Genomic DNA, 50014 nt, shown 5'->3' on the forward strand with positions numbered 1-50014 from the left:
AAAAACCCCCCCCCCCCCCCCCCCCCCCCCCCCCCCCCCCCCCCACACCTCCCCCCCCCCCCCCCCCCCCCCCCACCCCCCCCCCCCCCCGGGGCCCCCCCCCCCCCCCCCCCCCCCCCCCCCGAGGCTCCCTGAGGTGCGGGGCTCGGACCCCGCTCAGTCCTGCTCTTGGTCGTGGTCGGGAGCGGGAAGGAACTTCACGGTCGTGGTGGTCGTGACGGTCTTCTTGAGGACCTTGCCGTGATGACTCTTGACGATCTTGGTGACCGTCTTGACGGTGGTGACCTTGACCCGGCCGTCGCTCAGGGTGCGCTTCTTGATCGTGATCTTGGTCGTCACGACCGTCTTGGCGCGGCCCTCGTGTGCCACGTGCTCCTGGATCGTCTGCACGGCCGGAGTCTGCGGCGTGGCGGGCGCGGCGGACGCGGTGGCGGGGAGGAGCGCGCCACCGGCGGCGAGAGCTCCGCAGGCACCGAGGAGGGCGAGGCGCTGGGTGAAGTTGGGACGGGTCATGGGGATGTCTCCTTGGAAGGTGGTGTGGCCGGAACACTTCGCCGGCCGATCCGAGTGGCCCCGGCTGGGGCCGTGCTTCCATTTGGCCCCGGGCGCGGCACCCCGGTCACGCCCCTGGATCTCGGGTCTTGACACCCCGCCGCGCGCGGTATCCGCTGCCCACCGCGCGGACACGGCCCGCCTGCGGCGCCCGTGTCCGCGCTGCACCAGAGGCATACGATGCTGCCCATGACGCAAGAAGACGGGCAGCTGGACAGCCTCGTCCGCAAACGGATCCGCGCGCTGCGCGTCGCGCAGGGCTGGTCGCTGGACGAGCTGGCCACCCGCGCCAACCTCAGCCAGTCCTCCCTCAGCCGCATCGAGAACGGCCGGCGCCGCCTCGCCCTCGACCAGCTCGTCACCCTCGCCCGCGCACTGGACACCACCCTGGACCAGCTCGTGGAGAACGCCGCCGACGACATTGTCATCAGCCCGATGGTCGACGCCGCCCACGGCCTGATGCGCTGGCCCGTCAAGGGCGAGCCCGGCATGACCGTGATGCGTCAGCGGATGACCGACCCGCCGCCCGACAACCCCGCCGGAATGCGCGCCCACCCGGGCCGCGAATGGCTGGTGGTGCTCTCGGGTACCGCCGTCCTCCTGCTCGGCCACCGGCGCTTCCGCATCGAGACCAACCAGGCCGCGGAGTTCCCCACGATGCTGCCGCACGCCATCGGCGCCGAGGGCGGTCCCTGCGAGATCCTCGGCATCTTCGACCGCGACGCCCGCCGCGGCCACCACAGGGACGCAGACACCGCCTGACACGCCGCACGCGGGGGCGCTTCCGCGCCGAAAGCACACGCGGCAGGGGACGCCCGCCCTTGCGCGAGGGGCACGACAAACGCCCACTTCCTTGCGCAGGAAGCAAGATTCCTTGCAGAAGACGCATCATTCCGTACGGTGGCTCCATGACCCGAACCCACCACCACACCTCCCACCCCGACCACGGCCACGACCACCAACACGACGACGCCGGCCAGGCCGAGATCCTCGACCTGGACGCCGAGGTGCTCGCCGAGCACACCGCCTCCATCACCGCCTGGCTGCCCCTGAACAGCGCACCGCACCAGATCGTGGACCTGGGCAGCGGCACCGGCGCGGGCACCTTCGCGCTCCTCGAACGCTTCCCCGACGCACACGTCACCGCCGTCGACACCTCGGCCCGGCACCTCCGCCTCCTGCGCGAGAAGGCATGTGCCCGCGGTGTCGAGAGCCGCGTACGGACCGTCCAGGCCGACCTCGACACCGACCCCTGGCCCGACCTGGGCACGCCGGACCTCGTGTGGGCCTCGGCATCGATGCACCACATGGCCGACCCCGACCGCGCCCTGCGCAACGTTCGCGAACTCCTGCCCCCCGACGGCCTGTTCGCCGTCATCGAACTCGCGGGCCTCCCCCGCTTCCTGCCGGCCCACGCCCCGGAGAGCCGGCCCGGCCTCGAAGAGCGGGCGCACGCCGCCACCGACCGCTTCCACGCCGAGCACGTTCCGCACCGCGGCGCCGACTGGGGGCCGATGCTGACAGCAGCCGGCTTCACCGTCGAGGCCGAGCGCACCGTCACCGTCGACATCCCGGGCGAGCGCAGCGAAGCGATCGGCCGCTACGCGCTCGGCAGCCTGCAGCGCATCCGCAGTGCCGCCGCCCCCGCACTCGGCCACGAGGACCGCACGGCGCTCGACGAACTGCTGGACCCCGCCGGCCCTCACAGCCTGCTCCACCGCAAGGACCTCGCCCTACGTACGAAGCGCACCGTCTGGGCCGCCCGCCCCGGAGCGCGGACTCCGCCGCGTCAGCGGCTGCTGCGGGGGCTGTAGGGCCGAAGGAGCTGGTCGACGGGTGCGTAGTTGTCGGTCAGCGGCCGGGCGCCGCCGATCCACGAGGCGAGGCCGTCACCCGCGGCGATCTTCCAGCCGGTCCCGCGGGCGTCCAGCGCGCGCTGGGTGGCGGGGACGTCGAGCGGCCCGTCGGAGGCGAGCGCCACGAGGTTGCCGCCGGACGGGGCGGCGGCGGGGTCGAGGCCGATGTCGTCGGGCTCTCCGACGACGGCTACGTGCTCGAACGTCGCGCTCAGCGTGGCGACTTCGGCCCGCGCGAAGGCCAGGTCACCGTGGTCGATGAGGTTGGCGACGTACACGCCGCCCCCGTCGAGCACGCGGCGTACGTCGGCCATCGCTTCCACCGTCGTGAGGTGCCAGGGCACGCTCACGCCGCCGAACGCGTCGCCGACGACGAGGTCCCGGCTGTCCGCGTCGAGGCGCCGCAGGCCGAGCCGGCCGTCCTCGACGCGCACGTCGATCCCGGTGCCCGGCCTCAGGCCGAGGTGGTCGCGGTTGATGCGCACGACCCCGCTGTCGATCTCCGACACGGTGCTGCGCGTCCCGGGGCGCGCGGCGGCGAGGTGGCGGGGGAGGGTGAGCCCGCCGCCGCCCAGGTGGTGGGCGGTCAGCGGGCGCCCTTCGGGGAAGGCGGCGTCGACCACCGACGCGATGGCCCGCACGTACGTGAACTCCAGGACGGCCGGGTCGTCGACGTCGACGTAGGAGTGCCGCAAGCCGTCCAGGACGAGCGTGCGGCCGGCGGCCCGGGCGGGGTCCGCGACGATGCGCGCGCAGTGGTAGCGGGTCTCCAGGTCGCAGTCACGGGGCGCCACCGTGGCGGCGAGCCCGCCGGCGAGGACCGCGAGCGCAAGCGCGGGCGTGCTGCTCCACCCGCGCCTGCGCCACCCCGCCAGCGCGGAACCGGCCACCAGCAGCGTGCCGAGGCCGATCAGGATGCCGCTGACCGGCAGCCGCGAGACGAGGACGAAGCCCGTGAGGACGGTGCCGACGATGGCGCCGAACGTGCCGACCCCGGACAGCCGCCCGACGACCGTTCCCGTCTCCGCCAGGCTGGTCAGGCGCAGCTTGGTCACGATCGGCGTCACCGCCGACAGCAGGGCGCCGGGCACGAGGATGGTCAGCGAGGCGGCCAGCAGGAGCGCCGCCGGGGCCCGTTCCGCGGTGGTGCGCAGCAGGGCGGGGGTGAGCGCCACGACCGCTCCTGACACCCCGAGCGCGGGCCCGACGAGCCGGCGGGGATCGACGCGGTCGGCGAGGCGCCCGCCGAGCCAGGAGCCGGAGGCGATCGCCGTGAGGGCGATGCCGATCACCAGGGTGCTGGTTTCGAGGGTGAGGCCGAGGTAGGGGGCCAGCAGCCGGAGGGCGACGATCTCCACCACCAGCACCGCGGCCGAGGACCCGAACACGAGCACGGAAGCCGCACCGGAGCCGAGGCCGCCGCGCGGAGGAGTGCCCTTGGCGACGGGCGAGGACGACGAGGTGGTCACGGGCGCATCCTTGCACGCGACGCCCTCGCAGCAGGGTGCCTCGAAGAACAGCCGGCCACTTCCCACCGCAACCGCTGGACATCGTGACCGCTCCCGATCACCTCACAGCCGAACCGGACCGTTCCGGTGCCGCCCCGAAGGTGCCCTCGCCTGCCGTGCACCTCCATGCGGCTCCATGCGGCCGCGGCGGCAGGCCGGCGTTCGCGGTGCGCGTGCGCTTCCGCGGCTGACATCGGGGAACGGGCCTGTTGCCCCCGCCCGCTCCGGCGCCGTCCGCGCAGCCGTGCTGGTCGAGCAGGGCACCGGGAGCGTCCTGTGTGGTGATCCACCACACACCCCCTGCCCGGACTCCCGGCGACGGCCGCGTGTGAACATTGATCATGCCGTCAGAACCTCCCGCCCCTGAACCCCCGCTGATACGAAGCCTGCGCACAGCCGTGGCCGCGGCTCCCGAGGACGTACCGCTGCGGCTGCACCTCGCCGACATGCTGCTCGCCGCGGGCCGGCACGACGCCGCAGTGGCGGAGGCGGCGGTCGCGTTGCAGCACGCGCCGGGGGACGGGGCAGCGCGGGAGCTGATGGCCCGGGCGATGGGGATTTCGGCAGCACAGCCCGCGACCGAGGACACGCCCGCGCCCCCGCCCGCGGGCCCGGTCCCGCCCGCCGAAGCGGCCGCGCCCGCAAAGCCCCCCGCCCCCGGCACGCCGTCCCCCCGCACCGGATATGACTGGCGGGCCGCCGAGCAGGAGGTCGGCGGCATCGTCGAACCCCGCTTCGTCGAACCCCTCACCGCCGACGGCAGCGGCGACCCCGGGGACGCAGACGCCTGGGACGCGGCCGCTCCCGGCACCGTACGGCTCGCGGACGTGGGCGGCATGCAGGAGGTCAAGGACCGCCTCGAAGCCGCGTTCCTCGCACCGATGCGCAACCCCGAACTGCGCAGGCTGTACGGCAAGAGCCTGCGCGGCGGGCTCCTCCTCTACGGCCCGCCCGGCTGCGGCAAGACCTTCATCGCCCGCGCCGTCGCCGGCGAACTCGGCGCGAGCTTCCTGTCCGTGTCCCTCAACGACGTCCTCGACATGTGGATCGGCAACTCCGAACGCAACATGCACGAGGTCTTCGAGACCGCCCGCCGCCAGGCGCCCTGTGTCGTCTTCCTCGACGAACTGGACGCGCTCGGCGCCAAGCGCAGCCGCACGCAGCACAGCGGCATGCGCAACACCGTCAACCAGCTCCTCACCGAACTCGACGGCATCGACTCCGCCGCCAACGAGGGCGTGTTCGTCCTCGCCGCCACCAACGTCCCCTGGGACGTCGACATCGCGCTCCGGCGCCCGGGACGCCTGGACCGCACCCTGCTCGTCCTGCCGCCCGACGCCACCGCCCGCGAGGCGATCCTCCGGTACCACCTGCGCGACCGACCCATCGAGGCAGTCGATCTGGGACGTCTGGTCAAGGCCACGGACGGCCTCTCGGGCGCCGACCTGGCCCACGTGTGCGAGTCGGCGGCCGAGAGCGCCCTCCTCGACTCCGCACGCACCGGCGTGATCCGCATGATCGGAACGAAGGACCTCCTCGACGCGGCGAAGTCGGTGGCCCCGTCCACCGAACCGTGGTTCGCGGCGGCGCGGAACGTGGCGATGTTCGCCAACGAGGGCGGCATGTACGACGACCTGGTGGCGTACCTGAAGAAGAGGCGGAAGCTGTGAGCGTGAACCCTGTACTGGCGCGCGCCGGCGCGCTCCAGGCGGCGGACCGGTTCGAGGAGTCCAAGGCAGTACTGGCGCCGCACCTCGCCGACGAGCCGGACGACGACTGGGCCTGGCAACTGCTCGCCGTCGCCCACGAGAGACTCGGCGAGTACGAGCCCGCGGCGCGGGCGGCCGGCGAGATGCTCCGGATCTCCCCCGGGCACGTCGGCGCGCTCATCCTGCTGTCGCGGGTGCTGCTCTGCCTGGGCAGGCAGCCCGAGGCGCGGGCCGCCGCCGAGGAAGCCGTCCGCAGGGCGCCCGACAAGTGGTCCTCGCACTACGCGCTGTCCGGCGTGCTCATCGCCTATGCGACGGCCCCGCCCGCCGATCACGAGCAGGCGTACGACGCGGCCAGCGAAGCCGTGCGCCTCGCCCCGCACGAGCCCGACGCCCACAAGGCCCTGTGCTTCGCGGCCGTACGCACGCAGCGCCAGGACGTCGCGAAGCAGGCCCTGGTCGAATGGCTGCGCCTCGACCCGTCCAACGAGACGGCACAGGCCATGTACACCGACGCGATGGCCGGCGGCCCGGACGTCACGGCCGCCCAGGCCGCGGAGATGTACTCCGCGGGCCTCGCGGGCGCCCCCCAGTCCGCGATGCTGCGCAGCGGACTCGACGAAGCCACGTACCGCCTGCTGCGGGGGACACGCTGGCTTGCGCTCGCCTGCCTGGCCGCTGCCGGAGTGATGATCGACCTCTTCGCCACGTCCAAGGACCCGACCCTGCGGGAGCTGCCCGTACCGCTCGGCAACCGCGTCTGGGTGCTGATGGTCATGGCCGCGGTCTGGGGCTTCGGCGCGCTGTTCCGCTACGGCCGGATGTGCAGGGGGGTGCAGCTCAACATCCGCTCCCTCGTCCGCCGCGGCCGCTGGTCCCGCATCGCCGTGGCGCAGGCGGCATGGACGATGCTCTGCGCCCTGCTGATATCCCAGATCCCGTGGACCGATCGCAGCATGCCGGAGGTTCTGTTCTGGGCAGGCCTGGTCGTGCCCGTCTCGACCATGCTGTACGACCGTAGAAAAGCCGGCTGACCGCGTTTTGCCAAAACGGCAACGACAGTTGTCGGTATGGGGTTGAGGTCGCAGCCTGGGGGTCCGGCAGAGACCACCGAGTACGGAGGCTGCACGATGACCACCCATGAGGACAGCGGGATCGCACGGGACACGCTGCACAGGGGCGTCCACCACATACGGTCCGGCGAGTCGGACGGCCCCGCCGCCATCAGCGGCGGCACGGTCGGCTCGAGGAGGCTCTGGATGGGCCTGGTGGAGAACCCGCCGCTGAGCGCGACGGACAACCACCACCACGGGGAGTCGGAGGCCGGGATCTACGTGGTGAGCGGTCACCCGGTGTTCGTCTTCCACGACGGCACGCGGGAGGTACGGCTCGCGGGCAGCCCCGGCGACTTCTTCCTCGTCCCCCCGTTCGTCCCGCACCGCGAGGAGAACCCGGACCCCCACGAGCCCGCGGTCGTCGTGATCGCCCGGACCACTCAGGAGCCGATCAAGGTCTCCGTTCCCGAGCTGTACCAGCTCTCCCGAAACCCCACGCAGTAGACAGGACACGGCGAGCCGCCCCCGAGACCCCCGACGCCACCCGGCGTCGGCCGACGACCTGCACGGACAGGACACCCAGCGGCAGACCGGCTCGCGCTTCCGTACGCTCGGTACGTCGTCGACGTTGGGGGCCGGTGGTGACGGGGCAGACGGTGCGGCTCGGTGCGGTGGAGCGGGTCCGCGTGCGGGTGAGCCGCCAGCCCGGCGCCACCCTCTTCTCGCTCCTCAAGGACGTCGTCGGAGGCCATGCGCACGGGGTACCCCCGTCGTGGCGCGAAACCGTGCGGCGGGCACTGCCGGCGGACGCGGCGGGCGTCGTCCGCCCGTTGCTGGGTTCACGCGCCTGCTGGATCCCCGACCGCCTCGCCCTCGTACACGACCTCGGTGCCTCGGACATGGGGTGCCTTCTGGAAGAGCTGGCGGACTCAGATCCCGCGCTCGTGGCCTCGGAAGTCGCCGCCTTCCACTCCTCCGGCGCCCTGCCGACGGCATGGCGGCCGCTGCTGGACCAGCCGGAGGCGTTCCTCGCCGCGTACCGGAGCGTGGCGGTTGCGGCCTGGGACGCCTTCGCCCCGCTGTGGCGCCGGGCGGACCTCCTCATGGCGCGGGAGGCGGAGCGGATCGGCCTGGCCGCCGTGACCGGCGGGCTCGACGGCCTGCTCGCCGGGCTGAGGGCCGATGTGCGCTACCAGGGCGGCGATCTTCAGCTGCCCCATCCGTGCCCGACGCATCTGGCAGACCTCGGGGCGCGGCCACTGGTCCTGGTGCCGCTGTCGTCCGGCTACAGGGCCAGCATGTACGGGGCGGACCGCGACGACGCCCTGTGGATCGGCTACGCCGTGCCCGGCCTCGGCCGCATAGCGGACCGTCCCGGCACAGACCGCGAACCCGCCGAGGACGGCCTCTCGCTGGTGCTCGGCCCCGTACGCGCGCAGATCATGCGGCACGTGCCGCACCGGCCGACCGTGAGCGCCCTCGCGCGCCACCTCCACATCGCTGTGAGCACGGCGACGTACCACTGCCGGCAACTCGAAGCCGCCGGCCTCCTCCTGCGCGAGCGCCACGGCAGGGAGGTCCGCCTGCACCCGACCGAGCGCGGTGCCACGCTGACGGACCTGCTGGCCGCTGCGCCGGACTCCGGCGGCCAGGCGAGCACACGGCACAGCGCCCGCGCCTGAAGCGACTCTTCGAGGGATTTCGAAAGCATGGCGGCCCCCATGCCCGCTCCCGCAGGCTTCAGGTCGGCAAGCACACACCACCACGAGGAGAGCCACGTGTCTGTGAGTAAAACCCTCCGTGCGGGCCTCGCCCTGCTCGGCACGGTCCTCATGCTCTTCATGGCAGCCCAGCCGGCCAACGCCTCCGGAGCCTTCTACGGCCGATGGGCGGGCTCGAGCATCGCGTACGTCTACTGGGGAGCGTCGTGCGGGCTGCCCAACGGAGCGGCGAACCTGAACTTAGGGGGCGGGCCCCGGAACGGGTCCACCTACGTCTACGACGTCCGGGTCGTCAACAGCTCGGACCGGAGGATGAGGTTCACCAACGGCATCACCTTCTACGGCTCGGCGGGCGGGCAGTCGGTCAAGCGCTACGTCGAAGACCTCGCCCCCGGACAGTAGGCAAGGCTGGTCCTCGACACCACCTTCTCCGGCACCCGGCTGACGGCCACGTTCTACCCCTACATCGGGTACTCCCACCCGAGCGCCGACTGCGGTCGGACCGACACCCAGGTCGACCCGTAAGAACGCGACGCATCGCCAGGGGCGCTGAGGCGATGCGCCGCCCGGCCCCCGGCCGGTGCTCCTCCCACGGGACGGGCACCCGCCGGGGGCCGCGGGTCAGCCGCCGAGCTTGTCCAGGTCGGTGGTCTCCTCGGCGCTCGGCGCGGTCACCGTGATGGGGGCGCTGAAGTCGCGGAACTCCACCCACCGCGGGTCCTTGCCGCCCTCCACGCCGTACTTGAGGAGGAACGGCTCGCCCTCGGCAGCCACATGGAAGGTGACGGTCTCACCGGCCGGGGTCGTCTTGGTCAGCACGACGGCCTTCCTGCCGCCGACCTCCGCGTTCGCGCCCTTGGTCAGGCCCGTCTTCTGCTTCTCGGCGGGCTTGGTCAGGTCGTCGGCGTCACAGAAGTCGTCCTCGGCCGAGTCCTCGGCGGGCACCTTCACCCAGCGGCCCTTGAGGATCTCGACCGCCGCCGCGCGCTGGGCCTTGGGCACGCCCTCCTCGCCGAGGACGGTTTCCCACAGTTTGGCGTCGCCCTTCATGTAGCCGGTGGTGCCCACCTGCCGCACGTGGGCGTTCGCGCCCTTCATGGTGGCCGTGCCGTCGCAGTCGCCGTTCGCGGCGATGGCGACGTCGAAGTCGGTCGGGGTCTTCTCGCCCTTCTCGATCGACGATCCCTTGGCCTTGAGCCCGTTGGCCGCCTTGGTGGTGTCCAGGGCCTTGTCCGCGATCTGGTCCGGGGTCATGCCCGCGAAGGGCTCCGGGGCAGGCGACGGACTGGCGGAGGCTGCGGCCTGCTTGGCGGGCGCGACCTCGGCCTTGTCGTCCCCGCATCCGGTCACGCCGATCGCTGCCGCAGCACACATCGCTGCCGTGGCCAGAATCTTGCGGTTCGTCACCCTGTCACTCCGTGCTTCCCTGGTCACGGCACGCACTCCGGCTTGCCGCCACGCCTGATATTGCGTACTCACGACCATGTTCATCAGGCAATGGATGTACGGCCGGGGTGTGATTCACGCCATTGTGACGTGCGGGGCGGTGCCGTGCTGCCGTGTGGCGGGAATCACCACCCGGCCCAGGGTGTGCGGCCCGGCCGGTCAGGCTGACCGTCGCCCACTGCCGGCGTCGGCGGGGGCGCCGGCGGTGAAGAGGTCGTAGGTGTCGGTGAGTTTCAGCAGGCGGGTGGGCTGGGACCCGAGCCCGGTGACGGCGAGGTGGCCGCCTTCGGCCCGCATGCGCCGACGTAGGTGGACGAGCACGTTCAGCCCGCTGGAGTCCATGAAGGACACGTCCGTCAGGTCGAGGTACAGCGTCTTCCCGCCCAGGGGGATGACGGTCGCGGCCTGTGCCAGCCGGGGGCTGGTGTGCAGGTCCATCTCCCCGCTGACGGTGATCATGGTGCGGTCGGTGTGCTGCCGGGTGACCACGGTGAAGTCGTTCATCGGTTCGCCCCTCGCGTTCTCGAAGGTCGAGCCCATCACACCCCGCCCCGCGTGGGAAGGGGCATCAAGCACACGGCGTGGGGCCGCGTACAGCCGAGCAAGACAACCCGTACCGCGCCCCGGCCACCGGATCGGTGGCCCGCAAGGGCGGCGCGGGGCCTCTCACCAGACCAGGCTGGTAGTCCTGCGAGCGTCCCACACCCGGCCAGTCCCCTTCCACCCGGCCCGGACGAGCGGCGGCCGCGAGGTGGAGTGCCCCGAGGTCACGCCGCCCGCCGCCGCAGTCGATCGTCCACCACGGCGCCGGTCCGGCGGCCGCCACTACCGCGGCGCCGTGGGACGGGGATGGCCACAGGCAATCGATCGAGTCGCCGGCTGGCCGGGCGGCCGTTTGAGAGCCGACTCAGATGTCGAGGAAGCGGACGTCCTTGGCGTTGCGCTGGATGAAGGAGCGCCTGGCCTCGACGTCCTCGCCCATCAGCACGGAGAACAGGTCGTCGGCCTGGGCGGCGTCGTCCAGGGTGACCTGGCCGAGCACGCGGTGGTCGACGTCCATGGTGGTGACGCGCAGCTCCTCGGCGTTCATCTCGCCCAGGCCCTTGAAGCGCTGGATCGAGTCCTCCCTGATCCGCTTGCCGTTCTGCTTGCCGAGCTCGACGAGCGCGTCGCGCTCCTTGTCGGAGTACGCGTACTCGAAGTCGTCCCGGCCCCACTTGATCTTGTAGAGCGGCGGGCGGGAGAGGTACACGTGGCCGGCCTCGACCAGCGGGCGCATGAAGCGGAAGAGGAAGGTCAGCAGCAGGGTGTTGATGTGCTGGCCGTCGACGTCGGCGTCCGCCATCAGAATGATCTTGTGGTAGCGGAGCTTCTCGATGTCGAAGTCCTCGTGGACGCCGGTGCCGAAGGCGCTGATGAGGGCCTGGACCTCGGTGTTCTGGAGGATCTTGTCGATACGGGCCTTCTCGACGTTCAGGATCTTGCCGCGGATCGGCAGGATGGCCTGGTACATCGGGTTGCGGCCGGACTTGGCCGAGCCGCCCGCGGAGTCGCCCTCGACGATGAAGATCTCGCACTTCGTCGGGTCGTTGGACTGGCAGTCGGAGAGCTTGCCGGGCAGCGAGGCGCTCTCCAGCAGGCCCTTGCGGCGCGTCAGGTCGCGGGCCTTGCGGGCCGCGACGCGGGCCGTGGCGGCCTGGATCGCCTTGCGGACGATGTCCGCGGCCTCGTTGGGGTTGCGGTCGAACCAGTCGCTGAGGTGCTCGTGGACGACCTTCTGCACGAAGGTCTTGGCCTCCGTGTTGCCCAGCTTGGTCTTCGTCTGGCCCTCGAACTGCGGCTCGCCCAGCTTGACCGAGATGATCGCGGTCAGGCCCTCGCGGATGTCCTCGCCGGCGAGGTTGTCGTCCTTCTCGCGCAGCAGCTTCTTGTCGCGCGCGTAGCGGTTGACCAGAGCGGTCAATGCGGTGCGGAACCCTTCCTCATGCATGCCGCCTTCATGGGTGCGTATGGCGTTGGCGAAGGAGTAGACAACATCGTTGTAGCCGGAGTTCCACTGCATCGCGATCGCGGCGGACAGTGTCCGCACGGCGTCGGAGGCTTCGATGGAGATGGCGGTGGGATGGACCGTCTCGCCCTTGCGGGAGTTCAGATGGGCGACGAAGTCGGCGATGCCGCCCTCGTAGTGGTACCGGACCGTGCGCGCCACCCGCTCGGCCGCGGACGCCCCCGGGGCGTCGGCAGCCGCCGTGGCCTTTGCTGAGGCGCGCTCGTCTGTCAGCGAGATGGTCAGGCCCTTGTTGAGGAAGGCGACTTCCTGGAACCGCCGGGACAGCGTCTCGAAGGAGTAGTCGGTGGTCTCGAAGATCCTTTCGTCGGCCCAGAAGGTGATGGTGGTGCCCGTGGCGGTGGTGGATTCATGCCGCGCGAGCCCAGTGACGGGTTCGCCGTCCTTGAAGTCCTGGCTCCACCGGTAACCGCCCTTGCATACCTCTGCGGACACCCTTCTGGACAGGGCGTTGACGACGGAAAGGCCCACACCGTGCAGACCTCCGGAGACGGTGTAGCCCCCGCCGCCGAACTTGCCGCCCGCGTGCAGCACCGTGAGGACGACCTCGAGGGCGGGCTTGCCCTGGGAGGCGACGATGTCGACAGGAATGCCCCGGCCGTTGTCCGTGACTCGTACGCCGCCGTCCGCGAGGAGGGTGACGCCGATGGTGTCGGCCATGCCTGCCAACGCCTCGTCCACGGAGTTGTCGACGACTTCCTGCACCAGATGGTGCAGGCCGCGCTCACCGGTCGACCCGATGTACATGCCCGGGCGTCTGCGGACCGCGTCGAGCCCGTCCAGGACGCCGATGGCATCGGCGTTGTAGGCGTCTGGGGCGTGCTCGGCCGGATTGCCGGGATCGGTCACGAAGGACTCCTCAAGGGCAGCACAAACCGCGCCCTGGTAGGGGCGGCGTGTGGAGAACGGGTGCGGGACGCGTGGACCGTCCGGGCAAGGGCGTGAATGGATGCCTGCTCCGCGGCCGACACCCCGCATTCTATTTGCGTGCAGCCTCAAGTCCACGAGATGAAACCTTGCAAGGATCCCTGGGTGCCCATGTGCAGCTCTTGGGGGTGAGTCCCCTAACCCCCTCCATGTGTGCACGGATGTTCGGCGCCCAGGTGGCCGTACAGCCCCTTGGGGGGCCCTTGGGTTGGAACGCTCGCGGGGGCAATCTAAAAGGTGGGGCGGCCGGTGCTTCCAGGGGATCGAACCTGGCATGCACAAGGGGAAAACCGCGACCCGCGCCGCGGCCTGTCGGCCGAGAACGCCTGGCCTGATGGAAGACGACGGAGTTGCGTGAAAGCCGGTTTGGCCTCCGGTGTAGGCGGCGTGAGCAGGACTGCATGCAGCGCGGCGCGGACGTATGGGCACCCCGGGCCGGCGCCCTGCACGTCCGCGCCCGCTCATGTCCGCGGCAGCCCGGACCGGCCGAAGCCCGGCATCGCCGATCGGCTGCGCCACGCGCTGGGCCCTACAGCCGAGGCGGGCGCCCGTCAGGGTCGTCCGGACACCCGCAGGTCCTCCGTGCGGTGGCCCTGCGGTTCCGGGGCGGGGCGGTCGGCGGCGGCCTGTCGGGCCCGTCCCGCGCGCACCGGCCACCACATGCCCCGGCCCAGCAGGGCCGCGGCCGCCGGGACCAGCAGGAGCGACACGACGAAGGCGGACAGGAGGATGCCCAGGGCCATGGCGAAGCCCAGCTGGCGGGTGGAGGGGTCCGCGTTCACCGCGAGGCTGCCGAAGGAGGCGGCGAGGACCACGCCGGCCGTGGCGATGGCCGGCGCCGTGTGGCGTACCGCGCGGGCCACGGCGGCGCGGGCCGATCCCCCGTGGGCCATCTCCTCACGCAGACGGTCGCTGATCAGGATGTTGTAGTCGGTGCCCAGCGCCACCACGAACAGGAACAGCACCAGCGGCAGGACGAAGGTCACGCCGGCCTCGCCGCCGATGTGCTGGAAGACCAGCGCGGACGCGCCGAACGTCGCCGCGAAGCACAGCCCGACCGCGAGCATCAGCACCACCGGCGCCGCCAGGCTCCGCAGCAGCACCACCAGGATCAGCGCGATCAGTGCCGCCGCCACCGGGAACACGGTCCGCAGGTCCCGGTCGACCGCGGTCGACACATCGGCGAACACCGCCGCCGTGCCGCCCACGTGCGCGGTGAGCCCGGCGGGCGCTGCTTCCCGCACGGCTTGCCGCACCGGGCCCGCCACGAGGTCCCGGGCGTGCTGCGACCGGGAGTCCACCGTCAGGTAGGCGTCCAGCCGGGCGGCGGTGCGGTCGGCGTCGAAGACGGGGGCGGCCACCTCGCCCACTCCGGCCACCTCCGCCAGCGCCCGCTGCACGGCGCCCACCTCTGCCGGATCCAGGGCCCGTCCGTCGTCGGCGGTGACGTACACCGCCGTCGGGTCGGACACGCCCGCCGGCAGGGCTCCGGCGATCTCCCGCGCCGTCGCGGCGGCCGGCGTGTCGTGGCCGGTGCCGCCGGATCCGAAGTCCATGCGGACGCCCGCCGCACCCGCGGCCAGCCCGCCGAGCAGGGCCAGCGACGCCACGAGCACCAGAACCGGACGGCGTGCCGTCAACTCGCCGGTACGGCCCGCCGAGCCCGGCCGCCCGGCCGTGTCCGACAGGGTCCGCGACGGCCAGAACATCTTCCGGCCGGTCACCGCCAGCAGCGCCGGCATCAGTGTCAGACTCGCCACCAGCATCACCAGCACCGACACCGCCACCGACGGCCCGAGCACCCGGAACTGCCCGAACGTCGCCACACCGAGCGTCGCGAATGCCGCCACGATCGTCAGCGCCGCCGAGGTCACCGCCGTGCCCACCCGCCCGGCCACGTCCGCGGCCACCAGGCGGTGGTCGTCCTCCGGTCGCCGCCGCAGCTCCTCCCGGAAGCGGAACAGCAGGAAGAGGAAGTAGTCGACGCCGATGCCGATCAGCACGGTGCTGATCATGCTCGGGGTGCCCGGGTCGAGTGCGAAACCGGTCAGGAGGGCCGCACCCACGACCGTGCCGACGGCGGCGCCCCCCACCACGGACACCGCGAACAACGGGACGAACGCGGCCAGGACACTGCGGAACACCAACACGTTGACCAGCACGATCAGCCCGACCACCAGCAGCCCGACCACCGTCTGCACGGTCTTCTCCGCATCGGCGCGGTCCACCACGTCCGCCAGCCCCCCGGTGAACCCGGTGCGCAGCCCCGCCCTGCCGAACTCCTGCTCGGCGCGGTCGTGGAAGACCCGGTACACCGAGTGCATGCCGGGGTCGGTGGAGTTGCCCCGCAGCCGTGCGCCGAGCAGCGCGAACGACCCGTCGGGAGCGGTCGCCACCAGTGCCACGCGGGGGACCTGGGAGTAGTCCTGGGAGAGCCCCCGTATCTGCTCGTCCGTCCACGGCATCTCCAGGCGCGTGGCGCTCAGTTCACGCGCCACGCCCTCCGCGCGCTTCCTGTCCGCGTCCTCCAGCGGCTTTCCGTCGCGCCGCGCCACCAGCACCGTCACCGCGTCGGCGTCGGGCTCCTCCCCGAACTCCTCCCGGGCGATCCGCAGCGCCGCGGCCGCGTCGTACTCGCCGGGCAGGAAACCCGCGCTGTCGGGGTGCGTCACACGGAAGACGAGCGCCTGGCCCATGAGCGTCACGAAGACGCCGAGCACCGCCCACACGACGATGACCCGCCATGGTCTGCGGGTCGAGAAACCGGTCAGGGCACGGATCACGGGAAGTCCTCCGGGAAGGGTCGGGATCGAGGGGGCCGCGGGATCGTCGACGTCCGGGGCGGCTCTGCTGCCGGGTCGTTCCGGCACGTGCCCAGCACATCAGCCCCGCGCGGCCCGCACCTCGGAGCCGGGGAGGAGAAACCCGCTGGGAGCACGGGCCCGCACCGTCCGCCCGTTGGGAGCCTGCTCCCAGCCGCGGCTCCCTCCCGGTCCCGACGCCACGGCCCCGCCGCACCGGCACCATGGGAGACTGGCGGACGAACCGCAGGTCGCGGGGCAGCAGACGGCGGCCCCGGCGACAGCGCGGACGCGAACGGGGAGGCGGAGATGGGACGGCGCGCGGACGAAACGCGCCCCGGCCGGGCACAGGGCAGGGCGGGCGCGTCCGGCGCCGGGCTTCCGGACGCCATGGCCGGGACGCTCCCCGGCGGCGCAGGGACCGGGGGCCGGGGCGGAAGGACATGGCTGTGGACCCGGCCCGACGGCCTCGTCGCCGTCGGCGCCGCGGCCGTCGACCTCGTGGGCTTCACCGTCACCAGCCAGATGGACCGGGGACACGTACCGGTGACCGGATGCCTGGTCGTGGTCGCCGCCTCGCTGTTCCTGCTGGCGCGCCGCCGGGCACCCCTGTGCGTCCTCGCGTGCGTCCTCGCCGGGAACGTCGCGCTCACCTGGTCCAGTTCCGTGGGCCAGCACTACGGGGCCGCCACCGTCGTCGCCCTCTACACCGCCCTGCGCCACCACCGTGCCGCGGTCGGCGCCGCGGCAGCCGCCGGCTGCGTCGCCGTCCTCCACTTCGTCCACCCGGGAGTGCCCGCACCCTCCCTGGTGGAGTTCGTCCCCAACGCCGCCTCCGCGCTGTTCGTCGCCGGCGCCGCGGCCGTGGTCGGCCGCTGGCAGCGCAACGCCCAGGCCCAGCGGCGGCTGCTCGCCGAGCGGGCCGTCTCCGACGAACGGCGCCGCATCGCCCGGGAACTGCACGACATCGTCGCCCACCACCTCACCACGATGCAGCTGCTCGCCGGAGGCGCCCGCGCCAACCTCGACCGGTCCCCGGAGACGGCCCGGGAGGCACTCGTCACCCTGGAGGGATCCGGCCGCACCGCCCTGCGCGAGATGCGCCACCTGCTCGACGTCCTCCGCGCCGGCGACGAGAACGACGAGGGCGAGACGACCGCGCCGCAGCCCGGTATCGGCGACCTCGACCGCATCGTCGCCGACAGCCGCCGCGCGGGCCTCCCCACCACCCTCACCACCGACGGCGACCCGCGGTCGCTCCCGCCGGGCATCTCGCTCACCGTCTTCCGCATCGTCCAGGAAGCCCTCACCAACGCCCGCAAGCACGCGGGCGACGGCGCACACGTCGACGTGCGGCTCGCCTTCGCCGACCACGAGGTGCGGGTCACCGTCACCGACGACGGCCCGCGCCCCGGCCGTCCCGCCGCACGCGGCTCCGGCTACGGCCTCATGGGGATGCGGGAACGCGTCGCCCTCCACGGCGGCGCCCTGCGGGCCGGGCCGGAGGGCGGGGGGTTCGCCGTACGCGCCCGGCTGCCCCTGCCCGCCGACCGGCAGGAGGCCTACGCGTGAGCGCGACCGTGAAGGTCCTCATCGCCGACGACCAGCCGCTCGTCCGCCGCGGCCTCGCCCTGATGCTCGCCCCCGAACCCGGCTTCCAGGTCGTCGCCGAGGCCGCGGACGGTGCCGAGGCGGTCCGCCTCGCCCACGAGCACCGGCCCGACGTGGTCGTCATGGACATCCGCATGCCGGTCCTCGACGGCATCGCGGCCACCGAGCGGCTCACCGCCGAACTGCCCGACTGCCGGGTCCTGGCCCTGAGCACCTTCGACATGGACGAACACGTCGTGGGCGCCCTGAGGGCCGGCGCGTGCGGCTTCCTGCCCAAGGACATCTCGCCGGAAGACCTCGTCGCCGCCCTGCGCGTGGTCCGCGACGGCGAGGCGATCCTCGCCCCGAGGCTCCTGACCCGGCTCATCTCCACGCACGTCACGGCACCGGACCGCCGGGAGGCGCCCGCGGTGCCCTCCGCCGCCGAGGGGCTCACGCCGCGCGAGCGGGACGTGTGGCGGCTGATCGCCGGAGGCTCGGACAACGCGGAGATAGCCGATCGGCTCGGCCTGAGCGCCTCCACCGTGAAGAACCACATCACCGCCCTCTTCGCCAAGCTGCGGGTGCGCGACCGGGCCCAGGCGGTCATCGCCGCGTACGAGACCGGGCTGGTCACGGCGCGCCGGGAGGCGTAGCACCCGGCCGGGACAGCCGGGGACGGGACTTCTCGGGAACGGACCCGGGCCGGACGGTGCCGTGGCTGCGACCACCGTCCGGCCCGGAGTGTGCGGGCTCGCTCGCGTCAGACTGCGAGTTCGTGTGCGCAGGCGTCGTCGATGCCGTACGTCTCCCAGGCGGGGAAGCCGTCGTCCGCGGGTGCGGTCTCGCCCGGCATCAGAAGGCAGGCGTCCAGGGCGCCGCGGAGGGCTTCGGCGCGCAGGCCGGTGCCGATGAAGACCAGCTCCTGGCCCTGCGCGGTCTCCGGGCCGCGGGCGCCGGACGGTTCGAACCGGGCGACGGAGCCGGCCTGAGACCACAGTCCGGTGACCCGGGGGCGGCTGGCGAGCCAGAAGAACCCCTTGGAGCGCAGCACCCGCCCGTAGGCGCCGCTGTCGAGCCCCTCGGTGACGAAGGCCCACAGCCGTCCGGGATGGAAGGGCAGGTCGGAGCGGAACACGAGCGAGGAGATGCCGTACTCCTCCGTCTCCGGCACGTGGTCGCCGTTGAGCTCCTTCACCCAGCCCGGGGCCTGCTGCGCCTTCTCGACGTCGAACAGCGCCGTGCCCAGGACGCGTTCGAGCGGAACCCGTCCGCGTACGGCGGGCACGATGTGCGCCTCGGGATTGAGCCGGGAGAGCGTCGCGCGGAGCCGGCGCGCCTCCCCGGGCCCGACCAGGTCGAGCTTGTTGAGGACGATGACGTCGGCGAACTCGACCTGGTCGATGAGGAGGTCGCTGACCGTGCGCTCGTCGTCCTCGTACTGGTCCAGGCCCCGGGCGGCGAGTTCGTCGCCGCCGCCCAGCTCCGCCAGGAAGTTCGCGGCGTCCACGACCGTGACCATGGTGTCGAGGCGGGCGAGGTCGCCGAGGGCGGCGCCGTCGTCACGCGGGAAGGAGAACGTGGCGGCGACGGGCATGGGCTCGGAGATGCCGCTGGACTCGATGAGGAGGTAGTCGAAGCGCCCCTCGCGGGCGAGCCGGTCGACCTCCTCCAGCAGGTCGTCGCGCAGGGTGCAGCAGATGCAGCCGTTGGTCATCTCGACCAGCCGCTCCTCGGTGCGCGAGAGCGCGGCCGCGCCGCCGCGGACGAGTGCGGCGTCGATGTTGACCTCGCTCATGTCGTTGACGATGACGGCGACCCGCAGCCCCTCGCGGTTGCCGAGGACATGGTTGAGCAGCGTGGTCTTGCCCGCCCCGAGGAACCCGGAGAGCACGGTCACGGGCAGGCGGCCGGTGGGGGTCATGGGTTGTCAGCCCCCGGGGTGGATGAGGCCGCGCTCGTACGCCTTCACCAGGCGCTGCGGAACGTGGTGGACGATGCCGTCGACGGTGACGGGTACCAGCTGGGGCGTGGTCGCCTTCCACTGGGCGCGGCGGTGCCGGGTGTTGCTGCGGGACATCTTCCGCTTGGGGACGGCCATGGGGAACTCCTCGGTTCGGTTGTTGCGGCGAGAGCCTATATGAAAACGAATGCCATTATCAAACGGGGGTGGCGGGGTCGAAGCCGTCGCGGCCGGCGCCGGTTCGGCCCCGCCGGGCACGGGTCCGCGGGGCCGCAGCGCCCAGGTAGGTGATGCGGAGGGCGCCGGTGGTGTGTTCGCGGTCGACGAGCACGTCGACTCCGTAGACCGACCGGATCAGCTCCGGCGTCAGCACGGCCTCAGGGGTGCCCGCGGCGGCGACCCGTCCCCGGTCTAGGACGACGACGTGCTCGCAGTAGCGGGCCGCGAGGTTGAGGTCGTGCAGGGCGACGACGCAGGTGACGTCCAGGGTGGTCAGCAGCTCCAGGAGTTCGAGCTGGTGGCGTATGTCGAGGTGGTTGGTGGGTTCGTCGAGGAGGATCTCCCGGGGCTGCTGTGCGAGGGCGCGGGCGAGTTGGGTGCGCTGCTTCTCCCCTCCGGAGAGGGTGTGCCAGCTGTGGTGCTGTTTGCCGGTGAGGTCGGTGCGCTCCAGCGCCGCGTCGACGATCCGCCGGTCGTGCCCGGTCAGGGCGTCGAAGCGGCCGCGGAAGGGTGTGCGGCCCAGGTCCACGACCTGGCGGACGGTGACGTGGTGGTGGGCGGACGCGTCCTGTTCGACGACGGCGAGCCGTCGGGCCAGCACCCGGCGGTGCAGGTCGCCCAGGCCGGTGCCGTCGTAGCCGACGGTCCCGCTGTCGGGGCGGCGCAGCCCGGCGAGCAGGCGGAGCAGCGTCGACTTGCCCGAGCCGTTGGCGCCGAGGAGGCCGACGGTCCTGCCGTCGTCTGCGGCCATGTCGATGCCGTCCAGCAGCTGGTGGCCCTTGACCGACCAGGAGAGCCGGCTGGCGGTGATGGTGCCCATCAAGACTCCAGACGCTTGAGGATCAGCGCGAAGGCGGGCGCGCCGAGGAGCGCGGTGATGACGCCGGCGGGCAGTTCGTGCGGGGAGAACGCGGTCCGGGCGAATGCGTCCACCCAGATGAGGAAGACGGCACCGGTGATCGCGGACAGGGGGAGCAGGGTGCGGTGTGTCGGGCCGGCCAGGGTGCGGACGGCATGCGGGACGAGCAGTCCGATGAAGCCGATCGCACCGGAGGCGGCGACGGCGGCCGCGGTGATGACGGACGTCAGCACCATCAGCCAGACGCGGGCCGCGGTGACGTTGACGCCCAGGGCGGCCGCGGAGTCCCAGCCGAAGGTGAAGGCGTCGAGAGCGGGTGCGAAGAGCTGGACGGCAGCCACCCCGGCCAGGATGACCACCACGGTGACGGTCACCCCTTCCCACCGGGCGCCGCCGAGGGTGCCGAGCAGCCAGTAGGTGAAGCCCCGGGTGGAGTTCGCGTCCCCGCTGACCATGAGGATGACCGAGGTGACCGCGGCGAAGAACTGCGACACGAGTACGCCGGTCAGCACCACGCGGGAAGGACTGGTGACGCGCCCCCCGCCCAGGAGCAGCAGGAGCAGGCCGAAGGAGACCAGGCCCCCCGCGAAGGCGCCGGTGGAGAGGGAGACGCTGCCTCCGATGCCCAGCAGGAGTACGGTGACCGCGCCGGTGGAGGCGCCGGAGGAGACCCCCAGCAGGTAGGGGTCGGCCAGGGGATTCCTGGTCACGGCCTGCAGGACCGCTCCCGAGACCGCCAGGGCCATGCCCACCGCCGCGGCCAGCAGCACACGCGGGAAGCGCGACTCCCAGACCAGGGCGTCCAGCAGCCCGGGGAGGGGCGGGGTGGGGGCGATGGCGCCCAGGCCGATGTGCCGCAGGACCGTGGAGACGACGTCCAGGGGCCGGACGTTCGCGCTGCCCAGCAGCGAGGAGGCGACGACCGACACCAGCAGCGCCGCGCCGGCCAGGGTGAAGAGGACCGCCGTCGAGGCGCGCCGCCGGCGCACCGGAACGGTCTCACGGCCGGTGGGCACGGTTCCGGTGGGCGCGGCGGTCTTGTGTGGACTCGTTGTCATGGCGGCGGCCGGTCACCCGAGCCTGTTCAGGCCGTCGACCAGCGCGGGCACCACGGAGGCGCTGCCGTAGCCGGGGTCCATGTGGGAGCCCGGGACGGAGATGAACCGGTCGCCCCTGACCGCGGCGAGCTTGCTGGTGAGGGGGTCCTTCTTGAGGAGGTCGATCTTCTCCTTGGCGGTGTCGTTGGGTTCGCCCCGCGTCATGTCGGCCAGGATGATCACGTCGGGATTGCGGGCGGCGACCTCGTCCCAACTCACCTCGGCCCACTTGGACTTCGCGTCGGCGAAGACGTTCTCGACCCCGACGAGCTCCGAGATGTGCTGCGGCAGACCACCCGGGCCCGCGGCCCACGGAGTGCCCTCGTACGTGGAGTAGAACCACATCACCTTCAGCGGAGTGTCCCGCTTCTTCACGGCGCCCAGCGCCTTCTGCACGACGGCCTGCTGCTCGGCCGCCAGCTTCTCCCCGGCGGCGGGCACGTTCATGATCCTGCCCAGCCGGCGGTACTCCTCCCACAGCATGTCGAAGTCGGCGCCCGCCACGGTCTCGTGGGACGAGCAGTCGAACTCGGTCAGGTAGGTCGGCACGCCCAGGCCGTGGAGGTGCTTGCGGTCGCCGGACTGCTCGGCGGTGAACATGCTGGCGAAGGAGCCGTAGACGAAGTCCGGCTGCGCTTCCAGCAGCTTCTCGTGCTTGATCTCCTGCCCGGGTGCGGACAGTTGGGGGATCTTCCCGTACTGCTCCGCGATCGCGGCCGGCGGCTTCTCGATCTCGTAGCCCGACCCGGCGATCCGGTCGCCCACGCCGAGGTGGATGAGGATCTCCGCGGCGGTCTGGTTGAGGGTGACGACCTTCTTCGGCGCGGCCTTGTAGGTCACGTCGGTGCCGCAGTTCTTCAGGGTGAACGGGTAGGCCGTCGCCGTACGCGATTGCGCCGCCGCGGCGCCCTTGCCGTCGTCGGACGCCGGCTCCGCGGTGCATCCCGCGACCGCGAGGACCATCAGGGCCGTAGCTGTAGTGGTTATCGTTTTCGTTTTCATTGACAGGAAGGTACCAGTTCGTTGGCGGGGGCAGAACGGGCCCGGCAGTCCGGGCTGACGGTCCGACGGACACGTCGCAGAGGGGGCGGCGCCGCGCGCCGGCGGTCGCAGAGCGCCGCGTACCGCACATCGGCGGGACCGACCGGATCCGCCGGGCCTCTCCGGCCGGCCGGTCGGGCAGGGTGGGGCGTTATCGCAGCATCGCGGCCAGCCGGCGGACGACCTGCTCGTCGAACAGGCCGTTGGCCGCCATCCAGTCGTCGTTGAAGACGGTGTCCAGGTACTTGTCGCCGCCGTCGCAGACCAGCACGACGATGGTGGTGCCGGGCGGCGCGGACTGCGCCCGCTCCAGGGCCTTGTACACCACGCCGCCCGCCGAACCCCCGACCAGCACACCGAAGTTCCGGGCCAGGTACCGGCAGGTCTCGAAGGCTTCCGCGTCGCTGACCTTGATCCCCTCGTCGAAGACCCCGTAGTCGACGACACAGCCGATCTCCGAGCCCGCCGGCGTACCCGTCCCGGACTGGTGGTACGGCGCGCCCCGGCCGCCGAAGACGACGGAGCCGACCGGCTCGACGCCGACGACCTTCAGATCCGGGATGCGCTCGCGGAGGAAGCGGCCGGTGCCGCAGAGCGAACCGCCGGTGCCGACGGCCCCGTACAGGTAGTCGATGCCGTCGCCCAGGTCGTCGTGGAGTTCGCGGGCGAGCGGCCGGTAGCCGTTGGGGTTGCCCTCGTTGCGGTGCTGGGCGGTCCAGTACGCCCCGTGCTCGGCGGCCAGCCGCTCTGCCGTGGTGTCGCGTTCGGCGGTGGCGAGCCCTTCCTCGTCCCCGGCGACGTTGAGGATGTCGGCGCCGTAGGCCGCCATGCCCCGCAGCTTGTCCGGGCTGGAGTGGTTGTCGACCACGGCGGTGAACTTGTACCCGCGTTCGGCGGCGATGAGCGCCAGCCCGAGACCGGTGTTGCCGGAGGTGGACTCCACCAGCCACCCGCCGGGAGCGAGGAGCCCGGCCTCCTCCGCCTCGTCGACCATGTTCCTGGCCATCCGGATCTTGGCGGTTCCGGTGGGGTTGAACTGCTCCAGCTTCAGCAGGACGGTCGCCCCGCCTTCCGCGACGGGCAGCTTCAGCAGCGGCGTCCGCCCTACCAGGTCGGAGATCCTGCTCGTGATCACGGCTTGTCCTTCGCGCAGATCCGGGTCAGACACCGCACGAAGACGTCGTTGTCCCCGGGGGTCGACAGTGAGGCTCGGATGTAGGTCTCGTATCCGGGTTCGCGCCACGCCTTGACGATGATTCCGGCGCGGTGGAGCTCCCGGGCGACCCGGTCGGCGGGCCGACCGGTGTCGATGAACAGGAAGTTGGTCGAGGACGGCACCACACGCAGTCCCGCCTCGCCCAACCGGTCGGTGACCCTGGCGATCTCCAGGGCGGTGCGGCGGACCGTATCCGCCAGGTGCGCGCGGTCGCCCAGCGCGGCGATCGCGGCCTCCTGGGCCGGACGGTTCACGTTGTACGGGGTGCGCACCCGGTCCAGGGCCTGCACCAGCGCCGGGTCGGAGGCGATGCCGTACCCGACGCGGACGCCCGCCAGGCCGTAGGCCTTGGAGAAGGTGCGCAGCACGATCCACGGCCGGTTCCGGCCGCGCAGGGCCTCCAGCCCGTCCGGGTACCCGGGGTCGGGGCGGGCGAACTCGCCGTACGCTTCGTCGAGCACCAGCAGGGCCGATTCAGGGGTGGCGGCCAGGACGTGCTCCAGCTGGCCGGCGCTCAGCACGGCGCCGGTGGGGTTGCACGGGTTGGCGAGGAAGACGAGCTTCGGGCCGCCCGCCAGCGCGCTGCTCCAGGCCTCCGCGTCGAACCCGAACTCCGCGGTGACCGGCACCTTCTCGACCCGGGCACCCATGACGCGGGGGAAGGTCTCGTGCAGGCTGAACCCGGGCGCCTGGGTGACCACCAGGTCACCGGGGTCGAGTACGGCCTGGCAGAGCAGCTCCAGGATGTTCTCCGAGCCGTTGCCGAGCACGACGCGCCCGGCAGGCACGTCCAGGCTCGTCCCGATGGCCTCGGCGAGGCGTCTGCCGGTGGGGTCGGGGTAGCGGGAGACGCCGTCGGCCAGGCCCAGCCGCACTGCTTCGGCGACCGCCGGCGAGACGCCGAACGGGTTCTCGTTGTTGGACAGTTTGATGACGCGGCGGGAGCCGCTGAGGGCGGCCACCTCGTCCGGGTCGGCGCCCGGATCGTAGCGGGGCAGGCCCGCCACTTCCCTGCGTATCAGGGAGGCCGATGCGGCTGGAGCGGGGGCGTGGTTCACGAGGACTCCGGTTTCGTGACGGGTGCGCCGGACGCGGCGCGCTGGAGCCGGCCGACGCGGCGCAGGAAGGCGGCGATGAGGATGGCGGCGGTGGCCGCGAGACCGACGGTCTGGCCGATCCAGACGCCCTGGACGCCCCAGTCGGCAGCCACCCCGAGCAGGTAGCCCGCGGGCAGCCCGATCAGCCAGTACCCGACGAGGGAGATCCGGAAGGGACCGGCGGTGTCGCCGATGCCGCGCAGGATGCCGTTGCCGATGTTCTGCACGGCGTCGAAGACCTGCATGAGCGCGGCGATCAGCAGTCCGGTCACGGTCAGGGCGACGATGTCCGCGTTGCCGGCGTGCTCGGCCGAGATGAACAGGGACACGATCGGCCGGGGGACCACCAGGTACGCGACGGCGACCGCCAGCGTCGCGATCACACCCCATGCCGTGCCGAGCAGCCCCATGCGGCGCGCCGCCGTGTAGTCGCCGCGGCCGCCGGCCTCGCTGATGTGGATGGACGCCGCGTGCGACAGCCCGGCGGAGACCATGAACACGATGTAGACGATCTGGTTCAGCACCGTCTGCGCGGCCAGGGCGTCGACGCCGAGGGTGCCGATGACGAGGGTGAGCACGCTGAAGAACCCGGCCTCGGAGGCGTACGTACCCGAGACCGGCAGGCCGAGGCGCCAGACGGAGCGCACCGCGTCGCCGTTCCATCGCCACGCGTCGGGCGAGGCGACGTACGGGCGCAGGGAGCTGTCGCGCAGGACCACCGCGACGAACGCGAGGAAGGACAGCGCGAACACCGTGACGGTGGCGATCGCGACTCCGGTGAACCCGAAGGCGGGCAGGCCGAACTTCCCGTGAATCAGGATGAAGTTCAGGCCGATGGTCGCGCCGATCGAGCCCAGGGTGATGGCCAGGAGCGGGCCGGGCCGCTTGAGGCCGGTGGTGAAGTGCCGCAGGGTCTGGAACCACAGGCAGGGCAGCATGCCCGGCGCCAGCACCATCAGGAACTCGCCGGCCTTGTCGACCACCGCCGGGTCCTGGCCGAGCAGGACCAGGAACGGGCCGATCAGCCAGAGCGCCGCGCAGAACACCACCCCGCACGCGGTCGCCCAGAAGAATCCGGCGAACAGCAGCGCGCCGACGCGCTGCCGGTCGCCCCGCACCCGGGCCTCGGCCACCAGGTTGCCCACTCCGGTGACCAGGCCCGTCCCGGTGGTGCGCAGCTGGTTGAACAGCGCGATGGCCAGTCCGGCCGCGGCGATCTCCAGAGCGCCGAGCCGGCCCAGCATCACGATGTCCACGGTGGTCAGCGCGACGTAGGCGAAGTTCGTCAGGATCAGGGGGAGCGCGAGCCCGAGCAGCGCGCGCGAGTTCCCGGCCCACCAGCCGGCGCCCGTCTGCGCCGTCCCGGTCGTGGTGGTCGTGTCGGTGGTGCTCACCAGAAGTCGACCTTCTCCCCGCGCCCGCCCGCCAGCGCGAGGTCGGCCATGTACCGGCCGAGCGCGGCGTCCGTGACCGCCATCCCGCTGTTGTAGGCGAAGACCACGTCGTCCGGGTGGCGTCGGGCCGGTGCCCGGCCGAGCAGGATGTCCGGCAGCTGGGCGTCCACCCGCGGCAGGCTGCCGTCCGCACCGCGCAGGTCGTCGCACGTGGCGTGCATCTGGGCGGTGTCGGTGGCGATGCGGTAGTCCGCGCGGTGGCACACGTCGGCGTGCACCCCGTACCCGAGGAGTACCGCGACCGAGCCCGGCTTCATCCAGTCCCGCCGGACCTCTTCCGTGGCGGAGAGGCCGGCGGCGCCGACCACGATGTCCGCTTCCGCGGCGGCCTCCCGGAGGTCCTCGACGATCTCGACCTCGCGGCCGGCGACGCCGTCCTGGACGGCGCGCAGCCCCTCGGGGTAGGTGCCGAAGACCTGCAGCCGCTCCAGTCCCGGCATCGCCGCGGCCAGCATCGGCAGTGCCGCCTGCCCCTGGACGCCGGTCCCGACGACCAGGGCGCTGCGCGCGTCGGGGCAGGCCTCGCGCGCGAACAGGGCGGTGGTGGCCGAGGATCGCAGCGGGCCGAGCTTCACCACGTCCATCAGCGCGACGGGGTCCCCGGTGGTGTCGTCGACGAGGAAGACGAACGAGTGGAACCGGTAGCTGTCGAGGCTGCGGCGCGGGTCGAACTCGTACACGGCCTTGAAGCAGACCGTTCCGCTGCCGCCGTCCCGGGCCACCATCGAGTAGCTCAGGGAGCGGTGGCCGGGATCGTCGATGATCGTCTTGACGGGGTTGTCCGAGCCGCCTTCCCGCAGCGCGCGGTAGGCCTGCTCGACGACCGCGATCACCTGCCGGCGGTCGAGGTCGAGTCCTTCCTGCTGGGACTGGGGCAGCAGCCACAGCTGCCCGGGTGGGGCGTAGTGGGGTGACATGCGGGGCTTCTCCTTCATCGGCTGTCGTTCAGGGTGTTTCGAGGTCGCATCGGATGCCGTCCAGCCGCCAGCGCGGCCGGGCACCCTCGCCACCGAGCCGGACCACCGCCTTCGACGGCAGGGCGGCGTCGTGGAACGGTGATTCGTTGGAGTCCATCTGGTAGCCGGCGGTGTTCAGGTAGACCAGGTGGTCACCGCGCCGGACGGGCCGCGGGAAGCCGATCTTCCGCCAGGTCAGCATGTCGCTCTCCAGGCAGGTCGAACCCGCGACGCAGGCGGGGAACACCTCCGCGGCGCCGGGCCGAGCGGACAGCAGCAGCGGGTCCGGGAGGTAGTCGCTGTTGAACCACTGCTCGGAGAGGCTGAAACTGCTGCCCGCCACGGTGACGATCGCGTACCCGTCGGTGTCCCGCCGGTCGTCGACCTGCTGGACGCGGAACATCGTGAACCCTGCCTGGTCCAGCAGGGCCCGGCCCGGCTCCACGACGAACCGGATCCCGTGGTGTGCCGCCTTGGCCGCCAGGCTCCACCCGCCGTCGACCGGGTGCGACATGAGCGCGTGCACTGCACGGGCCGCGGGCCGGCCGCCGTACGGGTAGAAGTCCGGGAAGTCCTTCCCCCCGTGGTAGTGGGCCGGTTCGTTCTGCCGGAGGAAGTCGTTCCACAGCTGCGGTTCGACGTAGCGGACCGGCAGTCCGCCGCCGATGTCGACCAGTCGGGCGGCGGGCGAGCCGCGCCGCCTCGCGTCGAGGCAGTGCCCGATCATCTCGTTCGCCGCCGTCGCGCGTTCCGCCGGGGAGTATCCGTTCAGGTGGAAGGAGAACCCCCGGAGGCCGATGTGGGCGGCGAGTTCGCCGCCGCACAGGCCCACGGCGGTCTCGCGCTCGGCGGGGGACAGCCCGAAGCGGCTCGCGGGCTGGGCGGTCGTCCGGGACCGCAGCAGGACGGAGGCCTGCCGCTGTGCGCGCCGCGCGGTTGCCGCGAGGCGGCGGAGTTCGCTGACCGAGTCGACGGCGACCAGGCAGCCGTGCTGCACGGCGAGGGCGTGCAGCACGTCGTCCTTCTCCGGGCCCGAGATTCCGATCCGGTGTCCGGGGACTCCGCCGGCCAGGGCCTTGACCAGTTCGGGCGCGCTGGCGACGTCGACGCCGATGCCGAGGGCCGCGGCCGACTCGACGTAGCAGCCGGCCTTGTTGGCCTTCTTCGCGAACAGGATGTCGGCTTCGGCACCCGCCTCGGCGAGCGCCTCGCGGAGGCGGGAGACGTTCTCCTCGAAGATCTCGGGCAGTACGACGTGCAGTGGTGAGCCCAGGCCGTCCAAGAGGTCGGCGAGGAGGGCGCGGTGGTCCGCCAGGAGGGCGGAGACGGAGGGATGCCGGAGTGCGGGCAGCGCGAAGGGCCGGACTCCGGCCGCAGGGCGCTCGAGCACGTGTCGTGAGGTGAGCACCCCGTATTTCTATACGATTATGACACTCATTTTCAATAGAGGGGTCTGAGGGGCTCCTGCCCGGTGTGCGAAGGGTGTGGGGACGGGGCCCGGGCTCCGAGGTGCCGGCCGGGCCCGGTGGGGGCGCCGGCGTCAGCCGGCGGCCCGGCGCCTGCCCCGCGGGCGGCGCGCGTACGGCAGGAGCCGCAGCGGGCGCTTGGCGGCCAGGTCCTCCACCCAGCCGAAGGCGAGCACGAGAAGCCCGAGCAGCGGGACCGCGACCAGCAGCGTGAACCACTGGCTGGCCAGCAGCCACTGGAAGTGCGCGTAGACGAACGGCACGCTCCAGAGCGGGTCGATCAGCGGGATGGCGGCCACCAGGGCGAGCTGGTGCCAGAGGTAGACGCTGACGGCGCGTGCGTTGAGCAGGCTGACCAGGCCGTTCCAGCGGTCCAGCGGCCTGGGCCACCGGTCCCAGGACGGGCTGACGTGGAGCAGGATGGCGACGAAGCCGAAGGACCACAGGGCCTGGGCGATCGGCCAGGACTCGATGTCGGTCGCCACGGTCGGGTCGGCGGGACGCGTCTGCAGGTACCAGAAGCCGGCCACCATGACCAGCGGCGCGAGGGACGGCAGCACGTACTGCGGCAGCTTCCTGAGCAGCCCCTCCTGGTGGGCCATCCCGAGGATCCAGCAGGCCCCGAAGGTGGCGAAGTCGTTGGCGGTCTCCCAGACCCGGCCGTAGACGAACTCCTGGTCGATGAAGAACGCGTTCATGACGATGACCACCGCCAGGGGGGCGCACAGCGTCACCACCGGAAAGCGCCGCAGTGCCCGCAGCAGCAGGGGCGAGAGCAGGACGTACCAGAGGTAGGCGCGGAGGTACCAGAGCGGGACGGTGATCTGCGCGGCCCAGGTGGGTTCCACGAACGGCAAGCCGGACAGCTCGTCCGCGTACGGAGGGGTGCTCAGCGGCAGGAGCCAGAGGGCCAGCTTGGACCACCACCAGGCGGGGTGGCCGTCGGACCGGGGGCCCCAGCCGGCGTAAATCTGGAGGGCGATCATGACGGCGCCGAAAATCCACATCGGCGGCAGCAGCCGGCGCAGTCGGCCGCGGATCACGCCCAGGGCGGGACGGCTCAGCGAGCGGGCCATCAGGGAGCCGGCCAGGGCGAACATCACGCCCATCGACGGGAAGACGAGGGGCAGCCAGAACCAGCCGAAGTTGTGGTAGAGCACCACGCGGCCCAGCGCCAGCGCGCGCAGCAGGTCGAAGTAGCGGTCCCGGGCGCCCTTGGGCGCGGACGGCGCCGGGTCCGGGTGCTCCGGCTGCGGCTCCGGCTGCGGCCCGGTCCGCAGGGCGGTGGGGATTCTCAGCCGTATGGTGTCCCCGGCGCGGCCGAGGTCGACGGATGCGGTCACGGTCAGGCCTCCACCGGTGCGGCGACCTCGCCGGTGCGCCGGAGCTTCTGCCAGCGCAGCCGGCCACCGGTCATCGCGGTGATCGCGGACTGCAGCAGGACGATGTACATCAGCTGCCGGTAGACCAGCTGCTGGATCGGCAGGCTGATCAGGTGCCAGGGCTTCTCGCGGTCGAGCCGGAAGGCGTACCAGGACAGTGCTGCCTGGAGGAGGATGAAGCCGCCCCAGCTTGTGAGGGTGATCGGGGCGTCCCCGAACAGCACGCCGTACAGGAGGAACAGGTCGACCAGGGGCGCCAGCAGCGGGGCGACCACGCCGAACATCACGATGAGCGGCAGCCCGAGCCGGCCGAAGCGGCCGGCCGGACCGCGGGAGGTCACTGCGCCGCGGTGCTTCCACATCGCCTGCATGCTGCCGTAGCTCCAGCGGTACCGCTGGGACCAGAGCTGCTGGAGGCTGGCGGGGGCCTCGGTCCAGGCCCGGGCGCGCTCGGCGTAGACGATCCGCCAGCCGTCGCAGAGCACCGCGATGGTGATGTCGGTGTCCTCGGCGAGGGTGTCGTCGCTCATCCCGCCGACGCGTCGCAGAGCCTCCTTGCGGAAGGCGCCGACCGCGCCCGGGATGGTCGGGATGACGCCCAGCATGTCGTACATCCGGCGGTCCAGGTTGTGGCCGAGGACGTATTCGATGTGCTGCCAGGCGCCGATCAGGCTGTCGCGGTTGCCGACCTTGGCGTTGCCCGCGACCGCGCCGATCGACGGGTCCCCGAAGGGCTGGACCAGCTCGCGCACCGTGGACGGCTCGAAGACGGTGTCCCCGTCCATCATCACGATGAGGTCGTACGAGGCTGCCGCGATACCGGTGTTGAGTGCGCTGGACTTGCCGCCGTTGACCTGGCGGATCAACCGGACGAACGGCAGGGCCATCTCCTCGACGATGTCCGCGGTGCCGTCCGTGGAGCCGTCGTCGATGACGATCACCTCGATCGGATGGTCGCTCGCGGCCAGCGACTGGAGCGTGTTGGCTATGCACTCGCGCTCGTTGTAGGCGGGGACGAGCACGGTGACCGGTTCGGTCACCGGCGGCCCCCATGCGTCCCGGCGCTTCGAGCGGCGGGCGTGGAGCGGAGCGAGGACGAGCATCAACGCGAACCGTCCGAAGTTGAGGAAGCCGACGACGGCCAGCAGCCCGACGAGCACCGGCAGGGTGAGCACGGCGACCCCGGTGGCCCAGATGAACCCCTTGCCCGCCCACAGCTGGAATCCGTGCACCGGCACCGTCGCGCTGGAGGCGCCGAGCGCCTCGGAGATGGTGGTGAAGCGGTAGCCCTGGGCCTGCAGCGTGTCGATGATCTGCACGAGTGCGGCGAGCGTCTGGGCGCGGTCGCCACCCGCGTCGTGCAGCAGGATCAGCGCACCCGCACCGGGCTTGGCCGGCATCGCCGCCTTGACGATGGCGTCCACGCCGGGGCGCTTCCAGTCGTCGGTGTCGCGGTCGATGAACGCGGTCAGGTAGCCCCGCGCGCCCACGTACTTGATCACCGGGTAGTTCCAGTCGTCCATCGCGGTGGCGTCGGAGGAGTACGGCGGGCGGAACAGCGCGCTGTGGACGCCCGCGACGCCGGCCAGCGCCAGCTGCGTCTGCGCCAGCTCCCAGCTGATCCGGGCGCGGGACTGGTACACCAGGTCGGGGTGGGTGAAGGTGTGCACCCCGAGTTCGTGGCCGCCTGCGACGATCTCCCGGATCAGCTCCGGGTGGCGCGTGGTCATCGCACCCGTCACGAAGAAGTCCGCACGGACGTTGCGGGCCGCGAGCACCTCGAGGATCTTCGGCGTCCACTCCGGTGAGGGACCGTCGTCGAAGCTCAGGACCGCGGTGCGGTCGGGGATGTGGTAGCTCACCGGATGCTCGTTCTTCGCGCCGCGCGCGTCGATGACCGGACCGCCCTTGAGCAGGTTGTCCGGCACGGTCGTCTTGTCGACCGAGACCGCGATCCTGGAGTCGTGGAACGCCTCGTTCGTGGCGAGTCCGCGTAGGACGAGGAGGGCGAGCAGGCAGGCCAGCAGGGACAGCGGCATGAAGAAGCGCAGGGGCGGCGCGGCCAGTCGGCGCGGCCTGAGCAGGGACTGCCGGCGGCGCTGGTGGCGGGACAATGGCGCTCCAGGAGGCGGTGGTGCGGGGGATCAGGGTTGCTTGGCGGGCTGGCCCGAGGGCTTCGCCCCGCGCGGCGCGGAGGCGGCGGGTTTCGGCGGGGCGGCAGCGGATTTCGAGGGGGCGGCCGCCGTCTTCGGCGGGACGCCGGAGGTCCTCGTGCCCGGTGTCGCCGCGGACCGCGTGACCGGCGGAGGCGACGGCGCCGGGGACGGCGCGGACGACCGGGCCTGATACGCAGAGGGCGTGGGGGAGGGTGCGGGGGAGCGCGAGGGCGGGGCGGGGACCACCATCGCCGGGGCGTCCGCCTGCACACCGATCAGGCTGCCGCCCATGGCGACGGCCAGGACCGCGCCGACGATGGAGACCGGCCAGCCGAAGCCCCGCAGCAGGCGGCCGCGCAGACCGGACTGGTCGACGAACACGGGTGCCGGTGCCGGCTCCTCGTACGCCGACTCGAACATTTCGGGCCCCGCGGGGTACGCCGATCCGCGTTGCATGGGCGTGATGGCTGGGCGCACCTTGCGAGGCCTTTCATTGCAGGGTACGTAGACCGCGGGATCGCAGAGCGAACGCTAGTGCACCGTCCCCGGGCGACTCGGCCCCCATGTCCGGATTTGCTGTGATCTATTCAGGGGTCGTGACCGGATCGAAACGGAATTGGTCATACCGGTTAGCGGGGGCGGGTGCCGGCGCCGGGTGATATCCGGTGTCACCGGGCGCCTTAGGATGGCGCCCTCATCGGATCAGCAGCTGATCCTCCCGCAGAGGGCGTGTCCAGTTACCGCCTCTCCACACGCCCCAAGGAGCCTGTGTGAGCCAGCCCTGCCGCACCCATCGCCGCCGCGTGCGGACCGCGCTCACGGTGCCCGCCCTCCTGTGCCTGCTCGCCGCGTGCTCCGGCGGCCCCGGCGGCGAAGCCGCCGCGCCCGCCGCGCGCCCCACGCCGACCCCGTCCGGCCCGCCGGGCACCCTGTTCGACAACTTCCACTACAGCGGTCCCGACGACCCCGCTCTCGCCGCCCACGGCTGGGAGGTCCGTACGGGCGGCGGCGGCCCCGGTATCAAGGGCACCTGGTCCGCCGCCGGTGTCCGGTTCCCCTCCGACGCGACCGCCCAGGGAGGCAGGGCCCTGCAGCTGCAGTCCTCCACCGACGGCACGGAGCAGGGCACCCGGCAGGTCGAGATACAGGGCACCGGCAACAACCTCTTCACGGGAACCTTTGCCGCCCGGGTCCACTTCAGCGACAAGCCCGTGAGCGGCCGCAACGGCGACCACGTCGTCCAGACCTTCTTCCCGATCTCCCCCTCGGACTCCTTGGACAACTACAGCGAACTCGACTTCGAGTACCTGCCGAACGGCGGCTGGGGTACGAGCGGTCCGCGACTGGACAACGTCAGCTGGTACAAGGCCGATCCGCCGGACCGGGTCAGCCACACGCTCAAGCAGCGCGTCGAGGGCTGGCACACCCTGATGATCACCGCAGTGGACGGGAAGGTCACCTACTCCCTCGACGGCAAGGAGCTGTTCACCAGCTCCGGCAAGTACGTGCCGCGCGAGAAGATGGACATCCACTTCAGCAGCTGGTTCATCGACCTGCCCTTCACCGGAGCTGCGCGCACCTGGGAGACGAAGGTCAACTGGGTCTACTACAAGGCGGACGAGGCCGTTTCGCAGGCCGACGTCCAGAAGACGGTGGACGGCTTCTACAGTGAGGGCACCAGCTACGTGAACACCGTGCCGAAGGCCTGAGCCCGGCCCCGTCCGCCGGGCCCGCCGGTCGTCGGTGGCAGCCCTGGACCGGGCAGACCAGGTGCCGGACCTGCACCGACGCCACCCGCATGCGGCCCTGTCCCCCCAGTGGAATAGTGGGGAGGGGGATGGGGGCGCCCCGGGGGCGTTGATGATCACAGACCTCCACAGATCCTCAGCACACTCCGCTTCCTCGCGCCGAGGTCACGCCTCGTCGAGACCGGGAGACGTGCGCAGGAGAGGCCCTCTTCGAACGAAGCGACCGCCTTTCAGCCGAGAAAGGGACGTCTCATGCGAAGGAAGACCCTGTCCACCGCGATCGCGGCTGCTGTGGCGCTCAGCGGGTGGACCGCCGTCACTGCGACGACGGCCGACGCAGCGGAACGGGCCGTACCCGGCGCCACCTGCTCGCTCTCGGAAGGCCCCAACAACACGTTCGGCGTGTCGGGCGAAGGGTTCAGGCCCGGCGAACGCGTCACCGTGAAGAACTCCCATGGCACCACGGTGCGCACGACCACCGCCATCACAGGAGGCTTCTTCGAGGTCACGGGGCTGCCGAACGACACCTACAGCGCCGCCGGCCGTCGGGCCAGGGCGACCTGCCCGAAGTGGGTGTCGGACGACGAGGCCGCGATCAAGTGCACCGTCACCAAGGGCCCGGGAACGACCTACGGCGTGTCCGGCAGGGGATTCCCGGTGGCTGAGACGGTCACGTTGAAGAACTCCTCAGGCGCCGTCGTGAACACCACCCAGACCATCGAGGACGGGTTCTTCGAGTTCACCGGCGTCCCCAACGACACGTACACCGTCACCTCGAAGTTCGCGAAGGTGACCTGTGCCAAGGCCGCCGAGTAGCGCCAGCCGCCCCCGCCCGCGGTCGACCGGTGCGCGAGAGGCGCATCCGCCCCGACACCCCAGCCGGGCGTGCGGCATGCCGGAGTGAGAACCCCGGCCTTGTTCGCGCCTACGCAAGGGGCCCGAGGTTTCCTTCCAGGACAGTCCGGATGATCTGGGGCCGCTCCCAGAGAGCCAGAACTTCGTTGGCGATGTCCACGATGGCCAGGGGGTCCTGGTCGCCGTAGACCCTGATGGACGCAGCCGACAGGCTCCGGGGGACGGCGCCGGCATCCAGGAGGACGCGCCAATCCCGGGGGCCCAGTTCCAGGAATTCCAGGTGGGCGAGTTCGGCGATCTCCAGCGGGTCGGCGAGCGTACCGGCGTACGCGGCGAGGCTGCGCAGGCGGGGCAGCCCGATGACCGGGGCGAGGCTGAACGGCGCGCCGTCCCACACCCCGATCGAGAGGACTTCCAGGCCGCGGTGGGCGGCTTCCCGGACGCTCTTGATGCTCACGTGGTTGACGTGGGCCACGAGCTGTGGCTCCTCTCTGCGGTGCCCGCGGTCGTGCGTCCTCCGGTCCAGGACCCAGTCGGTGAGCGAGTCGGCCAGCAACTCGGCGCCGACGCTCTCCTCGTGACTGAGGAGGATGATCTGCCCGGTGTGTCCGCGCGGACCGGGCGTCAGGTCGACCGCGAGCCGGTCCCCTCCGCCGTTCTCGCCGAATACGATCCACCCGGGCGAACCGACGACGCCCTGCACCGCGGCGTCGGGCCTGGTGACGACCGCCTCCATGGCCGCGAACTCCCAGCGGCAGTAGCGGGTCGAGGCTTCGGCTGCGTACAGGTCGTCCACGGAGGAGAGTTCGCAGCGCACCGCTGCGAACACACCGCCCGCCGTCTCGTAGTCGTCGCCCCAGTCCTCCCAGCGCGCCCGGGTCACCCGGTAGAGCACCTTGAGTTCCTCCGGCAGACAGACGCCCAGGCGTGCTTCCACGGCGGCGATCTCCTCCTCCGTCGCGCCGATGGCGTCGGGTAGGCGTTCCCGCAGCGTCCGCTCCAGCAGCTGCGGGTCCGCTGAGGGGGCCGGCCTCGCTTCGTGCGTCGGATCGGGGAGGCGGCGCCAGGGCTCGGGAAGAGAGCCTTCGACCAGGATGAGTGCGCCGGGATGAGGGTTTCCGATCCCGGGTTCCACCGCCGGGCTGGGTCCGAGCAGGCGAAGCACGACCGTCCCGGTCGGTTCGATCTCCGCCGAGAACGAGACGTCGTCGACACCCGCCTCCGCCATCGCGGTCTGCACGAGCTGCACCGCGTCGAGCTCGTCCTGGATGTCATCGGTCTGGAGGGCTCGACCGGGCGGCGGCACCGGGTGCGGGAGGGCCAGACTCCAACCGCCTCGCCCGATGCGACCCGCCACGCGCAGGGGCCCGGCACCGGCCCCCTTGCCCGCCTTGGCGGCCCGCAAGAGCCTCAGTACCGGCTGCCAGGTCGAGAAGTCGCGTATCGATGGCCCAGGGGGATTCTGCGTGGTCATGCGCAGACCGTATCCGGGGCGGCTGACACCCGGTGTCACAGGAGGCGGGGCTGCTCGCAAGGCAGCAGTCGGACTCGCACGGATTCCTCGGACCGCCACCCGGCTCTGCCGCGGAGGGTCCGGCCACCCGCCGCCAGCGCGGAGGCCGCGCAGCCATCGGAGAAGCGGTCCGGTGACGGCGTCATGCCGCATCAGTTGTCCCACTCAGGTGTGGACCGGTCCCTGCTGTGAGCGCGGGGTGCCGTCCCACCTCCACTGCGTGAGTCGCTCTCGTCCCGCCAGCTCTCCTCGGCCGGTCGCCCACAGGAGGGTCGGCCAGGGGTCGGAGCCGGTGGGAACGGCGGGGAACAGCCTCTTCAGCAGCCGTGCGCAGATCGCCGAGGGGGCTTCCCACTCGAGCCCGAGGCCGAGAGCCAGGTCATCGGCGTGCACGAACAGCTCCACCAGACCCATGGCTGCCGAGCCCTCGGGATCCGTCGTCCCGAACACGTGGAAAGCACGCGCCTGCGGTGGCGCTGTCCGCACCATCGCCACGAGGAGTGCCCCGCACGCTTCCAGCACCTGCAACAGGCCCTCCGGTCCGCCGTCCCGTTCGGCGAAGATCACGTTGAAGGGCTTGCCCGGAGCATCCTGCCGCCACACGAAGGGGACGGCAGCGGCGGCCGGGGGCGATTGCGGACCGAGTTGCGCGGCATAGGCGAAGAGGTCATCGGCCAGGTGCTCGGCTGTCTCCCAGCAGCTCCACGCCAGCGTCCCGGCCGACCGGCTCCAGTCGGCGGCCAGAGCGGCCGGCTGACGCAGCAGCGCAAGGACGAGCCGGACGCCTTCCGCGAGATCGTCGGCGGACACGGGGCCTACGGCACAAGGCTGTTCTGCATGATCGGAATTGGACATGTGCCGAGCCTACGAGCCTGCCTCGCGCACAACCAATGCCTTTCTTCACACGGGCGGAGGTGCGCTCGCGCGCGAAGGGACTCGTGGCGTCCACCGTGGTTCCCCCTTCCTGCACAGCAAAAGGCAAGCCGAAGCGGGCCCGGGCCGGCCACCTGCCAGAGGCGGCTCGGCAACCCGGCCGGACCATGGCGGTGAGCCCCGTGCTCGGCGGCCGGCGTGACGTCGATGGTGTGGCAGGGTGGTGGGGCATGTGGGCCTTCGGGGCCTGTGAACGCGAAAGGGATATGTGATGAACGAGGCCGAGCTCAGGGCGCTGTTCGATGAGATCGACAAGGACGGCGACGGGCGGATCAACGTCGTCGAACTGGCGGAGGGGTTCAAGGCCGAGGGCGCCCAGGGGCACCTCGCTGAAGAGGTCAGGAAGGCCATGGCGGCCGACGCGAACCACGACGGCGTCCTCGACTTCGAAGAGTTCCGCACCCTGCTGAAGTAGCGGCAGGCCTAGGCACCCGGGCAAGCCCAGCGCAGCCTGGGCAAGCCTCCCGCGAGGAGGGCTTGCCCAGGTGGCTGCCCACGTACGGCGGCGATGCCCGGGCCGGCCCAGCGCTCTGCCGCAGGCGCCGGTGTCGGCTGCACGCCAGGTGGTGCCCAGAACGTGCGCCACCCGTTCCCGCGCCGCCAGGGGCGACGCTTCCCCGCATGCCGTGCGAGGACGTATCACTCCACGGTGCCGGGTACCAGGCTGCGGCTGCATCGGCGATGACCCGGCGGAGGCGACCGAGGGCCCGGACGCCAAGGGCGGCCACGGCCGAGCCGCAGGTCTGCAAGACGCTCGCCCGCCAGGCGGGGTGTCCGACCGGTTCGGCCGGCGGTCGCAGGGGGCGGGCAGGGAAGCCGCGACGATCCGACGGTCGGCCTCGGGCGGTTGATCGGGTGAAGACTGGCGGGCGTGTGTACGGGTCTGGTCCGGGGGAGCCGGGGGAGGGGCGCGCGTACGGCGCCTGCTCCGATCACATCCCTGAACCCGGCGGGCGACCGCAGGCCCGGAACGAGCCGCGGTCGGAACGGCGGCGCATCCCCCGCCCCTGAGGCGTCCGTTCCTCAGTGCTCCATGAGCGAGGTCAGGAAGGGTACGAAGCCGGTCGGTTCGTGTGGACCTGATCAGTAAAGTGAGCCGCATGGACATGCGGAGGATCGTCGCGGTGCTGGTGGAAGAAGCCGAGCAGCAGATGACGGACGGGCTTTGGGAACTGGCTGCGGACGACCGCGCTCTCGCTCTGGAGACGGAGGCGGGCCTGCGCAACGCCGTGGGGCCGCTGCGGGTTCAAAAGGCCCTGCCGAGCATTGACCGGCTCGAACATCTACGGGAAGCGCTTGCCGTCCTGGCGATCTCCCTCGCTCGCACGCACGGCCGCATGGCCTGGTTCCTCTCCGGCGCCATCAACGCACTCGAACCCATCCTGCGCTGGCGCGCCCTTCCTGCGGATCAAGGCGGCACGTTCGGCACCATTCTCGCAAGTCCTGAGGAGTACACGGAGGCGGAGGAGGCCGTCCGCCAACTCCAGGACGCCCTTGCCCGGATCACTGCCGAGTAGCTCGGGCCAGAGCGGCGGCCGCCACGATCTTCCCCTCATTGCCCGCGAGGATCTCGGACAGGTGAGCGGCGCGCACGCATACTCGGCGATCCCCGCCTTGTCTCCTTTGCCGCCCCGCCTCACGGCCGTGCGGGTGTAGACGCGGCCCCCTGTACTGGAAGAACAGCATGTCCCCGGGACGCAGGTCGTACGAGCGGTTGACGTAGCCCGGCTGACGGCCTGCGGTCCGCACCGTCGTATCCCTCAGGGCTGACGAGTTCCGATGCAGGCCTCGTCGTGGTCGGCCGCGCGGCCCCCTACGCCCCGAGCAGTCCCGCCGGGTAGCCGAGCACCTCACCGCGGCCGGCTCGGGTCACCCCTCGAGTCGTCCGGGCCCGGCGGCGGAAGTCAGCGCCGATCGGGCCGTCGGCCGCAGCGGGGGCGAGTTCCGTCACCCGCTGTGGTCCGAGCGGCTGCGCCCGGGAACCGGCAGGCGCTGCCGGTCTCCAGGAGACCCCGGCCTGCGGCTTTGGCGAGGTAGTGGGGACCTTGTTCAGATCGTGACCGGGCCATGGGCGGTGGCGAACTCCACCGAGACCAGGCCCGGCTCCTCATCCTTGACCCAGGTGACGTCGATCTGGTCCAGAGGATGGTCGGCCGGTTCGCCGAGGAACTCGGCGATGGAGGCGGCGTCACCGGCGATGGAGACCCCGTGGATGGTGGTGGCGGTGCGCGGATCGGCGCTCGGGCGCTCCTCGATGGGCACCAACCACTGCAGGAAGTAGGGCAGTTGGGGGTCTTCCATCAGTTCGAGCAGGCCGATCTGCTTCCACCTCAGGTCGAACCCGTCGGGGCGGACACGGTGGCCTTCGGACGAGGTGCGGCCGAGACGAGCCTCGACCGGGGCGATGTCGTCGACGGAGACCACCCAACCGAGCCAGCCGCCGCCCTCGGCAGCCCGGCGGGCGACCGCCTGGCCGAAAGGTGCGCGGTCGGCGGCGGGGTGGTCGAGTGTGGTCACGACCTCGACGTAGGTGCCGCCGCTCAGCGGGAGAATGAAATTGCGGGTGCCGAACCGCGGGTGCACGCCCCCGTCGACAAACCCGGCGCCGAGGGCCGATCCGATCCACTGGACGGTCGAGGCGAAGCTGTCGCGGGCCACCGCATAGGACACGTGATCAAGTCGCACCGTGCCATCATCACCCGACAAACCGCGCAAATCCCGACGCCATGCCGACCGCCCGGGCCGCGTCCGCCGTGGATTCAGCCGTGGAGCGGATCGATCACCGCCATCCCAGCGGAGCAGCCGCGGCCGAAGCCGGCCAGCAGCGCCGCAGCCTCGCGGAGGCCACGACCGGACCTGGGTGGCGGCCGCCGAGCCCCCGCTGCCGCACGGGCCTGGTCCTGGGCGGCGAGCTGGTCGTGTGGGACGCCGAAGCGGGGCGTTGCAGCGCCGGGCCTTGGCCCGTGCCCGCGGCGCCGTCTGCCTGACTGCCCGGTGGCCGGCCTGCTTCGTCGCGTTCGACGTTTTGCAACTGGGCGGCAAGTAGCTGCTGCAACCCCCGTGTCAGCGGCCGGCTGTCGGCGTGGCGGTCGGGTGCCACTCGCGGCGGAGGAGCCCGAAGACCCAGGAGTCGGAGACGTCGCCGTTGACGACGCAGTCCTCGCGGAGGGTGCCTTCGCGCACGAAGCCGAGCTTCTCCAAGACCCGGGCGGACGCCGCGTTGCGTGTGTCGGTCTCGGCCTGGACGCGGTTCAGGTCCAGGGTCTCGAACGCCCACCGCAGGACGGCGTGCGCTGTCTCCGTGGCGTAGCCGCGGCCCCACGCGGCGGCATCGAAGACATAGCCCAGGGACGCGCTGCGGAAGTCCGGGTTCCAGCTGGTCAGGCCGCACCAGCCGATAAACGCGCCGTCGGAGACGCGGTCGACGGCCACCCGCGCTCCCGTGCCTTCCTCCTCGATCGTCCGGCAGGTCGCGAGGAAGCGCTGGGCGCGGGATGGTTCGGTCCACGGCGGGGAGTCCCAATAGCGCAGCACGTCGGCGCTGCTGTGCAGCGCGTAGAGCGACGCCGCGTCGGCGTCGGTGAACGGCCGCAGCCGCAGGCGGGCGGTGTGCAGCTCGGGGGTGGGCAAGGTCATGCGGAGCATCCTGCCGCGGCACGCTCGCTGTCGGCCACCCGTTTGTCCGGACGGATGGGGGCGCGTACGTCCGCGGTGATGCCGGACGCCCCGGATGGGCGGTGAGTCCGCAGTGCCGTGCCGGCCATCCCGCCCAGCAGCAACCTCTCCACGCCGGTGCGGCCGCCCCGGGTGGGCTGTTGGGCAGGTCCGTCGCGCGTTGCCGGTGCGGCGCCGGGGGTCGGACGGGTCGCACCTGCTTGGTTGCCCGACGGGCGGTGACCTCGCACCGTTCACCGACCGCGTCCTGGCGTCCGAACCGATCCGGAGGCGAGGAATGCGGAGAGGCATGGCGTCGATCTTGGCATGCCCTCGAGTACCGGGGAGGTGGGTGACGACGATCGAGGACGAGAGCCCCGAGGGCGCCGCGTTGTGCCGAGGAACGGCACTCTTCACCGCACATGGGACTCGCGCGACACCGGCTCCATCCGCCCCACGTCCGCACTGTCACCGTCGAGGCCGGCGAGATCGTGGGCATCTCTGCCTCCTCAGGGGCCTGGTTCCGGTTGGCGGAGGGTGCGGAATACCGCGGGGGTGGTCCATCCGCGCAGTGTGGCGTGGATGGTCGATCGGAATGCGGTGTCGGCGGTGGCCGTGTCGAGGGCTCCGGCGAGTTCGAGGGTGACGAGCCCGTGGAGGGTGGCCCAGATCGACAGGGCGATGGGTGTGGGCTCGCCGTCGAGGAGGGATGCCGCCCGTGCGCGGTCGATCGCTTCGACGAGGGGGCGGACGGGGTCTGCGGCGCCGACCGGCCCGCCGGGGTCGAAGGACTGAACACCGCCGAACAGGACCGTGTACAGGTGGGCGTGTCCGCGTCCCCAGTGGCGGTAGGCGGCGGCCAGCGCGTAGAGGTCGTCCAGGGGGTCCGTGGGGGTCCGTACCGCCGACAGGCTCTGGAAAAGCCCGGCGACGGCTCTGTCGCGTACCGCACGGATCAGCCCGTCTTTGCCGCCGAAGAGCGAGTACACCGCCGTCGTGGACGCGTCGGCGGCAGCGGCGACGGCGCGTACGGTCACCGACTCCCTGGGGCGGGTGGCGAGCATCTCGGTCGCGCATGACACGAGCCGCTCTCTGACGGCGTCGTCGTTCGTTCTCGGCCTACCCACGTCGGCAGCCTACCTCCTTCTGGTAACGTCGTTTCAAAACGGTGTTCTGAAACTGTCGGAGGTCGCCTTGCCCTCGCCCGCCATACGTCTCGTCCGCCACGCCGGCCGTTTATCCCTCACGCTGGTTCAGGCCCAAGCCGCCGTCGTGGCACTGGTCGCCGCCTTTGTCGCGCTGATCGTCCTCACGGACGGGGCTGGCTCGGGTCTCGCGGCATGGCTCACTGCGCTGGCGCTGGGATCCGCCCTCGCTGCATGGCGGGTGCGGCGAAGGCGGCGCGCCTGGCCGGCGCAGCTGGTGCCGTTCCTGCCGGTCGTCGTCGCGGCGGCATTGTCGGCGGCCGTCTGCATTCCGACGGTGCCGGCAGATCGGCAGTCCCCGCCCCCCTTGCCGTTCGTGGCCACGCAGCATTGGAGCCTGGCGACGGGCAGCCGCGTTGCGGTGTACCACTACCCTCCCGCCGGCTCCGTGGCCCGGCAGGCCGTTCCGCTGGTATACCTCCCCGGCGGCCCCGTCCGCGGCATCTCGGTGATCGACCACCGCTTCCTTCAGCTATTGGCGCGGCGCGGCTACGACGTCTACGCCTACGAGCACGCCGGCGGCGGCCGAAGTGACCTGCTGCCGATGGGCCAGTACACGATCTCCCGGTCGGTCCGCGACCTCGCCGCGTTCGTCGACCACCTGGGCAAGGGCAAGGTCGACGTCCTCGGGTTCTCCTCGGGCGGAGCCGTCCTGACCCGGGCCCTGGCCGACCCGGAGGTCGCCGGACGCCTGCACCGCGCCGTCATCGCCGAACCGGGCCCCATGGACGGCCCCACCGCGCGCGCCGGCGGGCACAAGGGCAGGCCATCGGCGCGGGGCCTCGCTCCGGCCCCCGCCGGGCCGCGATCGACACACGTCCCCCGCTACGCCATCGCGTTCGGCCTCATGCGACTGGGACTGCTCACCCCCGGAACCGGGCTCATCGGACAGGCCGAAGGGGACAACGCCTTCACCGCCGCAGACCTCGGCGGCGACACGGCATCCGCCTACTGCGCGCGCGACGCGCACCGCATCCCCGTCGAGGACACGCCGCAGAACTTCTCCTTCAGCCCCGCCGCCAGCCTCCGTGTCCAACAGACGGTCAGGGACTCGCCCTCCATCGCCCCGCAGCTGGGCCGGTCATGGACCCCGGCGATGCTGATGATCGCCGAGTGCTCCTCCCAGCTGCGTCAGTGGGCGACCGCCGTCCTTGCCCATGATCCGGCCGTCGAGCGCACGCAGTACATGCCCGGGGTCGGACACCACATGTGGAACGGCCTGGACGGCAACGACGAGCGAGCCGCCGCTGTGATCAGCGCGTTCCTCCAGGACAAGCCGGCCCCGCTGCCGAACTACCCGACACGCAAGGACATCTCCGCGTTCCTGGGCGACCGCACGTGACCGCAGCCCGCCACAGGACGGAGTTCCGAAACCCGTCCATGCCGCCCGGTGAAGCTCCAGGGGCGGCATCCTGGTCCGCAGTGCCGGCCGTCCCGCCTGGCGGCGGGCGCGAGCCCGTTCTTCCGCACTGCGACGGATGACCGGACCACCCACGCGGGCACCGCCCGACTGCAGTCCGCAGCCTTCGAGCTGATCGACCACCCGGACTGACGCCGATCCGCGCCTTCCAACGAACGACTGCATCCTTCGGCCCCGCCGCCGGCTTCTGGCAGCGGGCCCCCGCGTACTTCACCAGCGTCGGGATGACCTTCGAACGCATCCTGACCGACAACGGCTCCTGCCACCGCGACGCCCGCGACCGGCGCGACGCCCTGGCAGCGGCCGGGATCACCCACAGGCGACCCCGGAGAGCAGGAAGACGCGACGACGGCCCGCAGGGCCGGTGCCGGGCGCGCTACGCGCCAAGAGGGCGGATGACGATGAAGCTGCTGATGGCGTGCCCTTCGAGCGGCTCCCGGCAATGACCGAGCTGAGTGTGTCATGGGCACTTTAGCCGTGATGGGCGTCTTGACCGCCCTGGTTGTTGCCGTTCACGACCGCCGCGTGGTCGTAGCGGGAGCATCCCCGCCCAGGACCCCGCGTCTGCCCGGTACCACGGGGAACGCGCCGAGACCGGCTCCAGGTGCGCGAACGGGACGGTACCGCCGCATCCACCGACCCTCGGCGACCAGTTCCGCCTCCTGACGGGAGACGCATGTCCGCTTCCGGCAACGCGGGCACCCCTGCCCGCCCATGAACACCTGCGCCACCTGAGCGGACCAAGGCTCGTGCCCGGCAGGGCACAGCCACCAGACCGGCACGTTGGCCCCGGCGGTCACCTCCGCCGGGGTGAGGGCGCCGTTCAGGGACGGGTGCCACAGCGCCGCGAGCTCGGGGTCCTCGCCCGACAGCGCCTGGTTGCGCACCCGGCCGGAGCAGGAGGGACACGAGGTCACGCCGCGGACGCGGTGGAACACCTTGGCCCGTAACTCGCCGACCACACGCTGCATTTCCACCAGACCAGGCGGTGCGAACCGGCAGTGACCTCTGCGGCCGTCAGCCCGTTGTTGCGCGCGGGGTGCCACTGCGCCACCGGGGTCTGTTTCCGGGACCTGCTGACGTGATCATGCTGTGGGGTTCAGGCTCGTCGGCATGGTGGGGAGATCCACGGCAGCTTGCTCCGGATCGGGACCTGCTGCCGCGCCACCCGCTGGATGTCGGCGCAGCTCTGTCCTGGTGCGCGGCGTCGGCTTCCGCCTCCGCGTGGCGCGCCCACACCGCCTCGATCCGGTCGGCGGGCGCGGTACACCACCGTCCCCGCGCGGGCCATTCCACACCGTCTGTCCCGGTCTTCGGTGGCGGGAAACGCCTCCTCGCCGTGGACAGCCCGGCGCCTGACGCCCACACTGCCCTGGCACAGCCGGTCGCCCCGGACAATGGAGATGACACGATGAGGACCTCCCGCGCCCTCTTGACTGCCGCAGCCGTTCTGCTTCCCGTGGCTCTCGGGGCATCCCCGGCCCCGGCAGCCCTCGACTACGCCACACCGGGATCCCTCCCCTCGGACGCCATATGCATGTCCGTCACCAGCGGAAACGGATGCTTCAGGAAGTACGGTGACCAGTTCTGGGTCCGGAACTGGGACTCTCCCGCGACCAGTCTCGAGGTGCAGTGGGAAAACGCCCTGTGGGACGGCAGCCGGTGGCAGACCCACCGCATGGGCACTTGCAGCGCCTACCAACTGAACACCGGGCAGTGGGGAGTCTGCAACAAGGACTTCTACGAGAACAGCAGCACCAACAAGTGGGGATACAAGGGCAGCCAAGTGCGGTGGCGGATCGTGGCAGGCACGAGCTTCGGCCCCTGGTCCTCCTGGCACCTGAACGACGCGTGACAACTCTCTCCGCGCTTCGTGCAGGAGCCGGTGCAGGCGGGACCCCCGGCGTGGCCGCAAAACCCGACGTCTCGGCCGGACGCCGCCGCCGGCGGCCGCACCCGGGCTCTCGTGGCATCGTCGTTCCAATCCTCCCCGCACCCGGGTTGTTCGTGTTCGGGGAGATGACGCTCCCTGATCCGGGCCGGTCAGATGCACCGCCACCACCTCCCCGCGACCATGGCCGGCGACGGCCGCCGCCCGGCCTGGAATGGATCGAGGACGAGGTCCGGTGATCCGGTACGGCAAGGAAGGTATCTACCGGGTGCGACCGCCCGGCGGTCCGGTCGCCACCCGCTTCCGCCACCACGGGGCGCGGGCCGCGCCGGCCGTTGCTCCATGACCATCTGCCGCTGTCGGGCAGGGGAGGGGCACCGCCTGGAATGGGAGGTGGGGCTCTGTCCATACCCTGGCCTTGCACGAGAACACCGTGGCCGCCTCCGCGCCCTACAACGAGCTCGTGGCCGCTGAGGTACGACGTCGTCACCAGCAGGCAGCGATGTACCCCGCGCGTTCCTCGTTGCCCACCGTGCTCAGCGACATCCAGGAAGTCCAACCCGTCCGGCCAGTGGCGCGTCCCCGGCGCGGCCACGGCCTACGGGAAGCGTGCCGCCACCGCCAGGACGTCCTTCGCCTCCAGCGGCGGCACCGAGGCCGGGCCGGAGCGGGTTCGTGCCGTCGTCTCTTCCGGGGCGGGGAGGGCGGCTGCTGGACGTGGGCGAGCAGCATGGCGCTGGAGGCTGCCCGCCCGCGCCCCGCGGTGGCGGTGGTGTCGGCGATGCGCAGCAAGCTAGCTGGCGACGTCGCGGACCCCGGCCAACAAGCAGTCCTCGAACCGCGGCTCGGACCCGTGCGGGGGCTGCTCTCGGAGATCCAGGTGTGGGCGCCGGCTAACGCCCCGGCCTCCAGCTTCGCCACGATGTCGTCGGCCTGCCCGTGCCCGATCCCGGCGGCGGCCGGGGCCTGGAAAACCGTGAACCGCGGCCGTGGCCTCGTGCTGGTGGTGGCTGATGCGAGCCAGCTCCTGGCCGGACGCGTCGGCGTCGTGCTGCTCGGGGCTCACGGGGTGCCGACGGCGGCCGAGCCCTGGCATCCGCGGATTGGAACGCTTTCGCTGCAGGTGCCCCGCTCGGGAACCGGTACGACCACCCGGTCTGCACTCAGGAGTTCCTCGACGCTCTGTGGGAATTCGACGAAGAGGTTAAGGGCTGTCCCGTAAGTGCTGGTCGCGGGTGAGATGATCTTGGGATGGCGGGTGTGATCACGGCGTCGGAGCCGTCCTGGATAGCCCCGTTCACAGGGTTGAGCCCGCGACAGTTCGGCAAGCTCGTCACCGCGCTGCGTCGGGAGGGTGCGGACCCGGTGCGCAAGGGCCGGCCGTGGAGCCTGCCGCTGGAGGACCGGGTCCTGCCGGTCGCCGCGTACTGGCGCACCAATCTCACCCTGCGCCAACTCGCCCCGCTGTTCGGGGTGTCGAAGTCGGCCGCCGACCGCATCATCGACCACCTCGGACCCGCGCTCGCCCTCCAGCCACGCAAGCGGTTCCGCAAGGACACCGTGCTGATCGTGGACGGCACCCTGGTACCCACCCGCGACCACACGGTGGCCGAGCAGTCGAAGAACTACCGGTACTCCACCAACCACCAGGTCGTCATCGACGCCGACACCCGGCTCGTCGTCGCGGTCGGCCGACCGCTGCCCGGCAACCGCAACGACTGCAGGGCGTGGGAGCTGTCCGGCGCGAAAGACGCCGTCGGCAAGGCCACGGTCATCGCAGATGGCGGCTACCGCGGCACCGGTCTGGTCATCCCGCACCGCCGCGAGAAGGGCCAGAGCGAACTCCCGGCCCGGAAGGAGGAGCACAACGCCTCCCACCGCAAAGTCCGTGCCCGTGCGGAGCACGTCTTCGCCTGGATGAAGGGCTGGAAGATCCTTCGCGACTGCCGCCTGAAAGGCGACGGTGTCCACCACGCCATGCTCGGCGTCGCCCGCCTGCACAACCTCGTCCTTGCCGGGTGACACAGAAACCAGCAGACCACCAGGCACGCCAGAGATCATTTACGGGACAGCCCTTAGCCGCTGCCCGTGGACCCCCTTACGCCTCGGCGGGCGGAGGTCTACGGCTGTCGGGTTCCTGTCGGGTCAGCCGGCGGCGGGCAGGACGGGGTGGTTGATGTGGTGGTGGTTGATCTCCACTCCGTAGGCGCCGCCCCATGCCTCCCAGACGAGTCGGCCGACTGCCTCGGCGGCGGCGCGCTGCGGTGCCGGCCGCCCTGGCACACCACGGTGAGACGGACGAGTCGGCCGACGGGTTCAGGCTCCGAGACGAGCGGCCAGCCGGCGCGAAGGGCGCTGCCTCTTCAGTAGGGATCCACCTTGGACGGACGTCTGGGCTACTTCACGGTGAGGAGTCATGGGCCCTGCCGAACTGAACCTCGAAGCGACCATATGGGACCGCAGTGATCCTTCAGCGGAAGGGTCGCCGAACCGTGCCCCGCCGCACGCTGCCACAACGCACCGAAAGTCCCTGCAGATCACTACACGACACGCGGCTGATCCGGATCCTCCTCTTCCGCTACGGGCATATGCCGTAACCCAGAAAGACGTTTCATGGACGGCTCCCGGAGCAGCTCACCCCGGTAAAATGTCAAATGAGCTTCTTCAGCGTTGCAGCTCCAGGTTGAGGACGGCCTTGGCGATTGACGTCATGCGGTTGGGACTGCATCGGGGCCTGCGGAAGATCCGCCAGGACTTCAGGCGGGCGACTCCACGCTCGACGGGTGCCCGTGTGGCGGCCAGGGCACGGTTGCGAGTCTTCTCGGTGGGAGACAGTTTCTTCAGGGGCCTGCGCTTGATGCCCGTGGTCAGCCACGGACCGGCGCCCTGGTAGGCGAGATCGGCCACGATCGGAACGCCCTGGCGCTCGCAGATCCGGATGATCCGGTGGGTGCGGGCGGCGGTCAGGTCGTGGGTGCGGCCCGGCAGGGCGGGCGAGAGCCACAGCAGCCGGCCGCCGGGATCAGTGACGACCTGCACGTTCACGCCGTGGCGTCGGTGTTTGTGGGAGTAGTCGGCCCGGCCGTCACCGACCCGGTCGCATTCAGCGAGAGTGCCCTCGAGCAGGACGAAGTCGGGATCGTGGTCGCGCAGCGTCTTCAGCAGACCCGGTGCACGGGCGGCGAGGAGGTCGACGACCGCGCTGGTGTAGGCATGGGCGGTGGACTCGCTGACCCCGAACCCGGCAGCGATCTTCGCCAGGGTGATGTGCTCTCGCAGGTACACCAGTGCCACCATCGCTCGCTGGGACGGACGGAGCTTGCAGCGCCGGTCCCCCTCACCGGTGACGATCAACATGGTGACCCACTCCACGAGTGCATGCGGCAGGTCGAGTGCGGCAGGATGGATGACCAACGAGGCCCCCGAGCAGCGTGATTGAGACGTCAGACATCTCGATCAACAGCCCGGGGGCCTCGCTCGTTGCGCTTCACGGGCCGTCACCCGATCGGTGGCCACATCGAAGAAGCTCACTGATCACCTGGGCCGCCATCACGCTCATGACTCGGCGCTTCACCCGAAGGCAGGCCGGCCGGTCCGGCCAGCAAGCCTCTCGTGAAGCCCGAAGGACGGATCGTCTTCGGCCCCGTGGATGGCCGCGGCCTTGTCCGCTGGCGCGGGTGGGGGCGGTGACTCAAATCCGCAGTAGCGGCCGACACGCCTCTACCGAGGACGAATCAAGCCAACTGATGCACCAGCGGTGAAGTGTTGTCCCCCTGCAACACGCAGAGACTCGCTGCTGGGAGCAGCTATTAGGGGTGCCGGAGAGTTATCCACGATTGGCAAAACATGACCGAAATGCGCGGTGTGACCTGGGTCACCCCAATAAGGCTTTTCGGGAGATCATGCCGCTGCGTTACGTTCATGAAGCACTCACCGGGCGGCCCCTGACCTGGCCAACTGGTGGTGCAGACAAGGCCATTCGCACGGGGGGCGGAGCCAGGCGCGGTTCGGGGCCGAAAGTGTCCAAGCCGACGGCTCCACGAACAGGCACCTGATCTCCGCACCCCTTTGTGCATGACACAAAGGAAGAATACGTGAATCGCAACACGATACGCATCAGCGGCATCGCTGTACTTGCGGCGCTGGCCCTGGGCCTCGGCGGCACTGCTGCGCAGGCGAGCACCACGGCTCCCGCTTCCACCACCGTCACCGCGACGACGCTGGAGCAGAAGCAGGCGGTCCGCACCCTGGCCAACGCCCTGCTGAACTCCCCCATCGAGATCAACGCGGCCGAGCGCGCCGAGCTGGTGGAGATCGCGAACGGCGAGGCTGCCGCAGAGGGCCGACTCGACCCGATCATCAAGCTGTTCCAGAAGGTTCCGGGCTTCCTCAAGGCCGTCAAGGGCTCTTACGCCACCTTCCAGGCCTGGTACAACGGCCTGTCCTGGTACTGGAAGGCTCCGCTGACTGCCGCCGGTTTCGGCGGCGACCTGTACACCATCTGGCAACTGTTCCAGTAGCCAGCAGCCTGAGCACTGATTGAACAGCGGGGGGGGGGGGGGGGGGGGGGGGGGGGGGGGGGGGGGGGGGGGGGGGGGGGAGGGCAACACGCAATAAAAGAAAAAAAGCTAGGCGCCGGATACACACCACACCCCT

45 protein-coding genes are annotated in these 50014 nt (G+C 71.5%); 18 read left to right on the plus strand and 27 right to left on the minus strand.

Features of this window, described 5'->3' with window-relative positions:
* Positions 1 to 156 precede the first annotated feature (156 nt).
* Entirely contained in the window at positions 157 to 513 is a 357-nt protein-coding gene (locus ACZ462_RS15465) for a hypothetical protein (RefSeq protein WP_467809864.1), read from the minus strand.
* A gap of 228 nt (positions 514 to 741) precedes the next feature.
* Between ACZ462_RS15465 and ACZ462_RS15470 the strand changes: the two genes are divergently transcribed.
* Positions 742 to 1314: a helix-turn-helix domain-containing protein gene (locus ACZ462_RS15470; protein ID WP_467809865.1), complete on the plus strand. Its 573-nt coding sequence runs from the start codon at positions 742 to 744 to the stop codon at positions 1312 to 1314.
* Positions 1315 to 1460: 146 nt separating this feature from the next.
* Complete coding sequence (locus tag ACZ462_RS15475) at positions 1461 to 2366, plus strand: class I SAM-dependent methyltransferase (protein ID WP_467809866.1); 906 nt, start codon at positions 1461 to 1463, stop codon at positions 2364 to 2366.
* Here ACZ462_RS15475 and ACZ462_RS15480 read toward each other — a convergent pair.
* Positions 2342 to 3877, minus strand: a complete 1536-nt coding sequence (locus ACZ462_RS15480) for a fused MFS/spermidine synthase (RefSeq protein ID WP_467809867.1) — start codon at positions 3875 to 3877, stop codon at positions 2342 to 2344. The two genes, ACZ462_RS15475 and ACZ462_RS15480, sit on opposite strands and share 25 nt — an antisense overlap.
* Before the next feature lie 380 nt (positions 3878 to 4257).
* On the opposite strand from ACZ462_RS15480, the gene ACZ462_RS15485 reads away from it, so the two are divergent.
* The 5 genes from ACZ462_RS15485 to ACZ462_RS15505 all read left to right on the plus strand — a co-directional run bounded on the left by ACZ462_RS15485 (position 4258) and on the right by ACZ462_RS15505 (position 8803).
* A complete protein-coding gene (locus tag ACZ462_RS15485) occupies positions 4258 to 5586 on the plus strand; it encodes a tetratricopeptide repeat protein (protein ID WP_467809868.1) in 1329 nt (442 codons plus the stop codon).
* 2 nt (positions 5587 to 5588) lie between these two features.
* Complete coding sequence (locus ACZ462_RS15490; RefSeq protein ID WP_467809869.1) at positions 5589 to 6659, plus strand: hypothetical protein; 1071 nt, start codon at positions 5589 to 5591, stop codon at positions 6657 to 6659.
* A gap of 96 nt (positions 6660 to 6755) precedes the next feature.
* The gene (locus ACZ462_RS15495; RefSeq protein ID WP_467809870.1) at positions 6756 to 7184 is read left to right on the plus strand and encodes a cupin domain-containing protein; all 429 of its coding nucleotides are present in this window, start codon (positions 6756 to 6758) and stop codon (positions 7182 to 7184) included.
* Between the two features lie 137 nt (positions 7185 to 7321).
* Positions 7322 to 8362 (plus strand): hypothetical protein, encoded by a 1041-nt coding sequence (locus ACZ462_RS15500; RefSeq protein ID WP_467809872.1) that lies wholly within the window; start codon positions 7322 to 7324, stop codon positions 8360 to 8362.
* Between the two features lie 96 nt (positions 8363 to 8458).
* Positions 8459 to 8803: a hypothetical protein gene (locus ACZ462_RS15505; RefSeq protein ID WP_467809873.1), complete on the plus strand. Its 345-nt coding sequence runs from the start codon at positions 8459 to 8461 to the stop codon at positions 8801 to 8803.
* Between the two features lie 219 nt (positions 8804 to 9022).
* Here ACZ462_RS15505 and ACZ462_RS15510 read toward each other — a convergent pair whose 3' ends face one another.
* The 4 genes from ACZ462_RS15510 to ACZ462_RS15525 form a co-directional block, all read right to left on the minus strand.
* Positions 9023 to 9808 carry a hypothetical protein gene (locus tag ACZ462_RS15510; RefSeq protein WP_467809874.1) on the minus strand — a complete coding sequence of 262 codons (786 nt, stop codon included), beginning with the start codon at positions 9806 to 9808 and terminating at the stop codon, positions 9023 to 9025.
* Between the two features lie 198 nt (positions 9809 to 10006).
* Complete coding sequence (locus tag ACZ462_RS15515) at positions 10007 to 10351, minus strand: STAS domain-containing protein (protein WP_467809876.1); 345 nt, start codon at positions 10349 to 10351, stop codon at positions 10007 to 10009.
* Between the two features lie 403 nt (positions 10352 to 10754).
* Positions 10755 to 12764: a DNA topoisomerase (ATP-hydrolyzing) subunit B gene (gene gyrB, locus ACZ462_RS15520; RefSeq protein ID WP_468252190.1), complete on the minus strand. Its 2010-nt coding sequence runs from the start codon at positions 12762 to 12764 to the stop codon at positions 10755 to 10757.
* Positions 12765 to 13393: 629 nt separating this feature from the next.
* The gene (locus ACZ462_RS15525) at positions 13394 to 15625 is read right to left on the minus strand and encodes an MMPL family transporter (protein WP_467809806.1); all 2232 of its coding nucleotides are present in this window, start codon (positions 15623 to 15625) and stop codon (positions 13394 to 13396) included.
* A 327-nt stretch (positions 15626 to 15952) separates the two neighbouring features.
* On the opposite strand from ACZ462_RS15525, the gene ACZ462_RS15530 reads away from it, so the two are divergent.
* Together ACZ462_RS15530 and ACZ462_RS15535 are read left to right on the plus strand one after the other, a co-directional pair.
* Positions 15953 to 17215, plus strand: a complete 1263-nt coding sequence (locus tag ACZ462_RS15530; RefSeq protein WP_467809807.1) for a sensor histidine kinase — start codon at positions 15953 to 15955, stop codon at positions 17213 to 17215.
* Positions 17212 to 17889, plus strand: a complete 678-nt coding sequence (locus tag ACZ462_RS15535) for a response regulator (RefSeq protein WP_467809808.1) — start codon at positions 17212 to 17214, stop codon at positions 17887 to 17889. The genes ACZ462_RS15530 and ACZ462_RS15535 overlap by 4 nt, the downstream gene beginning before the upstream one ends.
* Positions 17890 to 17996: 107 nt before the next feature.
* On the opposite strand, the gene ACZ462_RS15540 is transcribed toward ACZ462_RS15535, so the two are convergent.
* The 12 genes from ACZ462_RS15540 to ACZ462_RS15595 form a co-directional block, all read right to left on the minus strand.
* Positions 17997 to 19157: a GTP-binding protein gene (locus ACZ462_RS15540; protein ID WP_467809809.1), complete on the minus strand. Its 1161-nt coding sequence runs from the start codon at positions 19155 to 19157 to the stop codon at positions 17997 to 17999.
* 6 nt (positions 19158 to 19163) lie between these two features.
* On the minus strand, positions 19164 to 19334 hold the full coding sequence (rpmF, locus tag ACZ462_RS15545) for a 50S ribosomal protein L32 (RefSeq protein WP_467809810.1): 171 nt from the start codon (positions 19332 to 19334) through the stop codon (positions 19164 to 19166).
* Between the two features lie 58 nt (positions 19335 to 19392).
* Entirely contained in the window at positions 19393 to 20235 is an 843-nt protein-coding gene (locus tag ACZ462_RS15550) for an ABC transporter ATP-binding protein (protein ID WP_467809811.1), read from the minus strand.
* Positions 20235 to 21263, minus strand: a complete 1029-nt coding sequence (locus tag ACZ462_RS15555) for a FecCD family ABC transporter permease (protein WP_467809819.1) — start codon at positions 21261 to 21263, stop codon at positions 20235 to 20237. The genes ACZ462_RS15550 and ACZ462_RS15555 overlap by 1 nt, the downstream gene beginning before the upstream one ends.
* 81 nt (positions 21264 to 21344) lie before the next feature.
* Positions 21345 to 22334 (minus strand): ABC transporter substrate-binding protein, encoded by a 990-nt coding sequence (locus ACZ462_RS15560; protein WP_467882823.1) that lies wholly within the window; start codon positions 22332 to 22334, stop codon positions 21345 to 21347.
* A 229-nt stretch (positions 22335 to 22563) separates the two neighbouring features.
* Entirely contained in the window at positions 22564 to 23547 is a 984-nt protein-coding gene (locus tag ACZ462_RS15565) for a PLP-dependent cysteine synthase family protein (RefSeq protein ID WP_467809813.1), read from the minus strand.
* Entirely contained in the window at positions 23544 to 24635 is a 1092-nt protein-coding gene (hisC, locus tag ACZ462_RS15570) for a histidinol-phosphate transaminase (protein ID WP_467809814.1), read from the minus strand. The genes ACZ462_RS15565 and hisC overlap by 4 nt, the downstream gene beginning before the upstream one ends.
* Positions 24636 to 24682: 47 nt before the next feature.
* Entirely contained in the window at positions 24683 to 26119 is a 1437-nt protein-coding gene (locus ACZ462_RS15575) for an MATE family efflux transporter (RefSeq protein ID WP_467809815.1), read from the minus strand.
* Positions 26116 to 27096, minus strand: coding sequence for an ornithine cyclodeaminase (locus ACZ462_RS15580; RefSeq protein WP_467809816.1), 981 nt, complete (start codon positions 27094 to 27096; stop codon positions 26116 to 26118). The genes ACZ462_RS15575 and ACZ462_RS15580 overlap by 4 nt, the downstream gene beginning before the upstream one ends.
* 28 nt (positions 27097 to 27124) lie before the next feature.
* Positions 27125 to 28543, minus strand: coding sequence for an alanine racemase (locus ACZ462_RS15585; RefSeq protein ID WP_467809817.1), 1419 nt, complete (start codon positions 28541 to 28543; stop codon positions 27125 to 27127).
* A 132-nt stretch (positions 28544 to 28675) separates the two neighbouring features.
* Complete coding sequence (locus tag ACZ462_RS15590; protein ID WP_468252196.1) at positions 28676 to 29944, minus strand: acyltransferase family protein; 1269 nt, start codon at positions 29942 to 29944, stop codon at positions 28676 to 28678.
* 2 nt (positions 29945 to 29946) lie between these two features.
* Positions 29947 to 32034: a bifunctional polysaccharide deacetylase/glycosyltransferase family 2 protein gene (locus tag ACZ462_RS15595; RefSeq protein WP_467809672.1), complete on the minus strand. Its 2088-nt coding sequence runs from the start codon at positions 32032 to 32034 to the stop codon at positions 29947 to 29949.
* Positions 32035 to 32137: 103 nt separating this feature from the next.
* On the opposite strand from ACZ462_RS15595, the gene ACZ462_RS15600 reads away from it, so the two are divergent.
* The 3 genes from ACZ462_RS15600 (at position 32138) to ACZ462_RS15610 (ending at position 34703) form a co-directional block, all read left to right on the plus strand.
* A complete protein-coding gene (locus ACZ462_RS15600; protein ID WP_467809671.1) occupies positions 32138 to 32329 on the plus strand; it encodes a hypothetical protein in 192 nt (63 codons plus the stop codon).
* A 580-nt stretch (positions 32330 to 32909) separates the two neighbouring features.
* On the plus strand, positions 32910 to 33848 hold the full coding sequence (locus ACZ462_RS15605; RefSeq protein WP_467809670.1) for a glycoside hydrolase family 16 protein: 939 nt from the start codon (positions 32910 to 32912) through the stop codon (positions 33846 to 33848).
* Between the two features lie 291 nt (positions 33849 to 34139).
* Positions 34140 to 34703 (plus strand): hypothetical protein, encoded by a 564-nt coding sequence (locus ACZ462_RS15610; RefSeq protein WP_467809669.1) that lies wholly within the window; start codon positions 34140 to 34142, stop codon positions 34701 to 34703.
* A 109-nt stretch (positions 34704 to 34812) separates the two neighbouring features.
* Here the strand turns inward: ACZ462_RS15610 and ACZ462_RS15615 are convergent, their stop codons facing one another.
* Together ACZ462_RS15615 and ACZ462_RS15620 are read right to left on the minus strand one after the other, a co-directional pair.
* Positions 34813 to 36216: an SMI1/KNR4 family protein gene (locus tag ACZ462_RS15615; RefSeq protein WP_467809668.1), complete on the minus strand. Its 1404-nt coding sequence runs from the start codon at positions 36214 to 36216 to the stop codon at positions 34813 to 34815.
* 204 nt (positions 36217 to 36420) lie between these two features.
* The gene (locus ACZ462_RS15620) at positions 36421 to 37110 is read right to left on the minus strand and encodes a hypothetical protein (protein WP_467809666.1); all 690 of its coding nucleotides are present in this window, start codon (positions 37108 to 37110) and stop codon (positions 36421 to 36423) included.
* Positions 37111 to 37399: 289 nt separating this feature from the next.
* On the opposite strand from ACZ462_RS15620, the gene ACZ462_RS15625 reads away from it, so the two are divergent.
* Both ACZ462_RS15625 and ACZ462_RS15630 read left to right on the plus strand, forming a co-directional pair.
* A complete protein-coding gene (locus ACZ462_RS15625; protein WP_467809665.1) occupies positions 37400 to 37603 on the plus strand; it encodes an EF-hand domain-containing protein in 204 nt (67 codons plus the stop codon).
* A gap of 685 nt (positions 37604 to 38288) precedes the next feature.
* Positions 38289 to 38705 (plus strand): hypothetical protein, encoded by a 417-nt coding sequence (locus tag ACZ462_RS15630; RefSeq protein ID WP_467809664.1) that lies wholly within the window; start codon positions 38289 to 38291, stop codon positions 38703 to 38705.
* A gap of 532 nt (positions 38706 to 39237) precedes the next feature.
* On the opposite strand, the gene ACZ462_RS15635 is transcribed toward ACZ462_RS15630, so the two are convergent.
* The 3 genes from ACZ462_RS15635 to ACZ462_RS15645 all read right to left on the minus strand — a co-directional run bounded on the left by ACZ462_RS15635 (position 39238) and on the right by ACZ462_RS15645 (position 41969).
* Entirely contained in the window at positions 39238 to 39873 is a 636-nt protein-coding gene (locus ACZ462_RS15635; RefSeq protein WP_467809662.1) for a VOC family protein, read from the minus strand.
* 378 nt (positions 39874 to 40251) lie between these two features.
* Positions 40252 to 40824, minus strand: a complete 573-nt coding sequence (locus ACZ462_RS15640; protein WP_467809661.1) for a GNAT family N-acetyltransferase — start codon at positions 40822 to 40824, stop codon at positions 40252 to 40254.
* A gap of 527 nt (positions 40825 to 41351) precedes the next feature.
* Positions 41352 to 41969, minus strand: coding sequence for a TetR-like C-terminal domain-containing protein (locus tag ACZ462_RS15645; RefSeq protein ID WP_467809660.1), 618 nt, complete (start codon positions 41967 to 41969; stop codon positions 41352 to 41354).
* Positions 41970 to 42363: 394 nt separating this feature from the next.
* Here ACZ462_RS15645 and ACZ462_RS15650 point away from each other — a divergent pair, with 394 nt between their 5' ends.
* Entirely contained in the window at positions 42364 to 43389 is a 1026-nt protein-coding gene (locus ACZ462_RS15650; protein WP_468252202.1) for an alpha/beta fold hydrolase, read from the plus strand.
* 590 nt (positions 43390 to 43979) lie between these two features.
* On the opposite strand, the gene ACZ462_RS15655 is transcribed toward ACZ462_RS15650, so the two are convergent.
* Both ACZ462_RS15655 and ACZ462_RS15660 read right to left on the minus strand, forming a co-directional pair.
* Entirely contained in the window at positions 43980 to 44438 is a 459-nt protein-coding gene (locus ACZ462_RS15655) for a zinc-ribbon domain-containing protein (RefSeq protein ID WP_467809658.1), read from the minus strand.
* Positions 44381 to 44521: a zinc-ribbon domain-containing protein gene (locus ACZ462_RS15660; protein WP_467809657.1), complete on the minus strand. Its 141-nt coding sequence runs from the start codon at positions 44519 to 44521 to the stop codon at positions 44381 to 44383. Before ACZ462_RS15660 ends, ACZ462_RS15655 begins: the two co-directional genes overlap by 58 nt.
* 573 nt (positions 44522 to 45094) lie before the next feature.
* Between ACZ462_RS15660 and ACZ462_RS15665 the strand changes: the two genes are divergently transcribed.
* Positions 45095 to 45322, plus strand: coding sequence for a hypothetical protein (locus ACZ462_RS15665; protein ID WP_467882818.1), 228 nt, complete (start codon positions 45095 to 45097; stop codon positions 45320 to 45322).
* Positions 45323 to 46609: 1287 nt separating this feature from the next.
* The gene (locus ACZ462_RS15670) at positions 46610 to 47380 is read left to right on the plus strand and encodes a transposase (protein WP_467809655.1); all 771 of its coding nucleotides are present in this window, start codon (positions 46610 to 46612) and stop codon (positions 47378 to 47380) included.
* 123 nt (positions 47381 to 47503) lie between these two features.
* On the opposite strand, the gene ACZ462_RS15675 is transcribed toward ACZ462_RS15670, so the two are convergent.
* Positions 47504 to 47641, minus strand: coding sequence for a hypothetical protein (locus tag ACZ462_RS15675; protein ID WP_467809654.1), 138 nt, complete (start codon positions 47639 to 47641; stop codon positions 47504 to 47506).
* A 381-nt stretch (positions 47642 to 48022) separates the two neighbouring features.
* Positions 48023 to 48772: a transposase gene (locus ACZ462_RS15680; protein WP_467809653.1), complete on the minus strand. Its 750-nt coding sequence runs from the start codon at positions 48770 to 48772 to the stop codon at positions 48023 to 48025.
* A 680-nt stretch (positions 48773 to 49452) separates the two neighbouring features.
* On the opposite strand from ACZ462_RS15680, the gene ACZ462_RS15685 reads away from it, so the two are divergent.
* Positions 49453 to 49878 carry a hypothetical protein gene (locus ACZ462_RS15685; RefSeq protein ID WP_467809652.1) on the plus strand — a complete coding sequence of 142 codons (426 nt, stop codon included), beginning with the start codon at positions 49453 to 49455 and terminating at the stop codon, positions 49876 to 49878.
* Positions 49879 to 50014 lie beyond the last annotated feature (136 nt).

Source organism: Streptomyces sp. NPDC031121, from assembly GCF_055570615.1.

Coding starts and splice junctions, on each gene's coding strand:
- ACZ462_RS15465 (WP_467809864.1), bottom strand. CDS start 513: ATGACCCGTCCCAACTTCACCCAGCGCCTCGCCCTCCTCGGTGCCTGC.
- ACZ462_RS15470 (WP_467809865.1), top strand. CDS start 742: ATGACGCAAGAAGACGGGCAGCTGGACAGCCTCGTCCGCAAACGGATC.
- ACZ462_RS15475 (WP_467809866.1), top strand. CDS start 1,461: ATGACCCGAACCCACCACCACACCTCCCACCCCGACCACGGCCACGAC.
- ACZ462_RS15485 (WP_467809868.1), top strand. CDS start 4,258: ATGCCGTCAGAACCTCCCGCCCCTGAACCCCCGCTGATACGAAGCCTG.
- ACZ462_RS15495 (WP_467809870.1), top strand. CDS start 6,756: ATGACCACCCATGAGGACAGCGGGATCGCACGGGACACGCTGCACAGG.
- ACZ462_RS15515 (WP_467809876.1), bottom strand. CDS start 10,351: ATGAACGACTTCACCGTGGTCACCCGGCAGCACACCGACCGCACCATG.
- ACZ462_RS15530 (WP_467809807.1), top strand. CDS start 15,953: ATGGGACGGCGCGCGGACGAAACGCGCCCCGGCCGGGCACAGGGCAGG.
- ACZ462_RS15540 (WP_467809809.1), bottom strand. CDS start 19,157: ATGACCCCCACCGGCCGCCTGCCCGTGACCGTGCTCTCCGGGTTCCTC.
- rpmF (WP_467809810.1), bottom strand. CDS start 19,334: ATGGCCGTCCCCAAGCGGAAGATGTCCCGCAGCAACACCCGGCACCGC.
- ACZ462_RS15550 (WP_467809811.1), bottom strand. CDS start 20,235: ATGGGCACCATCACCGCCAGCCGGCTCTCCTGGTCGGTCAAGGGCCAC.
- ACZ462_RS15560 (WP_467882823.1), bottom strand. CDS start 22,334: ATGGTCCTCGCGGTCGCGGGATGCACCGCGGAGCCGGCGTCCGACGAC.
- ACZ462_RS15580 (WP_467809816.1), bottom strand. CDS start 27,096: ATGTCACCCCACTACGCCCCACCCGGGCAGCTGTGGCTGCTGCCCCAG.
- ACZ462_RS15610 (WP_467809669.1), top strand. CDS start 34,140: ATGCGAAGGAAGACCCTGTCCACCGCGATCGCGGCTGCTGTGGCGCTC.
- ACZ462_RS15615 (WP_467809668.1), bottom strand. CDS start 36,216: ATGACCACGCAGAATCCCCCTGGGCCATCGATACGCGACTTCTCGACC.
- ACZ462_RS15620 (WP_467809666.1), bottom strand. CDS start 37,110: ATGTCCAATTCCGATCATGCAGAACAGCCTTGTGCCGTAGGCCCCGTG.
- ACZ462_RS15625 (WP_467809665.1), top strand. CDS start 37,400: ATGAACGAGGCCGAGCTCAGGGCGCTGTTCGATGAGATCGACAAGGAC.
- ACZ462_RS15630 (WP_467809664.1), top strand. CDS start 38,289: ATGGACATGCGGAGGATCGTCGCGGTGCTGGTGGAAGAAGCCGAGCAG.
- ACZ462_RS15640 (WP_467809661.1), bottom strand. CDS start 40,824: ATGACCTTGCCCACCCCCGAGCTGCACACCGCCCGCCTGCGGCTGCGG.
- ACZ462_RS15655 (WP_467809658.1), bottom strand. CDS start 44,438: ATGCAGCGTGTGGTCGGCGAGTTACGGGCCAAGGTGTTCCACCGCGTC.
- ACZ462_RS15670 (WP_467809655.1), top strand. CDS start 46,610: ATGGCGGGTGTGATCACGGCGTCGGAGCCGTCCTGGATAGCCCCGTTC.